The sequence below is a fragment of the Streptomyces sp. NPDC007875 genome (assembly GCF_042868035.1).
Lineage (GTDB): Bacteria > Actinomycetota > Actinomycetes > Streptomycetales > Streptomycetaceae > Streptomyces > Streptomyces antimycoticus.
The window spans coordinates 1-57,671 of record NZ_JBIADZ010000032.1 but is presented as its reverse complement, the minus strand read 5'-3'; the positions used below and the strand labels follow the sequence as shown (position 1 = coordinate 57,671).

The window sequence follows — 57,671 nt, the reverse complement described above, 5'->3', positions numbered from 1 at the left end:
CGAGCGCTGCCTGTCGTGGAACTACGACGTGCAGAGCACAAACGGAGCCCTCCGGACTGAGTCGACAAGCTCGGTCCTTCAGGGCCGAGTAGTTGACAGCATGGCTCTCAGTAACACCGCGGTCGTCGCCCGGCCGGGTGTCAACCGGGGCACCAGAAGCAGCAGATCCAGGCACTGGAACGACGCCGCGCCGACGTGTGCCGCGCCCCACCGAACAGCCTCGGCGGGGCGGGGACCTTTCCCGACCGCTCCAGCAGGTCCGGGAAACCTCAGCATGGCCGGCCCACTGAGGGGCGTCCCGTTCACCGTCAAGGGGCCTGAACGGTGAACGTCCAGGTTCCGGAGCCGACGCGGTACGCGACCGTTTGGTCGGTGACCTGTGTCTTCCTGGCTTCGGTGGGGGCTTGAACGTACTGGCCCCTGTGCGTCAGGGGTACCCGTACCACCGCGCGGCTGTTGGCCGGGATGGTGACGGTCAGTCGCAGGGTGGCCCGTGTCTTCTTCCAGCTGCTGGCGACGCGGCCACGCACTGTTTCCTGAGAGGCGGACACCTGGTCGAGGGAGGCGGGGATCCGTGGCTCGACCGCGATGTCGCGGTAGCCGGGCTCGGTGGGCCGGATCCCGGCGAGAACGGTGTACAGCGAGGTGTTGATACCGGCGAACATCGCGTGGTCGTGGGTTTCCATCGAGGAGCGGTAGAGCCACTGTTCCCAGGTGGTGGTGGCCCCCTTGGCGAGCTGAAAGCCGAATCCGGGATACGTGCGTTGGTGGAGCATGGTCATCGCCAAGTCGATCCGTCCGGTGCGGGCCAGCGCGTCGACCAGGTAGCGGGTGCCGAAGATGCCGGTGTCCAAGTGGTTGGCGTCGTGCTCGACGATGGTCCGGGCGAGTTGGTCGCCGACGTCGTCGACCTTGTCGGCGGGCACGAGCCCGAACGCCAGCGGGAGGATGCTGGTCACTTGGCGTCCGCTGCCGTACGTGTCACCGGCCTCATTGAGGAAGTGCGCGTTGAACGCGCTCTTGATGCGGCCTGCCAGGGACTGGAAATGGCGCGCGTCCTGCCGGTGCCCGAGGACGCCCGCGGCCTTCGCAGCGGCCCGGGCCTGCTGGTAGGAGAGGGCGGTGTTGACCAGCGAGACCTCGCTGGTGCAGTCCCCGGCGGTGGGGCTGCCCATGCCGTCGTTGGCCTGCGGCCCGTGATCGGGCGGGCACCAGTCGCCGAAGCCCTTGTCCGCAGGCCAGATGAGGCCGGGAACCTCGGTGGCGTTGCGGTCCACGAACCGCTTCATGTCCGGATAGGCCGTCTCCAGTGCGTCCCGATCGCGGTACTGCTCGTACAGGGTCCAGGCCAAGGTGACCTGCCCGCCGGCCATGTCGGGGTACTGTGCCTTGACGTCGTCAGAGGGCAGCGCGGTGCCCGGCGGCAGGTCCCGCAGATACTTCGCGTAGAAGCTCCCCATGCCGAATTCGCGCGTCGCCGCGTCCCGGTAGGCCTGGACGTCCATGGCCGGAGGGGTGCGCTCGTCGCGGACCGGGGTATCGGTGGGCGTGCTCATGGAGTTGTTGAGGATGCTCCAGCGGTTGTTGTGCCAGATGCGGTTGAGAAGCTCGCTGGAGGAGCTGAAGGTGCCGGTCGACGGCACATCCGCGTGGACGACGCGTGCGCGCACGTCCCCGAGGCCTGCCGTCCCGGGGAAGCCCGTGACCTCCAGGTAGCGGAAGCCGTGGTAGCTGAAGCGCGGTTCATAGGTCTCGCGACGGCCCGTCCCCGCGAGGGTGAAGGTGTCGGTCGCCGCGGCATCCCGATTGGTGACGGTGTCCAGCGTGCCGTCGGCATTGAGTTCCTCGGCCGTACGCAGGGTGATGCGTGTGCCGGCCGCGCCCTTGGCACTCAGGCGGGCCCAGCCGGCGATGTTCTGGCCGAAGTCGTAGACGTCGGTGCCCGGTCGGATCTCGGTCACCTTCCTGGGCTTCAGCGTGTCCGTCACCCGGACCGGCGGCATGGTGTTGGACCGCAGTGAGCCCCGTGGCGCATCCACCACCGACACGTTTTCCCAGGAACCGTCGTCGAAGCCCGGCTCGTCCCACCCGGCCTGTTCCTTCCGGGCGTCGTAGGACTCACCGTCGTACACGTCATCCGCGGTGATCGGCCCGATGGACCACTTCCAGGACGGGTCGGTGGTGAGGCGACGCCGGGTACCGTCGGTGAAGGTGACGTCCAGCAGCATGATCGCCTGCCGCTGACCATTCCAACGGAAGCCGTACCGGCTGAAGTTGTCTCCGAAGCCGTGGCCCAGCCACAACCCCACGGTATTGCCACCCTTGCGCAGCGCGTTCGTCACGTCGTACGTGTCGTACAGCACCCGCCGGTCGTAGGGCGTGTTCGCCGGTGCGAGGACACGGTCGCCGACCTTCGCACCATTCAGGCGCAGCTCGTGGAAGCCGAGACCAGCCACATACGCCCGCGCGCCGGCCACCTCCTTGTCCAGGGAGAACTCCTTGCGCAGCAGGGGAGCCCCGGCCTTCGGATCAGATGGGCCGATCCACCGCGCGCCCTCCCAGTCCTCGGGCGCGCGCAGCGCCGTCTCCCAGAAGGAGGGGGCACTCCACGCCGACGCCCTGCCCTGCCCGTCCCAGACGCGAACCTTCCAGTAATAGCGCGTGCGGGGCGCGGGCAGCTGACCGCCGTAGGGCACCCCCACGGACTCGTCGGAGCGTCGTTTACCGCTGTCCCAGACGTTGCCCTGGTCGTGCGCCAACTGCTCGGCGGACGTGGCGACCAGGACCTGGTAGGCCGACTGCACGACGTTGCGCGACTCGGTGTTCAGCTTCCACCCCAGCAGAGGGCGAGCGGCGTCGACTCCGAGCGGATCTGCCCGACCATCGACAGTGGCGCCGCGAACCTGGAGTCCGCTGTCCACGGCGGCAGCCGGGCTGCCGGTGACCAGCACCGTGGCCAGGAGGAGCGCAGCGGCACCAAGCGGCGCGAGCACACCTTGGGCAGACATGAGTCTGCTGCGTCCGCACACGTTGAGGACCTTTCGCAAGGGGTATCGGCCAAATGTCGCCGACAGGGCGGCTAAAACGATTCAATCAGTGGTGTCGGTTATAGCAGCGTCAGTCGGGCGCGGCTAGTACTCCCGTTGCGGCTCGTCATCGCCGCGGTCGAGGGTCAAGGCCCGGGTGTCGAGCGACGACCGGGCCGTTGAACGGTAGGCATGGTGGGCGGCCCGTCGAGCGCGCCAATGGGTGAGGCCGTCGGATGCTTCCGGAAATTATCGATCGCAGTTGGTTCCTGTGTGGATGGCTGATTCCGCATCACATAGCTGACCTGAGGCTGTTGGATCGTGAGGGAAATGCCGTGTCGGTGTGCTGGGAGAGTCGTACTCAGCGAAAAAGAATCTAGAAAGGTTCCGGAAGTTTTCATAATGTGCTCGGCGCCCCTGGTGGCCAGTGCGTTCGATGGCGAGTGGGCGAGTCTGTGGGGAGATCGCCCGTCCTTGTGGCGCGGGGAAGCGCGCTGGGCGAGTAGGGGCGGATTTCGGCCGCCGAGCGGAGAGTGCGTCGCTCCTGGGGGTGCCTGGGAGCGCCTTGCGCCAACATTGGGCACAATATTGTCGGATGTCATGAGCATGCCTAATCTCGTGAGCGAATCTCGTGATCACTAGGAGGTGGTTGCATCATGACGGCAATCAGAACCGTGCTGGTGGCTGTCGCCGGCGCCTTCGCACTCCTCGTCTCTGGTCTTGTTCTCGCGCCGCAGGCAACGGCGGCTTCGCTCGTGGAGGTGACCAGCTTCGGTAGCAATCCGGGCAATCTGCGCATGCACGTGTACGTACCGGACTCCCGTCCGGCCAAGCCGGCGATCGTGGTCGCCATGCACGGCTGTGGTGGCTCGGGGCCGGGGTTCTACCAGAGCAGCGAGTTCGCGTCGCTGGCCGACCAGCGCGGCTTCGTCGTCATCTACCCGACCGCCACGAAGCAGACGGCGATGAGCAATTGCTTCGACGTGTGGTCCGATGCCTCGAAACACCACAACGGCGGCAGCGACCCGGTCTCGGTCATCTCGATGGTGTCTTATGTGGAACAGCACTACAACGGAGACTCCCAGCGGGTCTTCGTCACCGGCAGCTCGTCCGGCGGCATGGAGACCAGTGCGCTGCTGGCCGACTACCCGGACGTCTTCAAGGCCGGCTCGGCGTTCATGGGAGTCCCCTTTGGTTGCTTCGTGAACGAGGCCGACTTCCCACCGTGGACGAGCAAGTGTGTGAGTGGGAACATGCACAAGACGGCGCAGGAATGGGGAAACCTGGTCCGGCAGGCGTACCCGGGCTACTCCGGCACCCGTCCTCGCGTGCAGCTTTGGCACGGCACCAACGACACACTCGTGCCTTTCCAGCTCATGCAGGAAGAGACCAAGCAGTGGACGGACGTCTTCGGGCTGAGCCAGACCCCGACCTCGACGGACCAGCCGCAGCCGAGCTGGACGCGGCAGCGCTTCGCCGGGACCGACGGCGCTGTGCGGCTGGAAGCCATCAGCGTCTCCGGGGCCGGGCACCAACTGCCGATGGGTGGCATGGCGGCCGCAGCCGTGCAGTTCTTCGGTCTCTGATCCTGTTGCGCGACCTCGGCAGTTCGCCTGACCTGCTGGGTTCAAGTCCTTCCTGAGACAGCCGGACGACCGTTCCTCACGCTCGGGGGCGTCGATCGACGTCGTGCGGAGGAACGGCCGCCGGCCGAACCCTCCGGGAGCCGTCTCTCGCTCAGCGGGATGCGCCGGGCCCCGGACCGGCACGGGAACTACGTCAGCCCCGCTGTGGGGCAGCTGTTGTCGACGGGCACAGACTGGTGCCCTCGATGGCGACCGGTCCGACACGCATGACTTCGTGGACCGGGTTCCGGCGACGGCCGAGGGAGTGCGGCCGGAGGCGAAACGCTGGTGGATCGGGGATGAGTAGATCGGCGTATGCCAGCCAGGGTTCGGAGGGGGTGGGGCCGGACGGTGGCCGTCCGGCCCCAGCCACCGCGTCAGTCACCACCAGCCGAAGGCGCCCCAGGCCAGCACGGGACCGACGGCCACGGACACGAGCCCGCAGGTCAGCAACTGCCGGAAGAGCCGTGGACGGTCCTCCGGCTCAGCGGCGCCGAGGAGCAGGCCACCTGTGATACCCAGCGGGTTGATGTCGACCAGTATCGAGGCCAACGCGACCGCGAGCACGGAGCCGACCGGCGAAGCGCCTTCGGCGACCACGGCGGGAACCAGCGGCACGGTCGTCGTGAAGACGGCGATGGAGCTCGCGGCGAAAGACGTGACACCGGCGATGTAGCACAGGACGAGCAGACTCAACATCGGTGCCCCCTCCACGCGCAGCAGGTCACTGATCCGGGTGAAGGCCCCCAGGTCCTGCATCAGCCCGATGTAGGTGAGCAGCCCCCCGATCAGCAGCACGACGTTCCAGGGGATTCGGGAGATGATGTCGTTCGGCTCCAGCCGGAGGACGAGTTGCTGGAGGACCGCGGCGGTAACGCCCAGGTAGCCGATGTTGACGTCGAAGCCGACCGAGAGCACCACTACGGCCAGCAGGCACACGAGAGTGAGGACCCGGGAGGCATGGGACGTGTCTGACGGCAGGGGACGCTCGGTGGTTCCTCCGGCCGCCGGTCCGGCGGCGGCGCCGGCGCCGGACCGGCGGCCAGAGGGCGCGGGGGTGGCGTGGAGTCCGGTCGGCGTGGTCGGCGCCACGCGGCCGCGTGGCATGGCGCCGCTGCGGAACCCGACGACGAGACAACCGGCCGAGATGGCGAGGCCGGCCAGAATTCCGCCGAGGAAGAAGCTGACCGGGGCGGAGTCGGGCAGACCGATACCCAGTTTGTCCCCCAGTCGGCGCGCGGTGGTGCCGTAGACGGCCAGAGGCGAGAGGAGCCCGCTGATGATGCCCGTGATGCCGAGCACCGCTGCGAGGAAAAGGGGTATCCCATAGCGCGCGGCGAGTCCGAGCGCGAGGGGCGCGACGATGGCGGTGGCGGCGACCGGGAGTGTGCCGATCGCTGTCAGCACGCCGCCGATCAGGAACGGAACCAAGGCGACCAGTGGCGCGCGTCCACCGGCCAGACGGAGCATTCCGTCGAGGAGCCAGTCGAGGGTGCCGTTGATCTGCGCGACGGCGAACAGCGCCGTGACCCCGACGATCAGCACGAAGAAGTCGCCGGGGAAGAACGCCGTCACCTCGTCGGCGGTGCGATCCGAGGCGAGACCGACCAGGAACGCGGCCGGGAGGGCCGCCAGTCCGAGGTTGAACCTCGGGAGGACGGTCGCCACGAAGAGGGCGATGAGAACGACGATGGAGACGTCGGCCATGGACATGTGTGCCTCCTGGTTCAGACGACGCCTCGGGCGGCGAGGTCGTCGATGGCGGTCGAGGCGAGGCCGAGATCCTCCAACACGGCGCGGGTGTGCTCACCCAGGCGAGGAGCGCCGCCGTCGATCCTCTGCTCGAATCCCGAGAAACGTCCGGCGGAGCCCTGGACCAGGCGGGTGCGACCGTCGTGCCCTGCGGTCACCTCGACCACCGACCCGCGGGCTCGCATATGGGGATCGGCGCAGATGTCGGCCGCCGTGTACACCGGTCCGCAGGCCACCCCCGCCTCGGTCAGCAGTTCCGTCAAGGACGTGAGGTCATGAGCGGCCACGAAAGCGGCCACCCGGCCTTCGATCTCCGCGCGGTGCTCGATCCGGGCCGTCATGGAGTCATGGACCGCGAGATCCGGAGCCTTCATCACCATGATCAACCGCCGCCACATCTGGTCGGTCGAGGCCGGTAGAGCCAGCCAGCGTCCGTCGCCGGTCCGGTAGAGGTTGTTGGGGCTGATGTGGGGGTTCTCGTTGCCCTGACGCTCCCGGACCTCACCGGTCGCGTCGTAGTCGACGATGAAGTCCTCCATCATCCGCAACACGGGTTCGTACAGGCCGATGTCGGCCAATTGGGGTTCACCGGTACGGTCACGCTGGCGCAGTGCGAGCAAGGCGGCGAAGGCGGCGTAGATCCCGGTGACGCCATCGGCGACCGGATAGCCGGCGAACACCGGTGGACCGTCGGGGAACCCCGTTCTATGGGTCAGTCCGGCAAAAGCCTCGGCGACACGGGCGAAGCCGGGACGGTCGGCGTACGGGCCGGTGCGCCCGAAGGCGCTCACGTGCACCATGACGAGGTCGGGCCGGTAGGCGACCAGATCGTCGAAGTCGATGGAGAACCGACGCAGGGTCGCGGGACGGAAGTTGGTGACCACCACGTCGGCCGTGGCGGCGAGCCGCCCGACGAGCGCCGCGGCCTCCGGATGGTGCAGGTCGATGGTCACACTGGACTTGTTGCGACCGACGACCGCCCAGCCGACGGACACACCGTCCTCCAGCGGCGGGTAACTGCGCGCAGGGTCCCCGGTCCCGGGCTGTTCGACCTTGATCACCTCCGCACCGAACTCGCCGAGCAGGGAGGAGGCGAGAGGGCCGGCGAGAACTGTTGAGATGTCGAGGACACGCACACCGGTGAGGGGCCTGGACACGGATCTTCCTTTCACAGGCATCGGAACGTCACGGTCATTCGAGACCGATGTCACGATGTCGCAGCACCATCGCGGCGGGAAGATGCCGCTTACTGGAAGCAGTGAAAGAAAAAGGCAATAACATGGGCGGATGCGAGTCGAACGGGCCCGGTACTTCCTCGCCGCGGTGCGCACGGGATCTCTTCGGTCGGCGGCGGCAGCCTGTGGCGTCAGCCAGCCCACGATCGGACAGCAGCTCACCACACTGGAGGAGGAGCTCGACGTCGTTCTGCTGATCCGGAGCCCAGGAGGGGTCCGCGCGACGCCGGCCGGCGAGGCCCTCATCGGCCCGTTCACCCGTCTCGTGGCGGCCGAAGACGCCGTGCGCGAGGCAGCGCTGGCCTCCAACGGGACCTATCAGGGCCGGGTGACCATCGGTGGGGGATCGGCGACCGTCGAGACCATCGTCGCCCCTGTCATGGGGCGGTTGCTCACCGACCACCCGGGCCTGCGGTTCTCCGTGCGCGAAGGCTCCTCGGGCGACATCGAACACGCGGTGATGGCCGGTGACCTGGATCTCGCCGTGACCACCACACCGGACGGGCCCGCGCCGGGCGGTCTCACCCGCCGACGGCTCCTGACGGCGCCGCTCGTCATCTACACCCGACCGGACCATCCGCTCACCCGGCGGCACGAGGTCACCTGGGACGACCTCGGCCAGTGGCCGATCGTCACCATGAGACCGGGTACCGTGATGCACCAGCGGCTGCGCCGACACCTCCCGGACGCCGAGGTGATGGTCGAGGCGATGTCGGCCGGAGCGGTTCAGACCATGGCCGCCCAAGGCGCCGGGGTGGGCCTTCTGGCACACTTCGGCACCCGACCGCCCCCGGCCGGTCTGGTGCGGTTCCCCCTGGCGGACACGGAGCCCGTGGAGGTCAGCCTGGTCCAGCGGGTGGACAGCCGTCCGTCGCGATCCTCCGTCGTCGTCCGCCGGTTGATCATCGCCCGCGCCGACGAGCTTTCAGGCCACTCGGATTGAGTGATACCGACCGCCCGATGGGACCGTGTACTCATTCCCTGCTGAACGTGCCGTGGCCCCTCACCCGGCCCGTTCCTGGGATTCCATCGCCACCAGGTCGGTCGCACCTTCTACGGGCGGGGTCTGCTCGCACCGGATCGTCTTACCCGTGCGGCTGTGCCGGGTGCCCCAGCGGTCGGTCACCTTGGCGACGAGGAGCAGCCCGCGGCCTCCTTCGTCGAAGAGCTGGGCTCGACGGAGGTGTGGGGCGGTGCTGCTGGCGTCATCGACCTCGCATATCAGGCTCGCTCCCTTGATCAGGCGGAGGCGCACGGGCTGAGCGCCGTGCCGGATGGCGTTGGTCAACCATTTCACTGACCACGAACTCTGTGACGGTGCTGGCTGTCTCCCAGCCCCACAGGGCGAGTTGGCCGGTGGCCCAGGATCGGGCATGAGCGACGAATTCTGGTTCCTGCGGTATCTCGAGGGTGGCCACACGGTCCGTTCGCAGGGTGTGGGTGCGGGCGATCAGAAGCGCGACATCGTCGTGCGGGTGGCGGGGGAGCAGATCGGCGAGCACGTTGTCGCAGCGTTGCTCCAGGGATTCCGCGGACTTGCCGAGGGAACGGCGGAGTCGTTCCAGCGCCTCGTCGAGGGAGAGGGCAGGTCTCGCAGTGAACTCGTTCTCCGCTTCCGTGAACTGACGTGGGTGTGCCTCAACGCGCGGATTGGCCGCGCCGCCGAGTCCGTGACGTGGTCGCGAGGTGGCGGAGTTCGTGGGCCTCGGCGCGAAGGAGGTGGCTGCTGGCGGTCCAGGTGCAGGCGCGGTCACGCAGGCCCATTCCGGTGAGGGCGTCGACGTTCTCGGCGAAGCCGTGGGTTTCGCACAGTTGCTGGAAACGGGTGCTGATCTCGTCGGCGAGGCGGCAGCGCCCGGCGCGGCGCAGTCCGTCCTCGATGAGGACGGTGATGGGCGCCCAGATCGGACCGCGCCAGTAGCCGTTCCTTTGTCCACAGCGCGTCGAGCATCGCGGCCTGGGTCGCGCCGACGGTTCGGCTCCAGCGGCGGGCCTCGTCGGGAAGACCCCACCCGTCTGCTGTCGCGGCGAGTTCGCGGAGCTGGAGAGTGACGAACGCGGCCAGATCCGCGGTGACGACCACGCGCTCGGGATCGAAGGCCGTGGCGTTGTCCCGGCCGCTGTCGTTGCCGTGCTGGTAGTGAGGCAGAGCGGCGTGTGGTGCGTGGCGCGCGGTGAGCCAGAACTTCGTCCAGCGTTCCTGCCGGGGGTGGACCTCGGTGAGTTCCGCGCGGCCCGGCGGTTCGGGCAGCCGTCGGCGCAGCTGGGCCAGGGCCCAGCCGTGTACGGGTGGTTTGACGAAGTGGTAGAGGACCTCCGAGTGGGTCACCGAGTCGGGCAGCGCCCCGCTCTCGTCCTGGTGGTCAAACGGCAGCAAGAACTGGTCCCAGGCCAGATCGGGCGCCCCGGGCACCAGGGCGAGGGCGTTGAAGCAGTGGGCAACGTGTGGGAATGGTGCGCCGACTGGTGGGCCACGGCTCACCCCCGCACCACCGTCGACCGCGTCAACCCCACCGGCCCCCGCCACGGCACCGCCCGGGTCATGCGCGGGGGCTCCTACCTGTGCCACGCGTCCTACTGCAACCGCTACCGTGTTGCCGCCCGCACCGGCCACAGCCCCGACAGCACCGGAGGCAACACCGGCTTCCGCTGCGCGTGGGAACTGCTCACCCGCAGCGCACCGACCGCGACCTGACCAACCCGGTCACCGGACGACGAAAGCGGCCCGGCGATGGCCGATCTGGGCGGTGAGGACGAGGTCGTGCGGTTACGCGAGGCGCCCGCCTTTATGGCGGCAGTGCGGCTCGGGCTCTGGAAGCGGACGAACTTCTCGACCGCCGGCACGGTGGCGGACTCAAAGGACATAATCCCCGGTCCGCCGTGTACGTCGGCGTCCGCCGCGGCGCGGGCCGCACTGCCTGTGTCTGTGGGATGGTTCACACGCCGGTGATGGTCCATGCGTTGTTGGTGCTGGAGTTCGGAGTCCACAACACCGTGGTCGAGCCGGCCGTGGCGCTCCCACTGCCGTCAAGGGCGGTACCGGTGCCCCGATTGATGAGCTGATAGCGGTTGCCACCGAGGCTGCTGAGCGACCACTGCTGGTTGTTGCTGCCGTTCCAGACCTCCTGGCGGGCCGGAGCGCCGTTGGCGGAGTTGCCCCAGCTGTCGGCGGCCATGCCGTTGGTGCGATTCATGATGCGGCAGTAGCCGTTGCCGAGGTCGATCAGCTGCCACTGCAGATTGGTGCTCCCGTCGTAGTTCCACTGCTTGAGGTTGGATCCGGGGGCGACGTCGCCCCCGCTGTCGAGCGCCAGTCCGCTGGTCACGTTGGCGATCTTCACCCAGGTTGTTGAGCCGCCCGGCGCGCCCAGGACGGGGATCTCACCGGAGAAGGTGAGCTTGACCGTGTACGCCAGGGCGCTGAACGGTGGGTTGGACGAGGGCATGGTGAGGTGCAGGCCGGAGGCGTCCTGGACCGGTGCCGGCAGGTCGATGTAGGCGCCGGCGGTGCTGTTCAGCAGTTTGGCGCCGGTCAGGCTGCTGAGGTTGATCTGGTTCGAGTTCAGTGTCGTGATGGTCATGGTCCCGCCCTGCCAGCCCAGCGCGGTGGCGTAGAGGACCTTGTTGTCCCGGCTGCGGGTGAACCGGACGTCCTGCGGTTTGCCGGCCACCGGTCCGCTGAACGAGCCTCCGCCCATCTTGGTGGGGCCCTCGCCGTAACTGGTCCAGGAGCGAGTGGAGTAGACCGCCTCTCCGAAGCGGCCGAGCCAGTCGCCCATGGCGAGCAGGATGGACCGCTGTCCGGAGGGGATGGTGCCGTCGGACATCGGGGCGATGTTCAGCAGCATGCTGCCGCCCTTGCTGACCCGGTCGATCAGCGAGTGCAGCAGTGCCTGTGCCGAGTAGTAGCCGATGCCCTCCGTGTAGCACCAGCTGGAGGAGGAGATGCTGTCGTCGGTCAGCCAGTAGGGGGTGAGCAGCCCTGCCGGGCCGCCGCGCTCGAAGTCGAAGACCTCACCCTTGTTGTTGAGGCCGTCCTTGTAGGTCGCGACCACGTCCTTGTTCCACGAGACCGCCTGGTTGTAGTAGTGCGCGAGGAACTCGAGCCGGTAGGACTCCTGCACCAGGTTCAGGTCGAAGTCCTGCCAGACCAGATCCGGCTGGTAGCCGTCGAGGATCTCGATCAGCTTGTCGTACCAGAGCTTGTTCTCCGTGGCCGAGCCCTGCTGGGCATAGAGGACGCGGAGTGCGGGGTCCGACTGGGACGGCACGTGGTCGTAGTAGCCGTTGAAGTGGTAGGCGTGGTGCAGCGAAGCCATGAACTTCAGCCCCTGCCCGCGGATGGCCCGCGCCTGCAGACCCACCAGGTCGAGTCCGGGACCGTGCTGGACCGAGTTCCACGGGTTGGAGCGGCTGTTCCACAGGGAGAAGCCGTCGTGGTGCTCGGCGACCGGCCCGGCGAATCTGGCGCCCGCGGCCCTGAAGAGCTGGGCCCAGGCGTCCGGATCCCACTTGCCGCCCTGGGAAACCGGTTTGGGGGCGAACTGCACGTAGTTGCCGGCCTTGTCGCGGGCGCCGTCGATGAAGTTGTGGTACGGCCAGACCGAGGGGTCGCCGTAGGTGGCGATGTGGTGTCTGTTCTCGGCCGAGCCGCCGATGTACATGTTGCGCGGATACCACTCGTTCCCGACCGCGGGAACGCCGAAGACGCCCCAGTGGTAGTAGATGCCGAACTTGGCGTCCTGGAACCAGGCCGGGGCCGGGGGGTGCTGGTCCACGGAGGACCAGCTCGCGGTGTAGCTTCCTGGGCCGTCGGTCGCGGCGGCCTCGGGGGCGAACCGCAGCAGGCCGAAGGCCGTGGCCGCGCCGGCCGACGCCAGCAGTCGGCGCCGGCTGAGCGGCAGGGAAGAGGAAGACATGGGGGCCTCTCGGGGAAATGACGGAGCAGGTGCGGTAGCTGGTGATCGTCGGCGGGGCATCGGATCAGTCGCGCGTCCACTTCTGGTTGCCGCTGCCGTTGCAGGTCCACAGCTGCAGCAAGGTGCCGTTGGCCGTTCCCGCGCCGGTGGCATCCAGACACAGGCCGGACTGGGCGCCGGTGATCGTGCCGTCGGCTTTGATCGTCCACTGCTGGTTGCCGCCGCCGTCGCAGTCCCAGATGTCCACCTTGGTACCGGGGGTGGTGCCCTGGTTCGCGGCGTCCAGACAGGCACTGCCGTACACCCGCAGCTCACCGGTCGAGGTGTTCGTCCACTGCTGGTTGCTGCCGCCGTTGCAGTCCCACAGCTGCACCTGGGTGCCGGCCGTCTGTGACTGGTTCGGCACGTCCACGCAGCGCCCGGAGCCGACCCCGACGATCGGGCCGGTCGTGCCGCCGTCGCTCCCGCCGCTGCCGGGGGTGATGGACAGGTTGTCGAACTGCGCCGTCTCGCTCTGGCTGGTCGCGTAGCCGATCTGCCCGCCGGCCCAGGTGCGGTCGTTCACGGAACCGACCGTGTCGCCGTCGATGGCGGCGGTGATGGTGGTGCCGGAGAAGGTGAGGGTCAGGGTGTGCCACCGGTTGGTGCCCAGCGCGGTGGTCGTGCCACGGGCCAGGGTGGAGACGTTGCCGCCTGTGTCGGAGTTCAGGATCGACCAGGCCCCGGTGTCGCTCACCCGCAGGTGGTAGGCGTTGAGCCCGCCGGTGCTGCTGTAGTCCTGTGCGTTGGCACGGCCGATCAGCTCGGTGTATCCGGACTGTTCCAGCAGCACGTCGGACGAGACGGTGTAGTTGCTCCAGCCCACGTCACCGAGCAGGGCGTGTGGGTCGGACAGCGCGTCCCAGGTGATCGGTTTCTGCGGGCTCATCTGGCGCACGCACGTGCCGCCGCGACCGCCGCCGCAGCCCACCGCCTCGAAGGAGCCCTGCCAGTCCATGAGGTACTTGGCCTCGGTGCCGGTGGCGTAGCTGTCGAAGGAGTCACTGTACGGCAGACTCATCGAGTGCTGGGCTGGGCCGGTGGCGGTCCCCTTGCCCTGACCGGTCGTGGTGGTGAGGGTGTAGACGTGACCGGGCTGCACGATCAGGCTGAAACCGCTGCCGGAGGGCGTGACGTCCGCGGCATGCACGAGGTAGTCGGCCGTGTTGTTGGAATTGACGTCGGTCGACCAGACGTGGACGGTTCCGGTGGACAGTCCCCCGGCGAGGGTGAAGTTCAGCGTCTGGGGGCCGCCGGCGTCCATCGTCTCGATGACCGTGGAGTAGTCGGAGTTGTTCTTGGACTTCAGCGAGACGTAGCTGCCGTTGTTCCGGTTGCCGCCGAGGTAGCCGCTGGAGGCGTCGAGGTACTTCCACCCCGGGCTGGTGAACTGGCTGGTCTGTGCCATCACCCAGGCGTTCTTGCCGATCCTGTAGTGCCCGGACCACGGCTGCGCGGCCAGGGCGAGCCCCATGGTGGGGTACGGCAGGTTGGGTGTGAGCGCGGCGACCACCGGCCAGTTGAGATACGAGGTCATCCGGCCGTCGATGTATCCGCGGTTGATGCCCCGGGCCACGGCGGGGGCTCCCGCGTTGTAGTCGTCCGAGCCGTTCTCGCTGGCCCACAGCGCCTTGCCGGACGAGGTGGCGGCCGATGGCACCGAGCAGTTGGACTGGGACGAACGGTAGCCGCAGGGGTAGTGCGTGCCGATGATGTCCACCGAGGCGGCGAACGCGGGGTTGGAGTTGATGTCGTTCGCCACGGCCCAGTCGGAGTCCGCCGCCACGATCTTGGTGCTGCCGTAGCCGTTGCTGTTGAGCGCGCTGCGCAACTGCTCGTACCAGGAGACGTTGTAGCCTCGCTCGTTCCACCCGCCGAGGTAGTCGATGGTCAACCCGTGCTGCTTGGCGCAGCCCAGCCACGAGACCAGGTAGTTGATCATGTCGGTGGACCAGAAGTTCCCGCCTCCGATCCAGCCGGGCGCGCCCCAGGCGAGCCCGTACAGCTTGATGTCCGGGTTGCGGGCCTTGGCCTGCTCCATCAGCCACCATTCGTAGCCCCGGTCGCAGTTCAGGTCGGACCGGGTGTGCTGGTGACTCGGCTCGGCCCCCGAGGTGGAGTTGGTGTCGCCGCGGATCTCCGCTTTGAGGATCTGAAGGGAGGCACCGTAGCCGGGCCGGAACAGGTAGTCGAGGACCTGGCCGCGCTCGGGCTCGGGATAGTCGATCAGAAGTCTGCTGTTGCCGCCCCCGCCGCTGATCGCGCCGACGCCGTCGAAGGTGCGGCCGTCGGAGGCGCCGTCGATCGTGATGGAGGTGGCTGCCTGGGCCGGCACGGCAGCCGTGCCGACGAGGCCGCAGGCGGCCAGGACGAGGCCGGTGAGCAGGGCCGTCGAGGCGCGCAGACGCCGGAACAGCCGTCTGAATGCTGACACGGTCGGTTCCTTTCGCAGGTCGGAGGCGTCCCGTGGCCGCCGTGTCCGCCATGGGGCGCGGTGACTGTGTCGTGCTCGTGCTGCTCGTGGTGGCCGTGGCTCCACGGTTGCCGGAGGTCGCTCGCGGGCCGGCGTCCGTTCAGCCGTGGTCGGCGGAGGATGAAGGGCTGGACGAGCGGATCGAGGAGGCGATGACCCCCTTTCGAGGCGCCCTGGGCCTGTTCGACACCATTCCCGGGATCAACCGGGCGGTCGCCGAAGTGATCATCGCGGAGACCGGCGGGGACATGAGCCGGTTCGCCTCGGCCCGTCACCTCGCCTCCTGGGCCGGGGTCTGCTCCGGCCACCACGAGTCCGCCGGCCGCACCAAGAAGACCGAAGTCCGGCCCGGCAACCCGTATCTCGAGGGCGCCCTCGGCCTCGCGGCGTGAGGCGCGGTGCGAACCAAGGACACCGACCTGCAGGCCCGCTACACGTGGCTGACCGCACGGCGCGGCCCGCTCAGGGCGTTGGTCGCCGTCGAGCACTCGATCACCACCGCGAACTGGCACATGCTCACCGACAACGTCGTCCATCAGGAACCCGGCAGCGCCTGCTTCACCCGACGCGACCCGGAACGCGCACCCGCCGGGCCATCAACCAGCTGAACCAGCTCGGTTAGACCGTCAACCTCAACCCGAAGGAGCACGCTGCCTGACCGACAGGGCCAGACACCCGGCGGCCTATCGCGACCCCGAGCGCCCAACCCTGCCCACAATCACCCTGAACAGGCTCTCTTTACGCGTCAGAAGCACTTCTCACGTTGGTGATCAGGCTTCGGACAGCCCACCCGGTGAAAGCGCGAGGTCAGCGCTGCAGGGTAAGGACACCCGGCCGCCAGGGCAGTTGGTCGTAGGGGCCGCCGGCGGAGGGGGACTTGCCCTGGTAGAGGAACTGCAGGTTACAGGGGTCGATGGTCATGGTCTGGTCGGGGTTGTTGCGGACCAGGTCACCGTGGCTGATGTCGTTGGTCCAGGTGGCGCCGCTGTTGGCCTTGCCCGCGAAGGGGCTGTTCTCGCTGCTGGCCTGCGGGGTCCACGAACCGCTCAGGCTGGAAGCGGTGAACGAGCGGAAGTAGCGCCCATTCGCACCCATCGCCTCAACGATCATGAGGTACTGGTTCTGGTCCTGAACCTTGTAGACCTGCACCCCCTCGAACAGGTTGTTCGTCGAGTCGCTCATGATCGTCGTGTACGACGAGCCGAAATTGCCCGGGAAGTTCCCGATCGGCATGCTCGCTCGGTAGATCTTGCCGTTGTCACCGGCGAAGAACAGGTACATGTTCTGGCCGTCACCGATCAGGGTCTGGTCGATCGGACCGGTGCCGGAGCCGGAGATGCTACCGGTGAACAGCGGCTGCGGCGAGGACCAGCCGTTGGGGTTGGTGGGATCGCTCGACGTGCGGTAGATGAAGGGCCACGCACCCCACTGGTACGCCAGCACCCAGATGTTCTTGGGCGCGAAGTAGAACAGCGTGGGCGCCACCGCGGACTGGCTCATCCCGGTCTGGCCGGCCGACCCCATGTCCGACCAGTTCGTGAAGGGAGCGAACCTCATCGAGCCGTAGGACGATCCCGACACGTTCGACGCGTAGACCAGGTGTTTGCCGTTGTACACCACGTTGGTGAAGTCCTTCAGTGAGACCCACCCGTTCGCCGGCTGCGCCAACACACCCGTCGAACTCCACCGGTACGTCGACGGAAGAGAACACGCGCTGGTGGCCGCCTGAGCCGGGTTGGCGACGAGCGTGGCCGCCAACGAGACCAGGGCCGCGGCCGAGGCGCCGAGCATCACAGACAGACGTTTGCGGTTGAAAGTTCCTCCGCGCATGAGGACCTCTTGATTCTTGAGTAGGCGGTTCCGGCCGGCCCGGTCAGAGGCTGTCCGGACGGGTTCGCGTTGGTGCAGCTCGCCGCACGGTGACCCTCACGTACTCCGCGAGCCGTTCGAGGTCTGATCGAGACCGGAGCTCGCGCGGGGCGGTGCGGGTTGCGTTGTTCATGACCTTCCTTGGCTGAGACGGAGCTGAGGAGCCGAACGGCTCGATGGGCTACGAGACCCGGCGTGCCGCGCCTCGGAGGGCGTCCGCGCTCGCGCGCAGCCGGATGCGGCTGCCCGGAACGGGCCGCGCTCACGAGCTCGTAGCCCGGTGCTGGTTGCTGTCCACGGTCAACCCGCTGACCTTCACCACCCGGCTCGCTCCGCCCTCGCGCTTGACAGCGATCCGTGCGGAGGGGCTACGCGGTAGCGCGAGTCCGGCCCGGTCGCCGTCCCGCATCGCGGGGTGGCCGAGCTGGACCGTGGTGGTGGAGGTGGAGCCCTGGACGCGGCCGGTGGCGGCAGCCGGCGCGCGACGACGGCAGGGTTGATGCGGCCATGACATATGCATGTGCGGCGTGCTCCTTGCGGCTCGGTCGTTCCGCTGGGCGTGGCCCGGAAGTGTCCTGCTGTGCGAGTGGAGTAGCTATGCTGTGTTCGCGATATCGAACAAGGGTCGAAGTATCGAGCAATCTGGATGGTAGGGGACCGGTGAGCGGCGTCAATACCTCTCGCAAGATTCGCGGGCGGCGCCGGAATATCTCGCAGGGCTTATGGGTGGCGACGTAGCACCGCGTTCTCGTGCCGCGACGCCAAGACCTCCCCATCCTTGGCCGCGCGGCAGCGGGCACCTTGATCAGATTCCGGACCGGCGCGGTGACGGCGGAAAGTGGCATCGGCAGAGCGTCCCAGGCGCCATGCGGGCCACGCGCCCTGCGCGGAGAAGCTGCGGGCCCGACCCGGAATCGTCGTTCCGAGAGGGGCGGGGTCCGCGTAGGGCTTCGTGGCCGGAGTGTTGCGGACGGTGCCCGTGGCCCGGCCGCGGGGCAGGGGTGAACCAGGCCACGGGAGTCCTGGATCAGTAGCCGTAGACCATCTTGTAGGCGACCTCGGGGAGGAACTGTCCGGCCGAGGAGCCGGCTCCGACGCCGCAGTTGCCGTCGGACTCGCCCGGGGTCTTGATCCACAAGAGCATCTCGGCCCCTCCGCCCAGCTGGGTGGAGGGGCCGATGCGACGGCCTGAGGGGTTGCACCACTGGCCGTTGGAGCCGTTGCCGTTGCGGCTGGTGTCCACGACGAACGGCTTGGTGTAGCCGTAGCGGGCGTTGAGTTCGCTGTTGACGGCGTTGCCGTAGGCGGTGTTCTCGTTCGTGGTGAAGTAGTTGGAGACGTTGAGGGAGAAGCCGTGGGCCTGTCGGAGGCCGGCTTCGTGGAGGCGCCGGGCCATGGTCGCCGGGTCCGCCCAGCCCGGGTTGCCGGCGTCGAGGTAGACCCAGGTGTTGGGGGCCTGGCGGCTGAACTGGGCGAGGGCGCCGGTGAGCATGCCCTCGCGTTCGTCGATCTGAGCCTGGGTCATGCAGCCGTAGTCCCCTAGAGAGTCCGGTTCGAGGATGACGACGGCCGGGCGGTTGGCGATCCCGCCGGCGAACTGGGCGATCCAGGTGGCGTAGGCGGACGGCGAAGCGGCCCCGCCCGCGGAGTGTCCGCCGCAGTAGTCGCGGTTGTATATGTTGTAGGCGACGAGGATGGGTAGTTTGTCCCCATTGTCTGCTGCGCCCGCGTAGGCGCCGGTAGCGGTGTCGATGGTGCCGCTCCACGAGCCGAACCAGCGGGCCATCGGGGTATTGGCGATGGAGGCGTTGATCGCGGACGCCCGGCCGTCGCCGGGGTTGGCGGCGACCCACCTCTTCGCGCTGGAGTCGGGGTCCACGTAGAACCCGTTGGTCATGGTGGTCGGGTCGGCCGCGTGAGCGGACGGTGCGATGGCGAGCGCCAGTGGCAAGGCGAAGAGCGCTGCCATCAGGGCGCGGAGTCTGTGGCGCATGACTGTACCTCGGTTTCCTGACAGGGGTGTGTCGCACGCTCTCGGTCACGAGCGAGCGACGCGCTGAGGAAGTGCGGTGGTACGACGCCCCCCTTGCGTCGGCGACTCTCCGGCGGGGACGACGGGTCCGAAGGTCGACAGCAAGCGTTGGGAGCGCTCCCAATGGGAGCGCTCCCAATGACGCTGAGAGCACTTGAGATGTGGCCCGTATCGTGTTGCGGGCTGGTCAAGCTGTCAAGAGTCGACGTACAACTCGCCCTTCACGCAGCGAGAACAAGGCTCTACAGTCTCGTAATTGGAAGCGCTCCCAACTGGGCCGGGGCGAGACGCTTCCCGTTTGATTGAGAGGGAAGGGCTCATGGCTCATGGCGGAAGACGCGCCGCGTCGGCTGGCCGCCCCACCGGTCACCGGCGCGGCGCCACGTCCGCTCACAGGAGGCAGAAGCAGGTCGCCCATGCCGATGCCACGGCCCTTACGGGCCTCGGAGACCGGCAGGCCCGGACGCCCCCTCGCCCTGGGGCAGGAGGGCCCCGATCTCGGCCGCCGGCCGGCCGGTGTGCAAGCTGATCAGGTCGGTGAGCAGACCGTCCAAGGGCGGCCAGGGGATGGCGCCGTGGTCGTTGTAGAGGCTGACCAAACCGTGCAGGGCGGTCCAGAGCATGAGTCCGGCCTGCCACCGCTGATCCGCCGCGCACCGCTTCCGCTCCCCGGTGGTCGCAGCCGCCAGGGAGGCGACGACGGCGCCGAGCAGCTCGGCCCCGGCGCCGTGGGCCGTACCAGGGACGAGGTCGGCAGGCATCCGGCCGCCGAACAGGGTGCGGTAGTGGCCGCGCTGGTCGACTCCCCAGTGCACATAGGCCGCGCACCGGGCGACGAGGTCGGCCAGCGGGCTCGTGGCGGGCTGCGCGGCCTCGTCCATCAGCCGGGCCAGCTCCTCATAGCGAAGCCGCAGCACGTGTTCGATCAGTGCGCTCAGGTCGGGGAAGTGGCTGTAGATGCTGGCCGGCGCGACCCCGACCTCGCGCGCGACCTGCCGGAGCGTCAGTGTCTCCGGTTGATCGAGAGTGGCCAGCAGCTTGGCCGCGGCGTCCACAAGCTGGGCCTTGAGCACCTGTCCCTGCCCGCGCGGATTGCGGCGACGGGGAGCGGACCACTCCTGAGACGACACCTCGCTCCCTTCCGGCCAGGGTGAGTGGTTCAGCAACAGCTGTTCACCTTACAGGTGGCCTCACTTTGACACTGATAACCAACGGTTGTTTACTTAAGTCGCCAACAGTTGTTCAGTCAGGAAGTGGATGATCATGCGCATCGCAGTACTCGGAGCCTCGGGCCGGACCGGCGGCACGCTCGTCGACCAGGCGCTGGAGCGCGGACACGAGGTCGTGGCCCTGGTCCGCGCGCCGTCCAAGGTCACCGTGCCCGCGCCACGACAGGTCGAGATCAGGCAGGCTGATGTCACCGCCCCGCAGAGCTTCCCCGGCCTGACCGACGTCGACGTGGTCGTCTCGGCCATCGGCATTGGCAAGGGTGACGGCCCGGGCGCGCTGGTCGCCGGGGCCAGGAGGCTCGCCGCGGCGAACGTCCGCACGGTATGGCTCGGAGCGCTGGGCTCGGGCGTGTCGAGCCGGTCCGGCGGACTGATCTACGCGGGGGTGATGCGGATGTTCGTCGGATCGGAACTGGCCGAGAAGGCCGAGGCCGACGAGATCGCCCTGAAGGCCGGCGCCACGGTGTTCCACGCTCCGGACGTCACGGACGGCCCCCTCAGTCCCACCCGCCGCATCGTGCCGCTGGCGGAGCTGCGGCGCCCGCTGCTGCCGCCCAGGATCTCCCGCACCACGCTGGCCGCGCTGCTGCTGGACGAGGCGGAGGCGGGCAAGCACGGCAACGGCATCCTCGTGCCCCTCAGCTGACCGTCGGCCGACGTGACAGCCCTGGGGTCCACGGGGCGAGCGGGTTTCCCGCCGGCGACCGTGACCGCGGTCGCGCGGCCGCGGCCGGCCGCGGCCGGAACCAAAATCAGGAAGGACGGCGGGGAGGCACCGGCGGTCCGCGTCGAGATCGCCGACGAGGACGCGGTCCGGACGGCCGTCCAGCGCACGGTCGAGGCGTACGACGGCCTCGACTTCGCCGTGAACAACGCCGGCCTGCACGCGATCCCGACCTCCCCCGCCTGCGTCGCCGCCAAGCACGGTGTCGTCGGTCTGACCAAGGTCGCCGCTGTGGACTACGCGCCGCGCGGTATCCGCGTCAACGCCGTCTGCCCCGGCCGGCCCGCACACCCGGGTTCGAGCGGGTGGTGGCCGGCACCGGCATGATCGCGAGACAAGAGGCGATCACCCCGCTCGGCCGGATGGCCACATCGGAGGAGGCCGTGGCGGCCGCGGTCTGGCTCTGCTCGGACGCCGCGGCCTACGTCACCGGGATCGCGCTGTCGGTGGACGGGGCGGCGGGCGTGAGGATCGTCGCGGTCGAGGAGCGCCCGACCACCAAGAAGTCCCTGCACACCGCGCACGGCCTGGACGTCGCCGGACCACGAGAGGCACCGTCACCGTAACGGCCCCGGCATCGGTGAGCGCCGTCTTCGGTGAGCTGCCATCGCGGCTGTCGCCCGACCCGCCGCACCGAAATCCGCCTCACCGGCACCCTCCACCTCACCGGCCCGGTCCGCTGCGTCGGCCACGGCTGTTTGCTGCGCACACCGGCGCGCATCGGCTGACAGGAGACCGTCGACAGTCTTGTGTCGTGGGGCCTTCTGTTCGATGCTGACGATTCTTGATGCCTTGAGTCCGGAGTCGCGAATGAGTGCAGAGAGAAACAGTTCGAACCATCCGCGCCGTCGTACGGTGCTCGCCGCGGGCGCCCTGGCGGGTTGGGCCGCTTTCAACGCCCAGAAGTTGGCGTTCGCCGCCGAGGGCGATCCGTGGGACGCCGCCCCGCGGATCTTCCAGGTGAACCGTGAAGCGGCGCGAGCCCGCCTCGTGCCGTACGCGGGCCCGGCCGACGCGCTGCGGGGGCGGTTCCAGGATTCCCCGTACTACCGTTCGCTCAACGGAAGCTGGCGCTTTCGATGGTCGCGGAACGCGGACCAGCGGCCCACCGGGTTTCAGGCCCCGGACTTCGACGACAGTGGATGGAACCACATACCGGTGCCCTCCAACTGGGAGATCGAGGGCTACCCGGAACCGATCTACCTCAACATCAAGTACCCGTGGATCGGCTATGAGACGCCGAACCCCCCGCAGGTGCCCAAGGACTTCAACCCGGTCGGCTCCTATCGCCGCACCTTCACCGCGCCCGCCGACTGGTCGGGGCGGCGCACCCTGCTGTCGTTCCAGGGGGTGAAGTCGGCCTTCTTCGTGTGGGTGAACGGTGAGCGGGTGGGCTACAGCGAGGACAGCTACACGCCCGCCGAGTTCGACATCACACCGCATGTGCGGAAGGGCGACAACGTCCTCGCGGTGGAAGTCCACCGCTGGTCCGACGGCAGTTGGCTGGAGGACCAGGACATGATCGACCTGTCCGGGATCTTCCGGGACGTCTACCTGTACTCGATCCCCCCGGTCCACGTGCAGGACCTGTTCGTGCACACCGAACTGGACGCCGCCTACCGCGACGCCGTGCTGACCGTCGATGTCACCGTGCGGGACCGTGGCGAGGACGGCACCGCGGGGCACCGTGTCGCGGCGGAACTCTTCGATGCCCGGGGCCGCCGGGTGGTCCGCCTCTCGGGTGACGCGGGCGACGGCTCGGCGTCCCTGAAGGGTGATGTGCGGGCTCCCGCGCTGTGGTCCGCCGAGGACCCCAACCTCTACACGCTCGTCGTGACACTCACCGACACACGCGGCCGGACGACCGACGTCCACAGCACGCGGATCGGATTCCGGCAGGTGGAATGCGGGTCAGGGCGGTTCACGATCAACGGCGAGCCGGTGATGTTCCGCGGCACCAACCGCCACGAGTCCGACCCCGAACGGGGCCAGGCCCTCGACGAGGCGCGGATGATCGAGGACATCCGCCTGATGAAGCAGCACAACATCAACGCCGTCCGCACCTCGCACTACCCCAACCACCCGCGCTGGCTGGAACTCTGCGACGAGTTCGGACTGTACGTCATCGACGAGGCGAACCTGGAGACGCACGGCGTCCGGGACACGGTGCCCGGTTCCCTGCCGGAGTGGACCGACGCCTGTGTGGATCGGCTGCGGTCCATGGTCGAACGGGACAAGAACCATCCGTGCGTGGTCGTCTGGTCGCTGGGCAACGAGGCAGGGCAGGGAACGAACTTCAAGGTCATGGCCGACTGGGCGCACGCCCGCGACGCCTCGCGTCCGGTGCACTACGAGGGCATGAACTCCGTCGCCGACCTGCACAGCGAGATGTACACCAGCCCCGACGGCGTGGAGAACTACGGCAGGTCCGGTAACCAGACCCCCTTCATGCTGTGCGAGTACAACCACTCGATGGGCAACAGCGGCGGAAACCTCCAGGAGTACTGGGACGTTTTCGAGCGCTATCCCAACCTGCACGGCGCTTTCGTCTGGGACTGGGTCGACCAGGCCATCAGACTGCCGGTGCCGGGCGACTCCCGGCATATGTACCTGTCCTACGGCGGCGACTGGCACGCCGGCTATCCCACGGACAGCAATTTCTGCTGCAACGGACTGGTGGCCGCGGACCGGTCGGTCCACCCCGGGCTGATCGAGTTGAAGAAGTGCTACCAGCCGGTGGGCATCGCGGCCGACGACCTCTCCGGCGGGTCCGGGGGCACCGTGAAGGTCCGCAACAAGCATCTCTTCAGCGGCCTGGACGCCTACACGCTGCGCTGGTCCGTGACCCGGGACGGTGAGACCGTGCAGCACGGCACGCTTCCGGCCCCGGCCGTGGCTCCCGGCAGGGAAGGCGTCGTGCACATCCCGTACCGCGCACCCTCGCCCTCCGAGTCCGGGGGCGAGTACTTTCTGAACCTCTCCTTCCTGCTGCGCGAGCGGACCCGCTGGGCCCCAGCCGGGCACGAGGTCGCCGCCGAGCAACTGGCGCTGGACCGGCACGCCCCGGCCCCCGGCGACACCCCGGTGACCGGCAGGCTGGCGGTCACTGAGACCGCGACCGAGGTCACGGTGAGTGGCCGGGAGGTGGAGGTGGTGGTGTCCAAGTCCTCCGGAACCCTGGCCTCGTACACCTGGAAGGGACGGGCCCTGCTCGCCGAGGGACCCGTGCCCAACTTCTGGCGAGGCCCCACGGACAACGACATCGGCCGCGGCTTCCAGAAGACGGCCGCGACCTGGCGGGACGCGGGAATCAAGCGGACGGTGACCTCCGTGACGGCTTCGCAGCCCGCGCCCGGCGAGGTCGTCGTCGACGTCACCTGCACGCTGCCCACCTCACCCAGGACCGCCACCTGGAACACGACGTTCCGGGTGCGGGCCGACGGTGAGGTGCGGGTGCGCCACACCCTCGACGCCCCGGCCGGGCTGCCGGACCTGCCCGTGGTCGGCGCTCTGCTCACCGTGCCGGACGGCCACGAACGGCTCGCCTGGTTCGGGCGCGGCCCCCACGAGAACTACCAGGACCGCAAGACGTCCGCGTTCGTGGGTCGGTGGCGCTCCACGGTCGATCAGCAGGTCGCCCCGTACGTACGGCCCCAGCAGACGGGAAATCAGACGGACGTCCGCCGGCTGTCGCTGACCGACCGCTCCGGCGAGGGTCTGACCGTCGTCGCCGACCCCGCCGAGGGCGAGCCGCTGCTGGAGACCAGCGCCCTGCACTTCACGCCGTCGGACCTCGACGGCCCCAGGCATCCGTATCAGCTGAAGCGTCGCGACGAGACGGTCCTGCTCGTCAATCACCGTCAGATGGGTGTCGGCGGCATCGACTCCTGGGGCGCGGCCCCGCTGGAGAAGTACCTGTTGCACTCCGGGCGCACCTACAGCTACGCCTACCGGTTGCGTCCCGCCTCCGCCTGACGGACCCGTGCGGCCCTCAGCAGCCGCCCCGGGCCTGGTCGTCCAGCACGGCCGGGCCCGGGGTACGCGATCTCATCCAGGCCTGGTTCGTGATTCGTCCGTGGCCCTGGCAGCGCCCTCACCGAGGACTTGGCGGCGGCGAAGGCGGGGCAGTTCGCCTGGATCGACGGAGGCCGGCACACGCGCCGCACAGGAGCACCTGTGCGGCGGCCCGGGGGTGTACGGAGTGGACGCGCCAGTACGCCGGATCGCCGCCGAGCCGGGCGTCGGCATGGCGACCTGTCACCGCACCCACGGGGTGCCCTCCACCGCTCCGACCGCCGCTTGCTGTTCGTTCGCTTCGCGGGGGTACCGCTGTTCTGGCGACTCGATCTGGATATCCGCACCGCATGGTCGCCGATGACCGGCACTACGACGTGGGGAACCCGGCAGCGTGCGCCCGTGATGATGAGTGCTCACAGCCGGCCGGCGCCCTGGCCAATGCCATAGGCGCGGTTAAGGCGGTGGCCCGAAAGCGGGACGCTGAGGCCCGCGGTCCGCTGGACCGGGGGTTCGCCCGGATCAGCGAGGATGACCGGGCCACCGGCGACTGGGCAAACGACGTGACCCGGCTCGCGCACGCCGCCGCAGTGCGCGATTCCGCCTTGACGGACCTGGCTGCCCAGGTCACCGAGCTCGCAGCCCGGCAGCTTGGCAGAGGCCACGCCTGACACGCCCTCAATGCCTCGTGTGGTTGCCGGACGTCCAGGATCTGCCCGGGCAGTCGTGGCGGCCTTCATGGGCCGTCTCAGGCGGCCCCGCCCCTCGGGGCCGGGACCATGCGCGCAAGGGAACGGTGACCGATGTCGAGTACATGAACATCTGGCTGCGGCCCGAGCGCCCGGCCACGGGTCGGAAACCGACGGCCTCATATTTGGAAGCGCTCCCGACCCTCCGGTCCCTGACGGACCCGTACTCGTCCTCCGTCGCCCACCGGGCCGGTGGCAGCGGAATGAGCCGGGGTGAGACGCGTCCCGTCCGATCGAGAGGGAAGGGCCCATGGCTCATGGCAGAAGACGCGACGCGATCCGGGGCCGCCATGGACGTTGAGCGCGGGCTTTCCCACGGGGAGCCGAGCTGCTCGTAGTAGATGCGATTGCCATCGCCGGCTCGAGATGGCCGCTGTCGTAGGGGTTGGCCGGAGATAGAGATCAGCCATGACCGCTGGTCCGACGATTCCCGACCTGGCTCGTACAGCCGACAGAAGGCGGTGCAACCTCTCGAGGGGCCGCGAGTGTCAGAATGACGGCTCGCAGGCGGTGTTGATCGTGTGGGTGGCGTACGTGCCCCGGCAGGCGGCGAGCCCGTCGGGAGCGGGGAAGAGTGGTCGTGGTGGACAGTCGTGGGGGAGCGTCCGTGGACAGCGGGAAGCTCGCGCGGAGTGGCGGGCAGACGTCGGTGAAGATCGCGCACATAGCCGAGTTGGCGGGTGTGTCGGTGCCCACGGTGTCGCGGGTGCTCAACGGCAGGCCAGGGGTGTCCGACGAGACCCGGGCCCGGGTCGAGGAACTGATCAACGAGTACGGATACCGCAAGTCCTCGGACAACAAGCAGAGGTTCGTGGAGCTGATTTTCCGGGAGCTGGAGGGCATGTGGGTGGGGGAGATCATCCGCGGTGTCGAGGAGGTGGCCCGCAGGAACCACGCGGGCGTCGTGGTCTCCAAGTTCGGCCTGCACGACGCCGACGCCTCGGTCGACGACACCGTGGGGCGACGCCCGCTGTGTGTCCTGTCCGTGTTCCAACTCCCTGAAGCGGAACGGGAGCGATTCAAGGCGAAAGGCATCCCTTACGTCGTCTTCGATCCGGTCGACGACGTTCCCGATGGCGTGCCCTATGTCGGTGCCACCAACTTCAAGGGAGGCCAGTCCGCGACGCGTCACGCGCTGTCCCTCGGGCACCGGCGCATCTCGATGATCGACGGTCCCGATCACGCGTTCTGCCTGGCCCGGGCGGCGGGCTACCGGTCCGCTCTCGAGGCGGCCGGACTGCCCGTGGACCTGGATCTGACGGTCCGTGCCCAACTCACGCGGGAAGGCGGCCAGATCGCGGCCCGCACCCTGCTCGGCAGGCCCGAACGGCCCACCGCGATCGTCACCGCCAACGACATGCAGGCGCTCGGCGTCTATCAGGCGGCCCGCGAGGCCGGGCTTCGTGTCCCGGAGGACCTGAGCGTGGTCGGTTTCGACGACATGCCGGTCGCTGTCTGGGCAGATCCGCCGTTGACGACGGTGCATCAGCCCTTGAGTGAAATGGGCGCTGCCGCAACCGAGTTGGCCCTCGCGCTGGGCCGCGGCGAGAGGGTTCCGCAGCTCGGGCTGGAGGTCGCCACGGAACTCGTGGTCCGTCAGAGCACGGCACCGCCGAGGAGCTGAGCGCGGCTCTGTCGGCGCGTCCAGCGCGGCATGCCCGGCGCGCGGCGAGAAATTTTCACGCAATAGTTTCTGGTCCAAGGTTGAAAAAGTTGCGCACACAGGATTGACCGAGCTCCGTCAAGCGCCTCATCATTCCTATGTCCGAAGTTCCGGTCGCCGTTCGAGATATCGACCAGACTTCGTGCTTCACCGCATGCGCACCGGATGAGCCGCTATGGAGTCGCCCATGCCCTTGTTACATCGCCATGCCTATGTGGCCCTGCTCATCGCCCCGTTGGCGGCGTGCTTGGCCGTGCCCGCGAAGGGAGCGACACCGGCGGGCACCCTCCAGCGGAACCTGCCGCGCAGTTTCCGCTGGTCGTCCACGGGATCGGTGATCTCACCCCAGCAGGACGGCAGCGCCATCGGCAGCGACGGCAACCGTTACTACCGCTCTCTCACCTCCCATGCCCTGAGCGGCAGTTGGCGGCCGCCCAGCCGCCACCGAGGCCAATTCTTCGCCCGCTCAACCAACGTCACGTTCCCCGGCGGCGCCTGGACGAAGGACATCAGCCACGGTGAGCTGATCCGCGCCGGCAACGACCAGACCATGACTGTTGACCTCTGCCGGCTCCAACTCCTCTATCAGGGCCGCAACCCCAACTCCAGGGGCGAGTAATCGCAGTTGCCCTACCGGCTCGGCCTGGCCACCCAGACCAACCCCACCTGCTGAGACCTCCCTGTCCCCCACGCAAGGAGTTGCACATGTCGACCAGTCGACGCACCTTCCTCGGCCTGACCGCGGGCGCGACAGCGGGCCTGAGCATTCCCCTGCTCGGCCCGGCACCGGCTTCCGCCTCAGGCGCCGAACCGGTCGCGCCCGCCGGGCAGTTCGCCGTCGGTGTACGCCAGTTCAACTGGAGCCGCGGCGCCCGCTCGCTGTTCACCAAGGTCTTCTACCCCACCCCCGGAGCCCCCGGCGGCGCCCCCATACCCAACGCCCCTCTCGCCGACGGTGTGTTCCCCGTCGCCGAGTGGAGCCACGGCATGTACGGCAACTCCGACTCGTACGCCTCGCAGACCCACGCGATAGCCTCCGCCGGCTTCATCTGCCCCGCCCCCTCGTTCTCCGACAACACCAATCTCGGCTCCGTGTACGGAGGCGAATGGTCGAGGGACGTCTCCGAGGTCATCACCCGGACCCTGGCGCTCAACGGCAGCACGGGCGGCCCCTTCGCCGGGCACATCGACACCGCGGCCGGCGTCGGCGTCTCCGGGCACTCGATGGGCGGCATGACCACCCACGGCCTGGTGACCGCGTGGCCCGACGACCGCATCACCGCCGCGGTCCCGGTCGCCTGTGTGGACATGGGCACCCCCGCCGCCTCGGTCCGTGCGGGCGTGCTGTTCATCCACGGCGACAAGGACCCGACCTGCGACTACGCCCTGGCCCGGCGAGCGTACGAGGAATTGCCCGCACCCAAGGCATTTCTCACCCACCTCGGCGCGGACCATGCCGCATATCTGAACCCGGGGTTCCCCACCTTCGACCGGACCCAGAACACCCTCGTGGACTGGTTCCGGTGGCGGCTGTACCACGACACGACTGCCCGCGACCGCCTCCCGGCCGATGCCACCGGCGCCGGTACCCGCTGGGAATCCGCCCTCTCCTGACGGCCGCGGGCCGGACGAATTCCAGGCCCTGCACCACCACCCACCCCCATCAGAAAGGGATCCGCAATGACCGACAGATCCTCCCGAAGGCGTACCCCGCGACGCGCCCGGACAGCGATCACCGCCGCGGCGACCGGCCTCACGGCGGCAGCGGCCGTCCTGGCGTTCTCACCCACCGCTCATGCCGCCGACACCCTCGGCGGTGCGGCCGCTCAGAAGGGCCGGTACTTCGGCGCCGCGGTCGCACCCCACCTCGGTGAGACGGACTACGAGTCCACGCTCAACCGGGAGTTCTCCAGCGTCGTCGCCGAGAACGCGATGAAGTGGGACGCCACCGAGCCGAGCCCGAATCAGTTCAACTTCAGCGGCGGCGACCAGCTCGTCAACTACGCCCAGCAGCGCGGCAAATGGGTACGCGGCCACACCCTGGTCTGGCACGCCCAACAGCCCGGCTGGGTACAGGGATTGGCCGGAGACTCCCTGCGCCAGGCCATGCGCAACCACATCACCAAGGTCGCCGCCCACTACGCGGGCAAGATCGACTCCTGGGACGTGGTCAACGAGGCGTTCGAATGGGACGGCAGCCGCCGCCAGTCCAACCTCCAGCAGCAGCTCGGCAACGGCTGGATAGAGGACGCCTTCCGCACCGCGAAGGCAGCCGACCCCAAGGCCAAGCTCTGCTACAACGATTACGGCACCGACGGCGTCAACGCCAAGAGCGACGCCATCTACCGGATGGTCCAGGACTTCCGCGCCCGCGGCGTCCCGATCGATTGTGTCGGCTTCCAGAGCCACCTGGCCTCGAACTCCGACCTCGGCACCTATCGGCAGAACCTCCAGCGCTTCGCCGACCTCGGCGTGAACGTGCAGATCACCGAGCTCGACGTCGGCGGCTCCGGATCGGCGCAGGCCAATGTGTACCGGCAGGTCGCCCAGGCGTGCGTGGCCGTCGCCCGCTGCAACGGCATCACCGTGTGGGGCGTCACCGACAAGTACTCCTGGCGCGCCCAGGAAACCCCGCTGCTCTTCAACGGCAGCTACCAGAAGAAGGAGGCGTACGGCGCGGTCCTCGCGGTACTGAACAGCGCCTGAATCCGGCCGGGGCCCGGTGTTCGTTTCGCCGGGCCCCGCATCGGGACTGTCATGATCCTGGGCCCTTCGAGATCCGGGCCGCTGGCGAAGGTTCTTCACGGGTAGGGGTCGCCCGGTCCCCAGGCACCACTATGAACCGCGCACCACATCGGCAGTCCGGGCAGCCTCTGACGGGGCCATCCGGACTCGCGTACTCAAGGATGACGAGGTCCCCATGCGCAGATGAAGTATCAGCCGCGGACATCTGTCCAGGGTGTTCGCCGCTGCGGTTGCGCCCCTCCTCTTGTTGGCGGCGACGCTCGTCGCCAACCCGGCTCAGGCTGCCACCAGCGGTGCCTTGCGCGGTGCGGGTTCCGGCCGGTGTCTCGATGTACCGAACGCCAACCAGACCGACGGCACGTACCTACAGCTCGGTGAACCGCCCCGGTTCGAATGGAGACTCGATTTCATGCAAGGTTCGAGTCATGGCACGACCTCCCCGTTACCCGCTTGAGCTCCGCCGTCGTGCGGTGCGCATGGTCGCTGAGGTGCGGCGACGACTACCCGAACGAGACAGCTGCCCTGCAGGCGGTTGCGGAGAAGCTGGACATCGGCTCCCGCGAGACGCCGCGGAACTGGGTGTAGCAGCACGAGGTCGACGTGGGGACGCGGCCGGGGACGACGACGGAGGAGTCCGCCCAGCTCAAGGCGCTGAAGAAGGAGAACGCCGAGCTGAAGCGGGCGAACGAGATCCTGAAGACGGCAGCGAGTTTCTTCGCGGCCGGGCTCGACCGGCCACACACGCGCTCGTAGCGTTCATCGACGAGCACCGGGACCACTTCGGCGGCGTCGAGCCGATCTGCGGGACGCTCACCGAGCACGACTGCAAGATCGCCCCACGTACTACGCCTACAAGAGACCGCTGGAAACCCCCTCCGCCCGTTCCGTGCGCGATGAGGAACGCAAGTCGCAGATCCAGGAGGTCTACACGTCCAACTACCCCGTCTACGGGGCCCGGAAGATCTGGCGCCAGCTGAACCGACAGGGGCATGCGGTGGCCCGCTGCACCGTCGAGCGCCTCATGCGCGAGCTCGGCACCACCGGCGCCGTCCGCGGCGAGAAGGCCATCACCACGATCACCGATCCGGCCGCCGGGCGGGCCCCGGACCTTCTCGACCGCGACTTCGTGGCCGGCGCCCCGAACCGCTGCTGGGTCGCCGACTTCACGCATGCCGCCGCCTGGTCCGGTGTCGTCTACGCCGCCCTCGTCGTGGACGGCCTGCCGCCCGTCATCACCGGCCGGCCGGCGGACGAGGCCGATACGGGCGCCGCGCTGGTGTCCCGGCCTCTCCCCGCCACTGGGCCGGCTTGTGCCGGTTCCACCGGGTGCCACGGTGGTCCTCGCCGAGTACCCGCACCGTGGCGGCCAGCAGCTGCTCGTACGCTTCCAGGGCCCCGGCCACATCACCGGCCTCCGCCCGTATGTCGGCCAGGGTGAGCCGGGTGACCAGCGCGACGTCGTGGTCGGCACCCCACACCCGCACCCGCTCCGCCGCGAACGGGCGATCACCCGGCTGGTGAACCCGGCGGGCAGCCGTACGCCGTTGGCGTCCGGCGAACCGAGCGCCCCGTACGGGCCGGCGCCCGGCTGCGCCGGTGCGGCGTACGCGGCGTCGCGCCACAGGGTTCCGCCGAGAGCTGCCGAGGAGCCGCCGATGACGGCGGCGCGCAGGGGGTGCGACGTTTCACGCTGGCTCCAAGGAGTGCAGTGACCGTTTCCCGCCGCCGGCCGACGGCGGGGTCCCACGGCCCTGAACCTAAAGAGGTATCCCATAGGCGGAATTGACAGGACCGGGACACCACATGACGCGGGTGTGGGTCCTCGCGCTCCAACCGGACGCCGCGCCCTGGGGCTGTCCATCGCCGTCGTCGGCCTGCTCGCTCTCTGGTGGTCCACCGCACACTGGGGCGACGCCATCACGGTGTGGAAGCTGACGCCGTCCCTGCTCGTGACCGGAGTCGGCTCCGGGCTGCGGTTCGCCCCTTGTCCGACGTCATCCTCGGCGACGCCACCAGCGAAGAGGTCGGCACCGGAGCGGGCGTGCTCAACGCCGCCCAGCAGTTCGCCAACGCCGTCGGCGCCGCCGCGCTCGGCACCGTGTTCTTCGCGCACGTCGGACAGCCCTCCACCCCGTCCTACTTCGCCGCCGCCCAACTGGTGTTCTGTGTCTGCCGCGGGTCCACGTCCTGGCGCTGTCGCTGGTCCGGCTCCTGCCCAAGCACTCCCAGCAAGCCCGCTCACCAACTCCTGTCGGGCGTCCTGATCGGCCTGGTCCGGCACCCCCTGCCCTCCACGGCCGAACGGCGAGTGGAATGCGGCGCCCAGGAGCCGCACGGCCCGGCGGGGGCCGCATTACGCATCGGCCCCCGCCGGGCACGGGTGCGCCGCGCCGCTCCGACGAACCGCTAGGAGGCTGACGGTCCGGTCCAGCCGGCCGCCACATGGCCGATGCGCACCCGCTGCGGGTGGTCGCCGACCGACACGGACGCGGTCTTCTCGCCCGTCGTGAAGTCGATGGCGGTGACGCGGTCGGCACCGCTCTCGGAGACGATGCAGGAGGTGCCGTCGCCGCTCACCGTCGCCCAGTACGGCTTCGAGGTCGGTACCAGGGGGCCTTCCTGGAGCGATTCGCGGTCGACGACGGTCGCGTAGTCGTCCATCGTCCCGGCCACGCACAGTTTCTTGCCGTCGGGGCTCATCGACAGGCCGTGGTGGCGGGAGTCGTTGACCCAGGTGGTGCGGTCCTCGCTGGTCGCCGGGTTCTTCGGGAGGGTTTTCGCGCGGGTGATCTTGTCTTTGGCCACGTCGTACTCCAGGAACCCGTTGAAGAAGGAGACCTGGAAGTAGAGCTTGGACTCATCCGGGGTGAAGGCGACGGGCCGGACGGCGTCGGACAGGTCCTTGCGGCCGAAGGCGTCGAGCCGTTCGCGCATGTCGATGACCTTGATCTGCCGATAGGTGTTCGTGTCGACCACGGTGATGTGCCGGTCGCCCTTCGTCCAGTCCATCGACGGATCGTCCAGGTCGGTGTTGACCTCGCCGATCGACATGTTCCAGAGGTACTTGCCGCCGTCGGTGAAGACGTTCTCGTGGGGCTTGTCACCGGCGGAGAACGAGCCGAGCTGCTTCCCCGTCTCGATGTCGAGGACATGCACCGTGTTCGACGTCGAAGCCGACACCGCGACGCGTTCGCCGTCGGGGGAGACGGCCATGTGGTCCGCGCGGAATCCCGACACGGGGAAGCGCCACTTGATTTTGCCGGTCGCGACGTCGATGGAGACCACGTCGGCGAAGCTGGGCCGGGAGACGACGATGGCGGAGCCGTCCGGGGTCGAGTACATGTCGTCCACGAACTGGTCGTGGCCTTCACCTGGCCCCAGCCGGATCCCCAGGAAGAAGGCGAGCTTGATGGGGTTGAGGTAGATCTCGGTGAGCCGCTGGTCCTTGTCCGGTATGACGTTGATGCGGCCGATCCTGGACAGGTCGCCAGTGGATTTGATGACGTCGGCGGTGCCGTCCCAGTTGTTGCCCACGAACATCACTTCCCGCAGGCCGGCCGCCTTTGACTGTGCGGAGCTCACCGCCGTGGAGCCGGCCAGGGCCAGCGTCACGGCGGCGGTCAGGGAGAGGAGCATTCGGGTGGAGCCACGGTGCTCGGGGGCCATGATCACTCCATGGGAGGTGGGGGTCTGTCATCGTCGGGGCGCCACCTACCGGAAAGTAATGAAGGCGGGTACCTCTCACAAGAGTTCCGACGGCAAAAAATGACTGGCCCTCAACTTCACGGTCTACTTGGACGGTTCGGAACCAGGGGAGCGCGATACCGGTGATCCCGCCCGTCCGCCCGTCCGTCACCCGGCCCGGTGGCACGGCGCCGGGGCCCGCCCCGGCGCCGTGCCCGCCACGCTGTCCCCCGCCGCCCGCCGCGCCTTCGCCCTGTACCGGGGCTTCATGCGCGCGGGCAGCGGCATGATCCGCCGTGACCTCCCGCTGGCCATCGCGAAGAAGGTGGCCATCGCTGGGGGCTAGCCGCCGAAGCTCACGCGGAGGCTGCCGTCCGTGGCGAAGGACCACTTCAGCGCGCCGGTGTAGGACGAGCACCGGGACCCGTTCGTCCCGGACCAGAACTGGTTCGAACTGTCCGCGTCACCGATGATGCGGTCCTTCGTCCCGCTGCTGCCGCCGCGGCAGGACACATTGTCCCGGAACACCGACGTGCCGCCGTCGAACGAGAAGTTGCGCTCCCCGTTGTCGATGCCGACGTTGCCCGACACCGACATATGGCCGGGGTTGCTGTTGTAGGTGAACCCGTGCTTGCCGTTGTGGTACGCGATGCTGCGGCGGATGACGTGGTCGACGGCGATGTCCGAGCCGCCCAGCTTGTAGCCGTTGCGGTCGCCGTTGGAGTTCTGGGTGCCGTCCGAGAGGGTGCCGTTGCCGTAGGAGAGAGAGTCCTCGATGGTCACCGGGCCGATGGGGCCGGTGTCCTTCTTGGTGTAGAGGTCCCAGCCGTCGTCGATGTTGTTGTGGGACACGTCGTAGCGGAACACGTTTCCGGAGCCAGGAGCGGCTGGCGGAGTGGCTGGCCGCGGAGCTGTGCCCGGTGGAACTCTCGCGCGAGCGCCTGATGGCGGCGGTGGTGGCCCGGTGCCGCAACGACCACATCGAGCCCCCGGCCCCGGCGAAGGTGCAGCGGCTGGTGGGCCGGGCGGTCACGGACTTCGAGGCCCAGTTCTGCCGCAGCAGGGTGGAACGGATCTCGCACGCGACGCGCTCCCGGCTGGAGGACCTGGTCGTCGGCAGCGGGGATGAGGTGGGCGAGGGCGCGGCCGGTGAGGACTCAGTGGCGGGCGGCGGTCGTTCGCACTTCGCCGAGTTGAAGACCGACCCGGGCGCTCCGGGGCTGGAGAGCCTGCTGGCGGAGGTCAACAAGCTCCAGCGGGTTCGGTGGCTGGAGCTGCCCGCGGATTTGTTCGCGGACGTGTCGGAGAAGCTGGTGGAGGCGTGGCGGGCGCGGGCGTCGAAGGAGTACCCGGTGAACCTGGAGCGGATGAAGCCTGCCCGGCGCCTCACGCTCTTGGCCGCGCTGTGCCATGTGCGGCAGACCGAGATCACCGACTCGCTGGTGGACCTGTTCATCCAGCTCGTGCTGAAGATCAACACGAGGGCGGAGCGGAAGGTCGACAAGGAGCTAAACGCCGAGCTGAAGAAGATCCGGGGCAAGGAGGGCATGCTGCTGCGGGTCGCGGAGGCGGCGCTTTCCGAGCCGTCCGGCACGGTGCGGCGGGTGATCTACCCGGTGGTCGGCGGGGAGAAGACGCTGAAGGCCCTGGCGGCGGAGGCTGCGGCGAACGAGGCCCGCTACAAGGCGCGGGTGCGCACGGTGTTGCGCTCTTCGTACTCGGCGCACTGGCGGCGGATGCTCTCGCCGCTGCTGGGTGCGCTGGAATGGAAGTGCAACAACACCGCGTACCGGCCGGTGATGGACGCGATCGACCTGCTCAAGCGGTATCTGGAGCAGCCGTTGAAGGAGGGGGCGTTCTTCGATCCGGCGGAGACGGTGCCGCTCGCGGGGGTGGTGCCCGAGCAGTGGCGGGCGGCGGTGGTGGACGACAAGGGGCGTGTCGAACGCATTCCGTACGAGCTGTGCGTGCTGGTTGCTCTGCGGGATGCGGTGCGCCGGTGGGAGATCTGGGTGGTGGGGGCGAACCGGTGGCGCAACCCGGAGGACGACCTGCCCGCCGACTTCGAGGACAACCGGGACGTCCACTACGCCGCGCTGGGTCAGCCGCAGGACTCCGGCGAGTTCATCACCGCCCTGCAAGAGCGGCTCCACACCTCGCTGGACCGTTTCGAGAGCGCTTTGGCGGAGGGCACGACGGGCGGGGTGGCCATCGTGAAGAAGCACGGTGAGCCGTGGATTCGGGTCTCCCCGCGCGGCAAGCAGGAGGAGCCGGAGAACCTGGTGGCGGTCAAAGGCGAGGGCACCAGCGACCTGCTGGACATCCTGAAGTACGCCGAGTTCGACACGGACTTCATCGCCGAGTTCACCTCGGTGGCCACCAGAGAGAACCTGTCCAAGGACGTACTGCGGCGCCGCCTGCTGCTGGTCCTGTTCGGCCTGGGCACCAACATGGGCATCAAGCGGGTCGCGGTGACCGGCAAGCACGGCGAGTCCGAGGCGACCCTGCGCCGGGTGCGGCACCTGTTCGTCAACCGCGCCAACATGCGCGCGGCCCTGCGCAAGCTGGTGAACGCCACCTTCGCCGCCCGGGACGAGATGTGGTGGGGCACCGGCACCGCGTGCGCCTCCGACAGCCGCAAGTTCGGCGCCTGGTCCTCCAACCTGATGACCGAGTGGCACCAGCGCTACCGCGGCCCCGGCGTGATGATCTACTGGCACGTGGAACGGAAGTCGGTCTGCATCTACTCCCAGCTGAAGTCCTGTTCGGCCTCCGAGGTCGCCTCGATGATCGAGGGCGTGCTGCGGCACTGCACCGACATGGAGGTGGACCGGCAGTACACCGACACCCACGGCGCGTCCATCGTCGGCTTCGCCTTCGCCCACATGCTCGACTTCAAGCTGATGCCGAGGCTGAAGAACATCGGCTCCGCGAAGCTGTACCGGCCGGCAGCCGGTCAGGACGAGAAGTGGCCGCACCTCGCGCCGGTGCTGTCCACCAAGACGATCAACTGGGAGCTGATCGCCCAGCAGTACGACCAGATCGTGAAGTACACCACCGCCCTGCGCCTGGGGACCGCGGAGGCCGAGCAGGTCCTGCGCCGCTTCACCCGCGGCGGCCCCAAGCACCCCACCTACCAGGCCATCGAAGAACTCGGACGGGCAGTGCGCACGGCGTTCGTCTGCGACTACCTCGCCGACGTCGAGATGCGCCAGGAGATCCACGAGGGCTTGCAGGTCGTGGAGAACTGGAACTCCGCGAACAAGGACCTCTTCTACGGCAAGGACGGTGACCTGGCCGGTTCGGACAAGGAATCCCAGGAGGTCAGCATGCTCGCGCTGCACCTGCTCCAGTCCGCCCTGGTCCACGTCAACACGCTGCTCATGCAGCAGGTCCTCGTCGACCCGAAATGGGCCGACACCCTCACCGACGCGGACCGGCGCGCACTGTCTCCGCTGTTCTGGACGCACGTGAATCCCTACGGCCGGTTCGAGCTGGACATGAACCGGCGCCTCGACCTGGACCTGACCGTCCGGACCATGCCAGGCCCACGCACCCCCGCCGATGAACCGACCGCGGTATCGGGGTAATGGCGGAGCGTCACCTCGGAACCCCGACTGGCGTTGACCCGGTATGCGCTCCAACCGACTCGCACGGATGTCGCCCGGCGAACGCGCGACGAGCAGGAGATGATCGTGCTCTGCCTACGGATCTTGCAATCGGCCCTGGTCTACGTAAACACCCTCATGCTTCAGGACGTCCTCGGTGAATCGGAGTGGGCCGACCTCCTTACGCCCGCCGACCGGCGTGGCCTGACCCCGCGCTTGTGGTCTCATGTCCGCCCGTACAGGGAGGTCAACCTCGACATGGACTCCCGTCTCAATCTTGCTGCGGCCACCGTGCCCGGCCCTCGGTTCCCTCTGGACGACCAGCCGACCCCATCCCGGGACCGGGAGAAGGCGGAGCCGCCGATGCAGCCAAAGCGGTGGCAGGGCCGTTCCAAAACCTGCTGCCTGTGCCGGGCGGCGGAAACGGTGAGTTCCAACGGCGTGCGGGGAACTGATGGTTGTGCGGAGGCGTCCTGTGTTATCAGTGAAGTTCATCCAATGCTGCTGAGGGCCCGCGTTGGTCGGCTGCGGGGAGGGGGTGAGTGGGTGTGTCGCGAAGCAGGAAGATCACGGTCATGGTGGTCGCGGTCGTGTTGACCGTGTCGACGCCGTTCTTCTGGCTGCTGGACAACCCGGATACCGGCCAACTGGTTGCCGCCTCAGTCCAGGGCGCCACCGGTATTGCCGCCCTGGCATGGGCGCTGATGCAGTCCTCAGCCACCCCACAGTCTGAGGTCGCGGTGGTCGATACCGGGAAGGCCAAGGCCACCGGTGGAGGCCGAGCGTCCACCGGCGTGCGACGCCCGCAAGATGCCGGGAGCGGGGCGATTCGGGCGGAGCGAACCGGGGACGCCACTGCGGACGGGCCTGACAGCAGCGCAAGTACCGGTATCGACTACAGCTGATCCCTGGGCCCGCAACACGTCACGAGAGGGGACTCTTCCTGCCATGAGGTTCCGGAAGCGCCGCTCCACGCCCGACCCGGATGAAGCCGGGCCCGAAGCCGAGGGCGGTGTACCAACGCACCCGGTGGTGGTTACGGACACCGGCGACGCCCACGCCCACGACGGGGCAACCGCGCTGACCGGCTACCGCGGACCAGTTCCAGAACATGCTGGGCCTTCGACCAGCAGGCTGGTGCAGGTATCGGGGACCGGGGATGCCACCGCGTCCGGGGGCGGCACCGCCATCAGCGGGTACGTCCACGAATTGATCGTGCAACAGGCCGCCCCGCGGGAACGGGCACCCTGGCCGCACCAGGTCGGCGTGCTCCCGCCCCGCGCCCTGTCGTTCCAGCACCGGGCCGAGGTCGACGAGTTGCGGGCGGTGGTCGACAGCGGGGGTACTGCGGTGCTCAGCCAGGTACTGACCGGGACCGGCGGGGTGGGCAAGACGCAGCTGGCTGCCGATTACGCCCGCACCGCCTGGGACAGCGGCGAGGTCGACGTACTGGTGTGGATCAGCGCGAGCAGCCGCTCAGCGATCACGGCCGGGTATGCGCAGGCCAGCGTAGAGGTCCTTGCCGCCGACCCCAGCGACCCTGAGCAGGCCGCGCGGGCGTTCCTGGCCTGGCTGGAGCCAAAGGCCGGCCAGAAGCCGTGCCGGTGGCTGGTCGTACTGGACGACGTCACGGATCCGGCCGATATACGTGGCTGGTGGCCTCCCGCCAGCCCGCGCGGCCGTGTCCTGGTCACCACGCGCCGCCGAGAGGCCGCCCTGACCGGCGCCGGCCGACGCCTGGTGACCGTGGGCTTGTTCACCCCCCAGGATGCCGCCGCCTACCTCACCGCCGTACTCGCCACGCACGACCGCCACGAGCCCGTCGACCAGATCAACAGCCTCACCGCCGACCTGGGACACCTGCCCCTCGCCTTGGCCCAGGCCGCCGCCTACATCATCGACACCAATGTCACCTGCGCCCGCTACCGCCGTCTGCTGGCCGACCGGCTCAGGAAACTGGCCGACCTGCTCCCCGAACCCAGCGCCCTGCCCGACGACCAAGCCGTCACGGTGGCGGCCACCTGGTCCCTGTCCGTCGAACACGCCGACCGACTCCGCCCCGCCGGCCTGGCCCGCCCCATGCTCCAACTCGCCGCGATGCTCGACCCCAACGGCATCCCCACCGATGTCCTGACCAGCCGGCCCGCCCTCACCCACCTCACCCGCCACCGCAACCCCGACACCCAGCAACCAACCCCCGCGACAACCGAGGACGCTGCAGGCGCGCTGCACGCCCTGCACCGGCTCAGCCTCGTCACCTACGCGCCAGGCCAGCCTGTTCAGGTCCACGGGCTGGTGCAGCGTAGCGTGCGCGAGCAGCTCCGGCCGGAACTGCTGGCCCGGACCGTCCAGGCGGCGGCCGACGCCCTGCTCCAGACCTGGCCGGAGCAGGAGCGTAACTTCGCCACCGGCCAGCGGTTCCGCGCCAACACCGAGGCTCTGCGGTCCCATGACGAGCACCTGCTGTGGCCGGACAACGATGTGCACGAGGTCCTACTACGGTTAGGCCAGAGCCTCGCCCGTGCGGGGCTCTACCAGCCAACGATGGACCACTACCGGCAGCTCGCGACCACCTCCGCGCAAAAGTACGGCGCCGGCCACCCCCGCACCCTCGCCTGCCGCAGCAACTCCCTCGCTTTCCTGAAGATCACCGCAAGCCCCGCAGAGGCCGTGGCGGCGTACACGGAGCTGGCCGCGGACTGCGCCCGCCTGGTCGGACAGGACGACTACTCCACCTTCAGAGCCCGCGGCGATCTTGCCGACGCCCGGGCCATCGGGGGCGACCTGGCCGGTGCGCTGGCCGACTACGAACAACTGCTCCTCGACCACCGGCGCGTCCAGGGCCCGCACCACCGCCGTACCCTCTCGGTCCGCTCCCAGATCGCCTCCCTGCACCGCGACACGGGAGACGCGCCACGCGCCACCGCCCTGTACAAGGAGCTGCTCGGCGACTGCCGGACGTACCTTGGCCCCCTCGACGACATGACCCTGAACGTACGCATGAAGCTAGCGCACCTACAGGGTGAGGCGGGCGACCCTGCCGGGGCCCGCGATCGGCTCGGGGAGCTGCTGGACGAGCACCTGGCGGCGTTCGGCCGCGACGACCACCGCACCCTGGTGGTGCGGCACGAGCTGGCCGACTGGCGTGCCGCCGCCGGAGATCCAGCCGGGGCCGCCGCCGAGCTGTCGGACATGATCGACGACGCCGTGCGGGTCCTGGGCGCCCACCACATCGACGTCGCCAATGCCCGCTACTCCCTGGGACTGCTGCGCGATAAGGCCGGAGACGCCAACGCGGCACCGGTCGGTATAGACGAGTCGGCCCGCTTGCTGGAGCAGATATTCGGGCCTGACCACCCGTTTGTCATCGGCCACCGCGGCGTGCTCCAGATGTGGCAGCACGGACTTACGGAGAGCGATCCGGTCACCGCCGCCGAGGCCCTCAAGGAGATGATTGCCGCCCTGCGCTCATTCTGGGGCCCCGACCACTCCCAAGTGCTGGAGATGCGCCGTTTCCTCCTAGGCGTCGAGGGCGTGATCGGCGACCCGGGCCAGACAGCCGAGGCGTTCACCGCGCTGCTCGCCGACTGCCGACGGGCCCTGGGCCCCGAGCACCCCCTCACCCTGGCGACCCGCACGGAGCTGGCCGACTGGCGCGGCGAGGCAGGCGACCACTCCAAGGCAGTCGCCGACCTCCGCGAACTGCAGGAAGACATGGCCCGGGTACTGGGCCCGCACCATCCAGAGACCATGCGCACCCGCAGGCTGCTTGCCCAGAAGCTGCACGCAGCGGGCGACACGGCCGCGGCCCTCACGACATACGAGGACTTGATCACCGTGCACAGCCAAGTGCTGGGCCCGGACCACCCGGACACCCTCCGGCTGCGCAGTGACCTTGCCGACTGCCGCTCCGACGACGCGGAGGCGGACACGATGATCCCGGTCTATCAAGAGCTGATCGCGGACTATACGCGCGCCCTTGGCCCCGACCATCACCATACGCTCGACATGCGCCGCAGCCTGCTCGGCTGCCGCGCGGAGGCGGGCGACCCAGCCGGGGCGGCCGAGGAGTGTCGCGAACTGCTCCGCGACTACCAGCGGCTCATGCCTCCCAACCATGTCGAGACCCTTCCCGTCCGCGCCACCTACGCCGAGTTGCTCGCGGACAGCGAAGACTTCGCCGGGTCGGTCACTGCGTACGAAGACCTGCTGCCGGTGATCCTGCGGATCGTGGGCCCCGACCACCTCGGCTCGCTGATGATCCGCGGCTGCCTGGCCGAGGCGCGGGCCCGGCGCGACCGCGCCCCGGCCGACGGCCTCGCCGCCTTCGCCGCGCTCTTCGATGACTGCCTGCGTGTCCTGGGCCCCGGCCACCACGTCACCGAGGCCACCCGAGTCTTCCGGGACGCCCTGCGCCAAAGTGGCTCGGCACTCCCGTCCACCACGTACAACAAGCTGCTGGACCAGTACGCGAAAGCCGAGCGCTCCGGCCGCACGATGCCCCCCGCCGGATGATCCAGTCTGCGGAGCTTGGCAGCCGGTCTCGCTCCGGTTCGGCTCGAAGGGGATCTCTGTCGTGCGCCAATCATGTCTGTAAACGATCGAATGACGACAGGCACCGCAGCTGTCCAATGAACCCGGGCTTTTCGGGGCTCGTTGGCGGCACGGATCCAATCAGATCCGATGACGGCTGACGACAGGGTTTGATGACGCCCTGGGTCCGACGCGCCGACAGGAACGAGGAAGAGCGTGGCCAATCTGGCCTACAAGCGGGTGTCGACCGACCAGCAGTCGACCGACCGCCAGAACCTCGTCCTCGCCGAGGCCCAGATCGACGACCCAGTCATCTTCGAGCAGGAGCCCGGCACCTCCAGCCGCCTCCACCCGCTTGAGCGCCCGAAGTTCGGCAAGCTGCTCACGTGCGCACGGCCGGGCGACACCGTGCACATCTCCGAGATGTTCCGCCTCGTACGCGGCACCCAGCACATCCTCGACGTGCTCGACGTCCTCCACCGCGACCGCCTCGCCCTGCGCATCCACGACGGCGCGTTCTCCGCGATGGACCTCACCGCCCGCCACCCGCGCACCGGAGAACTGCTGTCCACCGTGAAGTTCATGGTGCAGACCCTCGCCGCCGCCGGCGAACTCCAGCGCGACCTTCAGCGCGAGCTGACGTACGACGGACTGCGGGCCGCCGAGGCGAAGGGCAACAAGGGCGGACGCCGCCCGGCCGTCCCGGCCCAGAAGACCGAGGCCGTGCGCACCGCGTACCTGGAAGGCCGCTCCATCGCGGCCCTCGCCCGCGACCACGACGTCAGCCGCGGCGCCATCCGTACCGCAGTCGCGGATCTCCTGCCCGAGTACACGGCCGCCGACCCGGGCACCCCGGCCCCTGAGCTGCCGGTCGTCCTTGACATGCCGGGCAAGGTGGCTGACTTCCTCCGCTCCGCCCACTTGGAGCCCGTCGAGCGCGCCGTGCTCGACCAAGGCGTGACCGTACGGCGCGGCCAGGGCTACACCCTGCGCGTCACCGCCGTGCCCGCGATCCACCTCCGACTCCTCCGCCTCTGCCAGCCCCTCGACTGCACCGCGGCGGTCCCGGCCCAGCGCAAGGCCCGCCGCGAGTACGAGAGCCGCGTCAACCTGCATGCCCCGCTCCGGACCTCGGTAGTCAGTCACGTTCCGCTACATGACGGGTAACGGCAGCTTCACGAGTACAGGGCCGTAGCGGGGCGGGATCGCCGCTCTTCCCGCCCCGCTACCGGTCCGCCGCCTGAGGTCGACCCGCCTGAAGCCCCGGACCTGCGAGCCAGGCGTTCCAGCGGCTCATGATGCCGATCCCGTCATGTCTGAGGTGCCGTCGACCGCGCGGCGGGGGCCGGGCATGGTGACTGGCAGAAGGTCGAGCCGCTTGTCCATGTCAAGGCGGAAAGTGCCGTATGGGTTGATGTTCGACCAGAACAGCGCGGTCAGGCCGCGCCGGTCCTCCTTGACCCAGGCCGGTTCGGCGAGGACCTGCTGAAGCAGCATCGTGTTGACGTGCACGAGCCCGGACTGGATCAGGTGCAGGGCGAGCATCGAGGTCTCGGCGTGTTCCTTGTCCGGGCCGGTGAGCGCCCTGATCAGCGCGGATGAGGATTCTGGCACTTACAGTGTCGGGCGAGGGCGGTGACGACGCGGGAGGGGCTCGGGCGGCCGAGGTGATGGGCCATCCACCGGCTCGTGGCCGCCAGCGCGTTCAGATCGACCCCGGTGTGGATGCCGAGTCCCCGCAACATCCACACCAGGTCCTCCGTGGCGAGGTTGCCGGTGGCGCTGCGGGCGTAGGGGCAGCCTCCGATACCGCCGGCAGAGCTGTCGAACTCGGTGACGCCCGCCGTCAGCGCGGCGTGCACATTGGCGAGGGCCTGGCCGTAGGTGTCGTGGAAGTGAAGGGCGGTCCGCTCCAGGGGGATGCCCAGTCCCCGTACGGTGTCGAGGAGTTCCAGGACATGGCCGGGGGTGCCGGTACCGATGGTGTCTCCCAGGGACAGGGACGTGCAGCCCATGTCAAGGAGCCTGTGGGCGACCGAGGCGACCTTGCGGGGCTCCACATCGCCCTCCCAGGGGTCGCCGAAGCACATCGATACATAGCCGCGTACCGGCAGACCCGCGGCACGGGCCCGGCGCACGACGGGTTCGAACATCGCCAGCACCCCCTCCACGTCCCGGGCCAGGTTGTTCTTCGCGAAGGACTCCGTCGCGCTGGCGAAGACGGCGACCTCCCGGGCACCGGCGGCCAGCGCCCGCTCCAGACCCCGGTCGTTGGGCACGAGCACCGGGAGGCGGATGTCATCGAGGGGCCCCACGGCGGTGAGCACCTCGTGCGCGTCGTCGAGTTGGGGTATCCACCGGGGGGAGACGAAGCTGGTGACCTCGATGGTGGTCAGCCCCGCGTCGACGAGGCGCCGGACGAACTCGGCCTTGACGGCGGTGGGGACGCGGACGGCTTCGGCCTGGAGGCCGTCGCGCGGGCCGACCTCGTAGATGCGGACCTGTTCGGGCATGCCCTGCTGAGGAGCGATGCGGGGCAGTGCGTCGGTGGACGAGGTGGTCTCGGATGTCATGGCGTCCCCGTCAGGCGGTGGGAAGGGCGAAGGGGGCGGGCCACGCGGAACGCCGCGGGCGGCGACGGACGTCCGGCGACGGCGGACGGCGGGCGACGTTCCTGCGTGGAGCCGTCATGCGGGGGGCTTGTTCACGTTCCGGCGGGAGGGGAAGTCGGGCGGACGGCGTTCGGCGAACGCGGCCAGTCCCTCATGGGCGTCCGGGGAGGTGAACGCCCGCTGCCCGTACAGCGCCTCACTGTGGAATGCCTGGTCCTGCGGGAGGTCCCCGAGACGCAGCACCGACTCCTTGATCGTCTCCAGGGCGGTGCCGCTGCGGGCGGTGAGCCGGTGTGCCCGGTCCATCGCCGCCTCGAGCAACCGTTCGGCCGGCACCACGGCGTTGAGCAGGCCGTACCGCAGGGCGGTGGCCGCGGTGATCCGGTCGCCGAGCAGCATCAGCTCCATGGCCCAGACGTACGGGATCTGCCGGGTCAGCCGCGTCAGGGTGCCGCCGGCCGGGACGACTCCGACACCGCTTTCGGGGAGCCCGAACTCGGCCGTGTCGGCGGCGATCCGCAGGTCAGTGGAGAGCATGATCTCGAATCCGCCGCCGAGACAGAGCCCGTTGACCGCCGCGATGACCGGCTTGAACAAGGTGGTGTGTTTCTGGTGGGCCCTGTCCCACCAGGAGATGTCGAACCGCCCCTCGGCGAGCGCGGGGATCGATTCGGTGAGATCGGCGCCGACGCAGAAGGCACGGTGCCCCGCGCCCGTGAGGACCGCGATGCCGATCGACTCGTCGTCGCGGACCTCGTCGAAGGCCGCTCCCAGTTCCTCGTACATCGCCAGGGTCAGTGAGTTCAGCTTCTCCGGTCGGTCGAACCAGATGAGCGCGACCGGTCCGTCACGGTCGAGGGTGATGCCGCTCATCTCAGACCACCCCCGCCTCGCGCAGGGCGCGGATGTGTTCCTCGGAGAGGTCCGCGAAGGCGCGCAGCAACTGATCGGTGTGCTCACCGACCTGGGGAGCCAGTCCCCGGGGCCGGGCCGGGGTGACATCGAGTTTGACCGGTGAGCCGACCATGCGCAGTGGACCGAAATCCGGGTACTCGACGTCGACGATCATGTCCCGGGCCTGGATCTGGGGATCCGCGATGACCTCTCCGATGTCCTTGATCGCGCTCAGCGGCACGAGGTCACCGGCGAGTTCCTCCAGTTCGAGCTTGGCGCGATCGGCGAACCACCTGTGCAGCAGCGGCCGTACCCGGCGCTGGTAGACCTCCGGGGTGAATCGCTTGGCCATCGTGTTGATCTCCGGGTCGGCCGCCAGCTCGGGTTCGCCGAACATCTCGCACGTCAACCGCCAGAACTTGTCGGTGTAGCCGCCGAAGAAGACGAAGCCGTCCTCGCACGGATAGAGCTCATAGGGTTTGACGAATGGATGCTCATTGCCGAGGGGAGCCGGTACCTTGCCCTCGACGGTGTGCGAGACGACCGCGTTCTCGGTCAGGCTGAGCACCGAGTCCTGCTGGGAGATGTCTACCAACTGCCCCTCACCGGTGCGCTCGGCGTGCCGCAGCGCGGCAAGCGTGCCGATCACGGCGTAGAGGGTGGCCGACAGGTCGCCGATGATGGTGCCGACCCGGACCGGCGGGCGGTCGGGGAAGCCGTTCATCGACCACAGACCGCCCGTGGCCTGCGCGCTGTTGTCGTACGCGGGCTTGCGCCGGTACGGGCCGGTCTGGCCGTAGCCGGAGATCGCGGTGTAGACCAGCCGCGGATTGACCTTCCGCAGCTCGCGGTAGCCGACGCCCAGCTTGTCCATGGTCCCGCCACGGAAGTTCTCGACCAGGACGTCCGCGCGGCTGACGAGCGTGCGCAGCAGTTCCTTGCCCTCGGGCCGGGACAGGTCCAGGGTCATGCCGAGCTTGTTCCGGTTGTACTGGGCGAAGAACGCGCTGAACGCCTCGCCCTCGGGCGACGTCAGCAACGGGGGGAACTCGCGCGCATAGTCCGGGTCTTTCGGATTCTCGATCTTTATGACCGTCGCTCCGAGATCCGCGAGCATCATCGAGCAGAACGGTCCGGCGACCACCCGTGTGATGTCGAGGACCACGACCCCGCGCAGCGCCCCGCGTGCGGGACCGCCCGGCAGGACGGCACCGAGGTCGAACTCGGCGTTGAACTCCGTCACGCGACCACACCTCCTTTTTCGAATACCGCTGTGGAATCAGCCGGTCGTGGCGGCTTCGACCCGGATGCGTGCGTCGAGCAGGGTGCCGCAGCGCGGACTGTAGAACTCCTCAAGGAGCACCCGCTGCCCGTTGTTCCGGGGGCGTACGCGGACGCCGTACTCGCCCAGCCGGTCGGCGGCCACCCGCGTGGTGACGATGGCGTCCTGCCGCCAGTCGTCCTTGATGCTGATCAGGGCACCGCTGGCCGGGCAGTACCAGCCGTCCGCGGCATGGCGGGGCGCGGAGGCCCCGGCGGCGGCGTCGGCGGCGACCGGCGCGGTCGGGTCCCCGCCGATCCGGGCGGCGCGCATCGCCTCGCGTGCGCGCGCCGTCGCGACGGCGTCCACGGCACCGTCGGCCAGCACCACCCCGTAGACGGCGGATGCCGTGTGGTCGGTGATGTACGCGTCCCGGACGTCCTCGGCGACGCGCCGCGGGTCACGCAGGAGGGGGTCTCCATACCCGCCGCCACCGGCGATCCACTGCACGAAGACATCGGCGGCCGAGATCCTTACCGAGGACTGGTTGATGGCCAGCAGGTCCCGCACATCGCAGGCGAGGCTGTCGTCGGTGGGCACGGTGCCCGCGGCGAGCAGATCGGCGATGTTGGACCGGCGCAGGATCTCGTGCCCGCTGCCCCCGCCGGGAAGCCCGCCGCCGTATCCGTCGGCGACCACTTGGGCGCTGGGGGCGAACACGGTCTGCATGGCGGAGGACGCACCGTGCAGGGTCCAGGCGAAATCCAGCCCCAGACCGCCGCGGTGGGCCCCGTGCCCGGCGCTGGCGATGTTGAGCCGCTTCCACAAGTAGAGGACGGGATAGAGCATCTCGTTCATCTCGACGTCCGGGAGCATGTTGTTGACCTGCGTCATCATCCCGGCGCAGTCCAGACCGTCGGTGTCCGGCTGGGCTCCCGCCCCCATGCCGCCGCCGTCCATGTTGAACAGCACGAAGTACTCGCCGTCGTCCGAGGTGCCGGCCGAGATGCCGCCGGTCCACGAGTCGGCCCACACACCCTGGGTGCGGCCGCGGACGGTCTCGTCCGCGCTGCCCCGGCAGGCGTCGTTCATCAGCTTGGTGACCAGCCGGCTGACGCGGGCGCCGGTCGTCAGGTGCCCGTTGCTGATCGGAGCCGGGGGAGTGGGGTTGACGATGGAGCCCGGCTCGGCGATGACCTCGAAGGCGGTCATGACGCCCTCGTTGAACGGCACGTCCCAGGCGAGGATGGGCACGACCGCCGTGGCGACGCTTCCGACGAGGGCTCCGTAACTACAGTTGACGAAGCCGTCGGTCTGCTCGCTGGATCCGGTGAAGTCGAACGTGATCTGCTCGCCCCGCTTGGTCATGGCGCAGGCGACGCGGTACAGCTCATCGGCATGGCCGTTGTGCTCGGTCCACTCCTCGGCCTCGTACGTTCCGTCGGGGATCTTCGCCACCCGGTCACGGACCACCTGCTCCGCCAGCTCGAAGCTGAGCCGGGTGTACTCGCGGAAGTCGTCGAGCCCGAACTCCCCGATCGTGGCGAGAAGCCGCTGGATCCCGGTGTTGTTGCTGGCCACCAGGGAGCGCACATCGTTCCAGAACAGCGCGGGCACCCGGACGTTGTTGAGCAGGATGCGCCGCACCCATTCGACGGGCTCGCCCTTTTCGAAGATCTTCACGCCCGGCGGGAGCCGGAGCGCCTCGCTGTAGCAGTCATAGGCCCCGGGGGCGAAGCCGCCCGGCGTCATACCGCCGACGTCGACGAGATGGGCCTGGGACTGCGCCCACCCGATCAGCTCGTCACCGTGGAAGATCGGTGAGATCACATTCGTGTCCGGCGGGTGGCTCGCACCGGCGGTGTGCGGATCGTTGCAGATGAAGGCGTCACCGGGGGCGAGTGGCTCACCGGCGATCTCCCGGACCAGATTCTGCACGGCGACGCTGCCGGAGCCGATGTGGAACTGGACGTAGTCGGAGTAGGCGTAGATGCGGCCGGTCGGGTCGAATAGCGCGGTGTTGAAGTCGCCGGCCTCGGTGATGACCGGCGAGCCGGACGAGCGGATCATCGCGATGCCCATCTCCTCGACGATGGAGTCCAGACGCATACGGATGACCTCGAGCGTGACGGGGTCGAACCCGGCGGGAAGCCGGCCGGTGGCGGATTCGGTCATGTGGGTCTCCTGGATCGGGCCGTGGCGTTCAGATGGACGGCTGGAGCCGGATGAGGAAGTGGCCGGCGTCGGTCAGCTCCACCGTGGCTCCGGTGGGTACATAGACGGTGGTGTCGGGCTCCTCCAGCAGGCACGGGCCCTTCGCCCGCGCCAGCGCGGCGAAGCCCCGGTGCACCTCCACCCCGGTCCGAGCCCCGGTCGCCGGTTCGAGGATGGTGCGGCGCAGCAGCGTGTGGCTCTCCCCGTCGGCTTCCACGATCTGCCGGACCTGCTGCACATCACTGCGGCCGACCGCGCGCACCCGGGAGTTGACCAGCAGGATGTCGGTCTCGGTCCAGGCCGTGCCGGCCCCGAACTCGGTCTCGTAGTCGGCGATGAACCGCGTGCGCAGTTCGTCCTTGTCCGCCTCGGTGAAGGTCCCGCCCTTCAGCCGAGTGGTGACCTCGAAGATCTGGCCGACGAACTTCATGTCGGCCTCGCGGAACAGTTCCCGCCGGTCCTCGGGGATGCCCTCGGCGTCGAACCACGCCCGCGCGCGCCGCTCCAGGGCCTGGAACTCGAGGTCCAGGTCGGCAGCCGGCTGCCGCATCGTCCAGGGGCTGGTCCGCACGGCCGAGAAGACGGAATCGGCGTGCATGAGTCCGTAGGCCGAGAACACCGCGGCGTTGCGGGGGATGACGAGTTCGCTCACCCCGATCTCGGCGGCGATGCTCGCGGCGAACAGGCCGCAGGCGCCGCCGAAACCGACGAGGGTGAACTCCCGCGGGTCATGGCCGCGGTTGACGGTGATCTTGCGCAGCGCGTTCGCCATCTGGGAGGTGGCGAGGCGGTACACGCCCTCGGCCGCGGCGTCCTCGGTCAGTCCGAGGGGCTCCGCGACATGTGCGCGCAGTGCCTCGCGCGCCAGGTCCTCGTACAGCTCGACGGTCCCGCCGAGGTAGTAGCCGGGGTTGATCAGGCCGAGTACGAGTGCGGCGTCGGTGACCGCCGGGCGGGTTCCGCCCTTGCCGTAGCAGGCGGGACCGGGAGTGGAGCCCGTGCTGTGCGGACCGACCCGGAGCAGACCACGGCCGTCCACCCAGGCGGCGCTGCCGCCGCCGGCGCCGATCGTCTCGATGTCGACGACGGTCAGACTCGTCGGCAGACCGCCGATCTCGGCCCGCGGGAGCAGCCGGAACTCATCATCCATGATCGCGGCGGCATCCAGGCTGGTGCCGCCCATGTCGGCGGTCAGCACCCGGCGCCTGCCCAGCTGCTGCCCGAGCAGACGTGCGCCGGTGACGCCGCCGACCGGCCCGGAGTTGAACATGGAGATCGGCGCCTTGCTGGTCTCCTCGACCGACAGGAACCCGCCGTGGACCTGCATGATCTGCACACGAGCACGCAGGCCGCGGGCGCGCAGCTCCTCGGCGAGGTGGTCGAAGTGCGAGGCGACGAGCGGTTTGACCGCGGCGTCGAGCGCCGTGGTGACCATGCGCTCGTACTCACGGTAGACCGGCGTCAGGCTGCTGGAGAGGGTGAACGGGACGTCCGGGTGGTTCTCCCGCAGATACCGGCCGATGGCCTGCTCATGGGTGGGGTTGCGGAACGACCACAGCAGACATACGGCGATGGCTTCCGCGCCCGTGGCGAGTGCGGTGTCCACCGCTGCGGCGATGGCCTCCGGCCGCAGCGGCACAAGGACCTCGCCGTGGGTGTCGACACGTTCGGCGACCTCGATGACGCGGCCGCGCTCGACGATGCCGGGCGGTGGCAGCATTTTATGCGGGTCGCGCTCATCGGTCCGCGCCGACCGGGCGATCCGCATCGTGTCGCGGAACCCCTGCGTCGTGAGGAGCGCCACCGTGGCGTACTTCTGCTCGTCGACCGCATTGGTGACGATCGTGTTGCCGAGCACGAACCGGTCGACGGCTGGGTAGAACTCCCCCTCGGACATGCCCGCGCGCTCCTGGAGCACGGCCAGTGCGCCCAGGATGCCGGTGGTGACGTCCTTCGTCGAGAACGCCTTCCCGCGGACCGCGCGGCCGTCGAGGACCGCGACCGCGTCGGTGAATGTGCCACCGACGTCGATACCAACCTGTAGTGCCATGTCTCAGCGTCTCCCTTGGCTCAGATTCGTGCAGGCGGTGGGGCGAGGCATCAGCCCTCGCCGCGCAGCTCGGCGAGGACTTTCTCGGCATGGTCGGCACGCACGGCCCGGTCGGTGATCAGCCGGGCGACCACGAGCGGCAGTTCCTCGGGGGTGGCGCCGGCGGTGACGGCGACATTGCGGGCGTGCAGCGACATATGGCCGCGCTGGATGCCCTCCGTCGCCAGAGCCCGGACCGCGGCGAGATTCTGTGCCAGGCCGACGGCGGTGATGACTTCGCCCAGCTCGCGGGCCGTGGTGACGCCGAGCAGGGCCACAGCGGCCTGCGCGACCGGGTGCACCTTGGTGGCCCCGCCGACTAGGCCGACCGCCATCGGCAGTTCCAGCGCGCCGACCAGGTTGCCGTCGGAGTCCTTCTCGAAGTGCGACAGGGACGTGTACCCACGGTACCGGCCGATCGCGTGCGAGTGGGCGCCGGCTTCGACGGCGCGGGTGTCATTGCCGGTGGCCAGCACGACCGCGATGACGCCGTTCATGATCCCCTTGTTGTGGGTGGCGGCGCGGTACGGGTCCGCCTCGGCCAGGGCGGCGGCGTGCACGATGTCGTCGACCACCTCCGGGCCTCCGAGTGCGTCGGCGTCGAACACGGCACGCGCCCGGCACAGCCGCAGGTCTGCCTTGTTGCTGAGGATCCGCAGCAGCGTGCGCCCCCGGGCGATTTCCCCGACCCGTCCGGCGATCGCCTCGGCCATGGTGTTGACGGCGTTGGCGCCCATCGCGTCGCGTACGTCCACGATCAGGTGCAGCACCACATAAGTGCCTCCGGGAGCGTCGACCAGATGCACATCCACGTCCCGGACGCCGCCGCCGAACCGGAGGAGCTGAGGGTCCTGTGCGTCGGCCAGCGCGACGAGCTCCTCACGCGCTTCGAGTAGCCGTAGCCGGGCGGTGTGCGGATCGGCGACATCGAGGACCTGGATCTGGGCCCGCATGAGCGCTTCCGTGGTCGAGGTGGTGAATCCGCCGGTGACGCGGGCGATACGGGCGGCGTTGCTGGCCGCGGCGATCACCGATGGCTCCTCGGTGGCCATGGGGATCAGATAGTCGCGGCCGTTGACGGTGAAATTGGTGGCCACGCCCAGCGGGACGCCGAGGACACCTATGGCGTTCTCGACCATGTGGTCGGCCTGCTCGAGGGTGAGGCCGTGCTCGGGATCGAGCACCTCCAGACTCTCCGGCTCGACCGCGGCACCGCGCGCGATACGGGCGCGGCGCTCACTGATCGACAGGTCTTTCACACCGGAGAGCCTGCTGTTGACTGCCATGGATCCTCCTGCTTTCGGTGACGAGCTCAAGGGGAGAGGGGCCCGGCGGGGCGGGGGAGCAGCGGCATGGCTCCCGGGGGCGTGACGGTCAGGGCGGCGCCGGGCGCCGCGGCTGTCCGGTTCACCACCTGGCCGGCGACCGGCGGCCGGGCAGGTTCCGCGGACGACCTCGCTGAGCGGGAAGCGGAATCAGCAGCTCGGCGCGGACGGCCGTGCCCTGCGAGTCCCGCTGAACCCGACACGTTGTGGCGTAGGCGTGGACCAGGCCCATCCCCCGCCCGTCTATCATCTGGTCGGGCGCCCCGGTGCCAGGGCACCGTTCCCGCCATGTGCCGGCGTCCCTGACTTCGACGGAGGCCGTGGAACCGTCGACCGTGAGCAGCAGGCTCACCTCGGAACTTCCGCTGTGCAGCACGCTATTGGTGACCAACTCCGTGGCGATCACGCGCAGTGCGTCGACGGTCTCCTCGGGCGCCCCCCACCGTGTCGCCACGTCGCGGGCGAAGGCCCGCAGAGCGGGAACCGCCCGGGGCTCCACGCCCATGGAGCACACGGCGGAGTGCCGCCGTGACGTGGCCCCGCCGTATCGTCGGCGGCAGGTGGGCTGAAGTAGCTGTTCATCGATCATGATCATGTCCTGCGGTGAAGAGTCCGTCGTCACGCCGGAAAGTCGCACTGCGGTCGAGGTGGGCACCGGACCCTGCGGTACGGCCCCGTGAACAGCAGATGTTCATTGGATGACGCCGCTGTCACACCTCAGACTTTAGATACGCCGGGTAACAGCGGCCATGTACCATGAGTACACGGTACAAAGTTTTTAATGGGTGATTCACACAGGGTGGACAGGGCGGACAGAGTGGTGGACATGGGGGCGCCCCGGGACCCCGAGCGGGCGGCACGGCAGGCCGACGTCCCGTTGGCCGCCGTCCTGGCCCTGCTCGATCTCGCCGTGAAAGGCCCCCCGGACGAGCCCGACGCCGTGACCGACCTGCTGCTCACCGAGCATCTCGACGCCGCCACGGCCACCCAGGTGGGCCGCCGGGTTCGCGAGCTCCAGGGCGCGATGGCCCGGTCGCACCGGCGCGGACAGGAACTGGCCGCCCTATTCTCCAGCGCTCGGGAACTCGCCGAACTGCACGACGTGGATCTGCTGATCACCCGGCTGGTGCGGCGCGCCCACGACCTGGCCGGAACCGATGTCACCTATCTGTCGGAGTTCGACGAGACCACCCGTGAGCTGAGGGTGCGTTCCACCGCCGGGGCGGTCGCCCCGTCCTTCCAGAAGCTGAGGGTGCCGCCCCATATCGGTCTGGCGAGCAAGATCGTCGAGTCCCGCGCTCCGCAGTGGACCTCACGCTATGAACAGCTGCGCGATGTGCCCCATGACGACAGCATCGACAACGCCGTCCGCGCCGAGGGCCTCGTCTCCATCGTGGGCGTCCCGCTGATCGCCGGCGGCCGGGTCCTGGGAGTGCTGTTCGCCGCCAATCGCACCGAGCACGCCTTCTCCCCGGAAGAGGTCTCGCTGTTGTCGGCCTTCGCCGACAACGTCGCCGTCGTACTGCAATCGGCCCGTCTGCTCACCCAGGCCCGCGACGCTGCCGCCGAGACACAGCGCGCCTATGACGCGCTGGCCGACCACGTCGAGGCGATGGAACGCGCCGGCCGGGTGCACGAGGAGCTGACCGCCGCGGTTCTGCGCGGAGGGGGCGCCGCGGATGTCGCGCGGACTCTGGGAGCGGCACTGGAGCGGCCCGTGGTCATCCTCGACGAGACCTACGCCGTGCTCGCCGCATCGGACGACCGGAGCACCTCCTCGGTGATCGACCCGCCCGCCGTCCGGTCGGCGATCACGGACAGCCTGCGCTCCGGACGCTGCACTCAGCTGGACCCGCCGACCGGCGAGTTCCACACCGCGGTCGCCGTGCTCGCCGGAGAAATGATGCTCGGCGGCCTGCTCATCGGTGACGGCACGGTCGAACTCGGCGCGGTGGAGCAGCGGACCATCGAGCGCGCCGCACAGATCACCGCGCTCCTCACCCTGAAACAGGACGCGGTCCTCCACGCCGAAGACCATGTGCGCGGTGAGCTTCTCGGCGACCTCGTCAGTCCCGACGCCCGGCGCCACGCGAGTCTGCCCGCCCGGCTGCGCGCCCGCAGACTGCGCCCGGACGACCTGCGCACCGTCGTTATCACCGTGGTGGCGCCCGAACAGCGCCGTGCCGCGCTGCGGGCCATCCAGACAGTGGCCGCGCCGTCCGGCCTGGCGGGCGAAGTGGACGGCGTCGTCACACTCGTCGTACCGGAAAGCGACCCCCAACGCGCGGCGACCGCCGTCCGCGACCGCCTCTGTGCCGCAACGGGGGTCGGCGAGGTGCTGACCGTGGCCGCGCCCCCCGTGGAGAGCCTCGACGAACTGAGCGCCCGTTTCACGACGGCCCGGGATTGCAGCCGGGTGCTGACCGCCCTCGGCATCGAGGCGGCCGCGGTCGCGGCCGACGCCTACCTGCCGTACACGACCCTGTTCGCCCACGATCCCACCAGCGTGCGGCAGTTCATCGATCGCACCATCGGCCCCGTCCGGCGCTGGGACGCCGAACGGGGGACCGATCTGCTCGCCACTCTCCGCCACTTCGTGGACTGCAACGCCAGCCCCGCCCGCACCGCGCGGCTGATGGGCGTGCACAGCAACACCGTGCTACAGCGGCTCGACAGGGTCACCCAACTGCTCGGCAGCACATGGCGGGACGCGGAGTCGTTCTTCCGTATCTCGGTGGCGGTGCGCCTGCACACCCTGTCGGAAACTCTCCGAAGCTCCTCACATCCGATCCGGCGTCCCTGACAGGAGCCCATCCAGGCGAGTGGAGCGGAGCGGCGTCAGGAGCAGAAGCGCACGTAGTCGAAGCGTGCGGTCACCCCCTCACCGGCCAGGAAGACGAGACCGATGGAGGGGTCGGAGCCGGCGGGCAGATGCCAGACCTGTGCCGTTCAGAAACTCATCGTTGCTGGTCAGACACCCCATGACGTTTGAGGTCAAGCGGCATGGGTGTGTGTGGTGCGCCCGAGCGGTCACTTCGTCGTAGTGGCTGCGGGTCTTGAGGCATCCGTGGAGGATGCCGACAAACCGGTTTCCGACCTGGCGGAGGGCGGAGTTGTAGCCGGCTTCGCGGGCTCGCTGCTTGTCGTAGTGGCGGCGGGCACCAGGTGAGACCCGCAGGGCTGAGAACGCCTGGCGCTGGAGGGCGTCGGCGAGCCGGTTGTTGCGCACGTAGCGGGCCTGGACGGTGCGGCTCTTGCCGGAGGCCCGGGTGACCGGACTGGTTCCGGCGTAGCTCTCGCGGGCCTTGGCGGATGTGTAGCGGGTGGGGCCGTCTCCGAACTCGGCGAGCACCCGGGCGCCGGTGATCTCTCCGATACCGGACATGGAGAGGTAGATCTCAGCGTCCGGGTGCGCGAGAAAATGTGCCTTCACCCCATCTTCCATCGCGGCTATCTGCTCGTTGAGGGCGACCAGGAGACGGGCGTGAGCGGTCGTGGTGGCCCCGTAGGCAGCGGCCACCGGCCCTCCAGCGGGCGGTCTCAACGCCCTCAGCCCGCTGCAGAGGTATCCGTTGTCACGTCGGTCGGCGGCGATCCTCGATGCGCCAGCCGCCACCCAGCTCATGACGCACGGACTCCAGCGCGGCGTCCGCCTGCTGCCTGAACAATTCCCATCGCTCTTCGCGCCATGGCGATGGATCTGGCGGGTACTCCCAGTCGATTGACGTTTGGTACCACTCGCACAGCCGCGCTAGCTCGGTCCGGGTAGCTGGGCTGATCGGCAAGCGCTCCAGCTCACAGGGATAGCCATACGGGCTGTCGACGTTGTCGGGCCACAGCGGGGTGTGCGGGACACCGGCTTCGAAGATAAACCGCAGGTGGTAGGGCATATTGCACCCTCTCACAGCGTCTGCCGACCCTTCGTTCGGTCCTCATCCAACACGTCGCGGCTTGATGCCGGCCCTGTGGTGGGTGGACCTGCGGAACGGCTGGCCGGTAGCGAGGACCCTGCCCACGTCGTGACGTGTGGCCCGGCGTCGGTTCTTCGTTCCCAGCGGCCGACCGGGCCGGAGGCCGGGAAGGTTTCGGCGCACCCGATGGTGATCCGCAGGGGAAGGTGCTCTGCCAGGATCACGAGCTCGCCGGGTGAACCCGCATCACACGGATTCCGCGCCGCTGGAGTCCCACGACGGTGTAGTCCTGCTGCTGCCACCTGCTGAGGGCCCCACCCACGAGGTTCTCGGCCTCTTCCCGATGCAGGGCCCGGCTCTTTCGGTTGACCAGCGGCGGCTGGTAGCCGGGCACCACGTCGAAGTCGTACATCTCACAGAACCTCTCCCGCATGCCGCCGTCGGCGGCGGCGTAGTAGCTGAGCCACCGGGCGTGGTCCTCCAGCCGGGTGGGGTGCACGCCGGGGTGGCCCAGCATCAGGTTGGCGACAATGGCCGTGGCCGCGGGGCACATGTTGGTGATGGAGACGTCGGGATCGTTGTCCAGGTCGCCCATGATGACGACCGGCTTCGGCGCGTTCTCGGGCCGGAAGACCCGCACGTGGTAGTTGGCGTGGCCGTACCAGTGCGGTGACCGGAACGGCAGCGCGTACTGGTCGATCACCAGGACGGCCTTGTCGTCCAGGGGCGGCGCTTCGGCGGACCCGCGGCGGCGGGTGAAGAAGCTCATGTCTGTTTCCTGAACAACGTGGTGATCTCGGCGCCGATGTCCTCGGTGAGCGTGCCCGTGCATGGGATGCCGAGGCTTTCCGCGAACCCTCGGCCGTGCAGGTCGACGGCCGACTCGGCGAGTTCCGCGAACGCCACGCCCGCCACCAGGCCGTCACGGCGGTGATGACGCCGACGGCCACCACAGCACCCACGGCGAGATAGCCCAGGGGACCAACCGCTGACACCGGGGCCGGCAATGCCGTCGCACACGCGGCGGGCGGGCACAGGAACGCCTCCTGGAGAACGTCGATCTCGCACTGCTGACGGACCTGGATTGCCACGCTGCAGTGGTCCTGCTCCTCTTGCACGTCGGGGCACGGCGCACCGGGAGAAAAGGGCAGTGAGCGGTGGGGAGTTGCGGCATTCTTAGCCCGGATACACCGGTAACCTTTAAAGGTGAGGACTGTCTCTCCTGGTCAGGGCTCGGACCGGGTCCTGACCGGTTACATCTGGTAAGTGCAGCCCGAAAAGCCGTCGTTCGTGGTGCTGACCTGGCGAAGTACCTTTCCTGCTGAATGACGACCCAGTGGATCCAGGCTAATACTGCAACGGTGTTTGCCGTGACTGCTGACCAGCTCGGTCGTTGGTCCGGTTATGGGTGGGGACCTTGCTGATGTCAGGTTGTGGGCCGGGGAA

Annotated in this window: 42 protein-coding genes and 8 pseudogenes; 24 read left to right on the top strand and 26 right to left on the bottom strand. The window is 68.9% G+C overall.

What is annotated here, in order from left to right; all coding sequences use genetic code 11:
* Positions 1-308: 308 nt before the first annotated feature.
* On the bottom strand, positions 309-3,008 hold the full coding sequence (locus tag ACFYOY_RS41160; protein ID WP_351903925.1) for a family 78 glycoside hydrolase catalytic domain: 2,700 nt from the start codon (positions 3,006-3,008) through the stop codon (positions 309-311).
* A gap of 692 nt (positions 3,009-3,700) precedes the next feature.
* On the opposite strand from ACFYOY_RS41160, the gene ACFYOY_RS41155 reads away from it, so the two are divergent.
* On the top strand, positions 3,701-4,612 hold the full coding sequence (locus tag ACFYOY_RS41155) for a PHB depolymerase family esterase (RefSeq protein ID WP_351903928.1): 912 nt from the start codon (positions 3,701-3,703) through the stop codon (positions 4,610-4,612).
* 420 nt (positions 4,613-5,032) lie between these two features.
* On the opposite strand, the gene ACFYOY_RS41150 is transcribed toward ACFYOY_RS41155, so the two are convergent.
* Positions 5,033-6,364 (bottom strand): SLC13 family permease, encoded by a 1,332-nt coding sequence (locus ACFYOY_RS41150; protein WP_388592839.1) that lies wholly within the window; start codon positions 6,362-6,364, stop codon positions 5,033-5,035.
* Positions 6,365-6,378: 14 nt separating this feature from the next.
* The gene (locus ACFYOY_RS41145) at positions 6,379-7,560 is read right to left on the bottom strand and encodes a CoA transferase (protein ID WP_351903934.1); all 1,182 of its coding nucleotides are present in this window, start codon (positions 7,558-7,560) and stop codon (positions 6,379-6,381) included.
* Positions 7,561-7,690: 130 nt separating this feature from the next.
* On the opposite strand from ACFYOY_RS41145, the gene ACFYOY_RS41140 reads away from it, so the two are divergent.
* A complete protein-coding gene (locus ACFYOY_RS41140) occupies positions 7,691-8,581 on the top strand; it encodes a LysR family transcriptional regulator (RefSeq protein WP_351903937.1) in 891 nt (296 codons plus the stop codon).
* 60 nt (positions 8,582-8,641) lie between these two features.
* On the opposite strand, the gene ACFYOY_RS41135 is transcribed toward ACFYOY_RS41140, so the two are convergent.
* Together ACFYOY_RS41135 and ACFYOY_RS41130 are read right to left on the bottom strand one after the other, a co-directional pair.
* Positions 8,642-8,926 (bottom strand): ATP-binding protein, encoded by a 285-nt coding sequence (locus ACFYOY_RS41135; protein ID WP_351903940.1) that lies wholly within the window; start codon positions 8,924-8,926, stop codon positions 8,642-8,644.
* A gap of 350 nt (positions 8,927-9,276) precedes the next feature.
* A pseudogene (locus tag ACFYOY_RS41130) lies at positions 9,277-10,075 on the bottom strand (glycogen debranching protein); the annotation flags it as partial.
* A gap of 6 nt (positions 10,076-10,081) precedes the next feature.
* Here ACFYOY_RS41130 and ACFYOY_RS41125 point away from each other — a divergent pair.
* Entirely contained in the window at positions 10,082-10,333 is a 252-nt protein-coding gene (locus ACFYOY_RS41125) for a formylglycine-generating enzyme family protein (protein ID WP_388592836.1), read from the top strand.
* Positions 10,334-10,574: 241 nt separating this feature from the next.
* Here ACFYOY_RS41125 and ACFYOY_RS41120 read toward each other — a convergent pair whose 3' ends face one another.
* On the bottom strand, positions 10,575-12,557 hold the full coding sequence (locus ACFYOY_RS41120) for an alpha-L-fucosidase (RefSeq protein ID WP_388592834.1): 1,983 nt from the start codon (positions 12,555-12,557) through the stop codon (positions 10,575-10,577).
* Positions 12,558-12,621: 64 nt separating this feature from the next.
* Positions 12,622-15,030, bottom strand: coding sequence for a ricin-type beta-trefoil lectin domain protein (locus ACFYOY_RS41115; RefSeq protein ID WP_388592832.1), 2,409 nt, complete (start codon positions 15,028-15,030; stop codon positions 12,622-12,624).
* Positions 15,031-15,062: 32 nt separating this feature from the next.
* On the opposite strand from ACFYOY_RS41115, the gene ACFYOY_RS41110 reads away from it, so the two are divergent.
* Both ACFYOY_RS41110 and ACFYOY_RS41105 read left to right on the top strand, forming a co-directional pair.
* A complete protein-coding gene (locus tag ACFYOY_RS41110) occupies positions 15,063-15,461 on the top strand; it encodes a transposase (RefSeq protein WP_388592829.1) in 399 nt (132 codons plus the stop codon).
* A 6-nt stretch (positions 15,462-15,467) separates the two neighbouring features.
* Entirely contained in the window at positions 15,468-15,677 is a 210-nt protein-coding gene (locus tag ACFYOY_RS41105) for a hypothetical protein (RefSeq protein WP_351903951.1), read from the top strand.
* Between the two features lie 199 nt (positions 15,678-15,876).
* Here the strand turns inward: ACFYOY_RS41105 and ACFYOY_RS41100 are convergent.
* The 4 genes and pseudogenes from ACFYOY_RS41100 to ACFYOY_RS41085 form a co-directional block, all read right to left on the bottom strand.
* Positions 15,877-16,779 (bottom strand): annotated as a pseudogene (locus ACFYOY_RS41100) (non-reducing end alpha-L-arabinofuranosidase family hydrolase); the annotation flags it as partial.
* 421 nt (positions 16,780-17,200) lie between these two features.
* Positions 17,201-17,458: a hypothetical protein gene (locus ACFYOY_RS41095; protein WP_351903954.1), complete on the bottom strand. Its 258-nt coding sequence runs from the start codon at positions 17,456-17,458 to the stop codon at positions 17,201-17,203.
* A 507-nt stretch (positions 17,459-17,965) separates the two neighbouring features.
* Positions 17,966-18,931: a glycoside hydrolase family 6 protein gene (locus tag ACFYOY_RS41090; RefSeq protein WP_388592826.1), complete on the bottom strand. Its 966-nt coding sequence runs from the start codon at positions 18,929-18,931 to the stop codon at positions 17,966-17,968.
* A gap of 473 nt (positions 18,932-19,404) precedes the next feature.
* Complete coding sequence (locus ACFYOY_RS41085; RefSeq protein WP_388592823.1) at positions 19,405-20,100, bottom strand: TetR/AcrR family transcriptional regulator; 696 nt, start codon at positions 20,098-20,100, stop codon at positions 19,405-19,407.
* Between the two features lie 133 nt (positions 20,101-20,233).
* On the opposite strand from ACFYOY_RS41085, the gene ACFYOY_RS41080 reads away from it, so the two are divergent.
* From ACFYOY_RS41080 to ACFYOY_RS41025, 12 genes and pseudogenes are all read left to right on the top strand, one after another.
* Positions 20,234-20,845, top strand: a complete 612-nt coding sequence (locus tag ACFYOY_RS41080) for an NAD(P)H-binding protein (protein ID WP_351903742.1) — start codon at positions 20,234-20,236, stop codon at positions 20,843-20,845.
* A gap of 87 nt (positions 20,846-20,932) precedes the next feature.
* Positions 20,933-21,378: pseudogene (locus ACFYOY_RS41075) on the top strand (SDR family NAD(P)-dependent oxidoreductase); the annotation flags it as partial.
* Positions 21,379-21,733: 355 nt separating this feature from the next.
* On the top strand, positions 21,734-24,898 hold the full coding sequence (locus tag ACFYOY_RS41070; RefSeq protein ID WP_388592819.1) for a glycoside hydrolase family 2 TIM barrel-domain containing protein: 3,165 nt from the start codon (positions 21,734-21,736) through the stop codon (positions 24,896-24,898).
* 389 nt (positions 24,899-25,287) lie between these two features.
* Positions 25,288-25,608 carry a hypothetical protein gene (locus ACFYOY_RS41065; protein ID WP_351903736.1) on the top strand — a complete coding sequence of 107 codons (321 nt, stop codon included), beginning with the start codon at positions 25,288-25,290 and terminating at the stop codon, positions 25,606-25,608.
* Positions 25,609-26,293: 685 nt separating this feature from the next.
* The gene (locus tag ACFYOY_RS41060) at positions 26,294-27,310 is read left to right on the top strand and encodes a LacI family DNA-binding transcriptional regulator (RefSeq protein WP_388592815.1); all 1,017 of its coding nucleotides are present in this window, start codon (positions 26,294-26,296) and stop codon (positions 27,308-27,310) included.
* Positions 27,311-27,536: 226 nt separating this feature from the next.
* Positions 27,537-27,968, top strand: a complete 432-nt coding sequence (locus tag ACFYOY_RS41055) for a non-reducing end alpha-L-arabinofuranosidase family hydrolase (RefSeq protein ID WP_388592812.1) — start codon at positions 27,537-27,539, stop codon at positions 27,966-27,968.
* A gap of 86 nt (positions 27,969-28,054) precedes the next feature.
* The gene (locus tag ACFYOY_RS41050) at positions 28,055-28,963 is read left to right on the top strand and encodes an alpha/beta hydrolase family protein (protein WP_388592810.1); all 909 of its coding nucleotides are present in this window, start codon (positions 28,055-28,057) and stop codon (positions 28,961-28,963) included.
* A 66-nt stretch (positions 28,964-29,029) separates the two neighbouring features.
* A pseudogene (locus ACFYOY_RS41045) lies at positions 29,030-30,052 on the top strand (endo-1,4-beta-xylanase); the annotation flags it as partial.
* A 232-nt stretch (positions 30,053-30,284) separates the two neighbouring features.
* Positions 30,285-30,467: pseudogene (locus ACFYOY_RS41040) on the top strand (alpha-L-arabinofuranosidase); the annotation flags it as partial.
* Positions 30,468-30,694: 227 nt separating this feature from the next.
* A complete protein-coding gene (locus ACFYOY_RS41035; RefSeq protein ID WP_351903724.1) occupies positions 30,695-30,847 on the top strand; it encodes a hypothetical protein in 153 nt (50 codons plus the stop codon).
* A gap of 133 nt (positions 30,848-30,980) precedes the next feature.
* Positions 30,981-31,532, top strand: a complete 552-nt coding sequence (locus ACFYOY_RS41030) for an IS3 family transposase (RefSeq protein WP_388592808.1) — start codon at positions 30,981-30,983, stop codon at positions 31,530-31,532.
* A 546-nt stretch (positions 31,533-32,078) separates the two neighbouring features.
* Positions 32,079-32,504, top strand: coding sequence for a hypothetical protein (locus tag ACFYOY_RS41025; RefSeq protein WP_351903718.1), 426 nt, complete (start codon positions 32,079-32,081; stop codon positions 32,502-32,504).
* Here the strand turns inward: ACFYOY_RS41025 and ACFYOY_RS41020 are convergent.
* The gene (locus ACFYOY_RS41020) at positions 32,501-33,760 is read right to left on the bottom strand and encodes a YncE family protein (protein ID WP_351903715.1); all 1,260 of its coding nucleotides are present in this window, start codon (positions 33,758-33,760) and stop codon (positions 32,501-32,503) included. The genes ACFYOY_RS41025 and ACFYOY_RS41020 overlap by 4 nt on opposite strands.
* A 229-nt stretch (positions 33,761-33,989) precedes the next feature.
* On the opposite strand from ACFYOY_RS41020, the gene ACFYOY_RS41015 reads away from it, so the two are divergent.
* Entirely contained in the window at positions 33,990-34,124 is a 135-nt protein-coding gene (locus ACFYOY_RS41015) for a hypothetical protein (RefSeq protein WP_388592803.1), read from the top strand.
* Here ACFYOY_RS41015 and ACFYOY_RS41010 read toward each other — a convergent pair.
* Positions 34,121-34,657, bottom strand: a pseudogene (locus tag ACFYOY_RS41010) (right-handed parallel beta-helix repeat-containing protein); the annotation flags it as partial. The gene ACFYOY_RS41015 and the pseudogene ACFYOY_RS41010 overlap by 4 nt on opposite strands.
* Here ACFYOY_RS41010 and ACFYOY_RS41005 point away from each other — a divergent pair.
* The 5 genes and pseudogenes from ACFYOY_RS41005 to ACFYOY_RS40985 all read left to right on the top strand — a co-directional run.
* Positions 34,633-37,368: pseudogene (locus ACFYOY_RS41005) on the top strand (Tn3 family transposase); the annotation flags it as partial. The pseudogenes ACFYOY_RS41010 and ACFYOY_RS41005 overlap by 25 nt on opposite strands.
* A gap of 33 nt (positions 37,369-37,401) precedes the next feature.
* Positions 37,402-37,983 carry a Tn3 family transposase gene (locus ACFYOY_RS41000; RefSeq protein ID WP_351903697.1) on the top strand — a complete coding sequence of 194 codons (582 nt, stop codon included), beginning with the start codon at positions 37,402-37,404 and terminating at the stop codon, positions 37,981-37,983.
* Positions 37,962-38,291, top strand: a complete 330-nt coding sequence (locus tag ACFYOY_RS40995; protein WP_351903694.1) for a hypothetical protein — start codon at positions 37,962-37,964, stop codon at positions 38,289-38,291. Before ACFYOY_RS41000 ends, ACFYOY_RS40995 begins: the two co-directional genes overlap by 22 nt.
* Positions 38,292-38,334: 43 nt before the next feature.
* Positions 38,335-41,901: a tetratricopeptide repeat protein gene (locus tag ACFYOY_RS40990; RefSeq protein WP_351903691.1), complete on the top strand. Its 3,567-nt coding sequence runs from the start codon at positions 38,335-38,337 to the stop codon at positions 41,899-41,901.
* 234 nt (positions 41,902-42,135) lie between these two features.
* Positions 42,136-43,086 carry a recombinase family protein gene (locus ACFYOY_RS40985; RefSeq protein WP_388592799.1) on the top strand — a complete coding sequence of 317 codons (951 nt, stop codon included), beginning with the start codon at positions 42,136-42,138 and terminating at the stop codon, positions 43,084-43,086.
* A 126-nt stretch (positions 43,087-43,212) separates the two neighbouring features.
* On the opposite strand, the gene ACFYOY_RS40980 is transcribed toward ACFYOY_RS40985, so the two are convergent.
* From ACFYOY_RS40980 to ACFYOY_RS40945, 8 genes are all read right to left on the bottom strand, one after another.
* A complete protein-coding gene (locus ACFYOY_RS40980; RefSeq protein ID WP_351903685.1) occupies positions 43,213-43,533 on the bottom strand; it encodes a Tn3 family transposase in 321 nt (106 codons plus the stop codon).
* Positions 43,509-44,492 carry a hydroxymethylglutaryl-CoA lyase gene (locus ACFYOY_RS40975; RefSeq protein WP_351903682.1) on the bottom strand — a complete coding sequence of 328 codons (984 nt, stop codon included), beginning with the start codon at positions 44,490-44,492 and terminating at the stop codon, positions 43,509-43,511. Before ACFYOY_RS40975 ends, ACFYOY_RS40980 begins: the two co-directional genes overlap by 25 nt.
* A gap of 114 nt (positions 44,493-44,606) precedes the next feature.
* Positions 44,607-45,404, bottom strand: a complete 798-nt coding sequence (locus ACFYOY_RS40970) for an enoyl-CoA hydratase/isomerase family protein (RefSeq protein ID WP_351903679.1) — start codon at positions 45,402-45,404, stop codon at positions 44,607-44,609.
* A gap of 1 nt (position 45,405) precedes the next feature.
* Complete coding sequence (locus tag ACFYOY_RS40965) at positions 45,406-46,668, bottom strand: CaiB/BaiF CoA transferase family protein (protein WP_388592795.1); 1,263 nt, start codon at positions 46,666-46,668, stop codon at positions 45,406-45,408.
* Between the two features lie 36 nt (positions 46,669-46,704).
* Complete coding sequence (locus ACFYOY_RS40960; RefSeq protein WP_351903673.1) at positions 46,705-48,861, bottom strand: hydantoinase B/oxoprolinase family protein; 2,157 nt, start codon at positions 48,859-48,861, stop codon at positions 46,705-46,707.
* A gap of 28 nt (positions 48,862-48,889) precedes the next feature.
* The gene (locus ACFYOY_RS40955; RefSeq protein ID WP_351903670.1) at positions 48,890-50,950 is read right to left on the bottom strand and encodes a hydantoinase/oxoprolinase family protein; all 2,061 of its coding nucleotides are present in this window, start codon (positions 50,948-50,950) and stop codon (positions 48,890-48,892) included.
* 50 nt (positions 50,951-51,000) lie between these two features.
* Complete coding sequence (locus tag ACFYOY_RS40950; protein ID WP_351903667.1) at positions 51,001-52,275, bottom strand: hydroxymethylglutaryl-CoA reductase, degradative; 1,275 nt, start codon at positions 52,273-52,275, stop codon at positions 51,001-51,003.
* Between the two features lie 121 nt (positions 52,276-52,396).
* The gene (locus ACFYOY_RS40945) at positions 52,397-52,903 is read right to left on the bottom strand and encodes an ATP-binding protein (protein WP_351903664.1); all 507 of its coding nucleotides are present in this window, start codon (positions 52,901-52,903) and stop codon (positions 52,397-52,399) included.
* Positions 52,904-53,140: 237 nt separating this feature from the next.
* Between ACFYOY_RS40945 and ACFYOY_RS40940 the strand changes: the two genes are divergently transcribed.
* The gene (locus tag ACFYOY_RS40940; RefSeq protein WP_388592790.1) at positions 53,141-55,117 is read left to right on the top strand and encodes a helix-turn-helix domain-containing protein; all 1,977 of its coding nucleotides are present in this window, start codon (positions 53,141-53,143) and stop codon (positions 55,115-55,117) included.
* Positions 55,118-55,195: 78 nt separating this feature from the next.
* Here the strand turns inward: ACFYOY_RS40940 and ACFYOY_RS40935 are convergent, their stop codons facing one another.
* The 5 genes and pseudogenes from ACFYOY_RS40935 to ACFYOY_RS40915 all read right to left on the bottom strand — a co-directional run bounded on the left by ACFYOY_RS40935 (position 55,196) and on the right by ACFYOY_RS40915 (position 57,131).
* Complete coding sequence (locus ACFYOY_RS40935) at positions 55,196-55,834, bottom strand: transposase (protein WP_351903658.1); 639 nt, start codon at positions 55,832-55,834, stop codon at positions 55,196-55,198.
* A 55-nt stretch (positions 55,835-55,889) separates the two neighbouring features.
* Positions 55,890-56,204 (bottom strand): hypothetical protein, encoded by a 315-nt coding sequence (locus ACFYOY_RS40930; RefSeq protein WP_351903655.1) that lies wholly within the window; start codon positions 56,202-56,204, stop codon positions 55,890-55,892.
* Positions 56,205-56,246: 42 nt separating this feature from the next.
* Positions 56,247-56,415, bottom strand: a pseudogene (locus ACFYOY_RS40925) (transposase); the annotation flags it as partial.
* Positions 56,416-56,445: 30 nt separating this feature from the next.
* Positions 56,446-56,994, bottom strand: a complete 549-nt coding sequence (locus tag ACFYOY_RS40920) for a hypothetical protein (protein ID WP_351903652.1) — start codon at positions 56,992-56,994, stop codon at positions 56,446-56,448.
* Positions 56,991-57,131, bottom strand: coding sequence for a hypothetical protein (locus tag ACFYOY_RS40915; protein WP_351903650.1), 141 nt, complete (start codon positions 57,129-57,131; stop codon positions 56,991-56,993). Before ACFYOY_RS40915 ends, ACFYOY_RS40920 begins: the two co-directional genes overlap by 4 nt.
* Positions 57,132-57,671 lie beyond the last annotated feature (540 nt).

What these genes read in the sequence shown, in the direction of transcription:
- ACFYOY_RS40990 (WP_351903691.1), top strand. Translation starts at nt 38,335, where the DNA reads ATGAGGTTCCGGAAGCGCCGCTCCACGCCCGACCCGGATGAAGCCGGG.
- ACFYOY_RS40995 (WP_351903694.1), top strand. Translation starts at nt 37,962, where the DNA reads ATGGTGGTCGCGGTCGTGTTGACCGTGTCGACGCCGTTCTTCTGGCTG.
- ACFYOY_RS41150 (WP_388592839.1), bottom strand. Translation starts at nt 6,364, where the DNA reads ATGTCCATGGCCGACGTCTCCATCGTCGTTCTCATCGCCCTCTTCGTG.
- ACFYOY_RS40950 (WP_351903667.1), bottom strand. Translation starts at nt 52,275, where the DNA reads ATGGCAGTCAACAGCAGGCTCTCCGGTGTGAAAGACCTGTCGATCAGT.
- ACFYOY_RS40940 (WP_388592790.1), top strand. Translation starts at nt 53,141, where the DNA reads ATGGGGGCGCCCCGGGACCCCGAGCGGGCGGCACGGCAGGCCGACGTC.
- ACFYOY_RS40970 (WP_351903679.1), bottom strand. Translation starts at nt 45,404, where the DNA reads ATGAGCGGCATCACCCTCGACCGTGACGGACCGGTCGCGCTCATCTGG.
- ACFYOY_RS41120 (WP_388592834.1), bottom strand. Translation starts at nt 12,557, where the DNA reads ATGTCTTCCTCTTCCCTGCCGCTCAGCCGGCGCCGACTGCTGGCGTCG.
- ACFYOY_RS41140 (WP_351903937.1), top strand. Translation starts at nt 7,691, where the DNA reads ATGCGAGTCGAACGGGCCCGGTACTTCCTCGCCGCGGTGCGCACGGGA.
- ACFYOY_RS40945 (WP_351903664.1), bottom strand. Translation starts at nt 52,903, where the DNA reads ATGATCGATGAACAGCTACTTCAGCCCACCTGCCGCCGACGATACGGC.
- ACFYOY_RS40930 (WP_351903655.1), bottom strand. Translation starts at nt 56,204, where the DNA reads ATGCCCTACCACCTGCGGTTTATCTTCGAAGCCGGTGTCCCGCACACC.
- ACFYOY_RS41055 (WP_388592812.1), top strand. Translation starts at nt 27,537, where the DNA reads ATGCCCTTGTTACATCGCCATGCCTATGTGGCCCTGCTCATCGCCCCG.
- ACFYOY_RS41090 (WP_388592826.1), bottom strand. Translation starts at nt 18,931, where the DNA reads ATGCGCCACAGACTCCGCGCCCTGATGGCAGCGCTCTTCGCCTTGCCA.
- ACFYOY_RS41020 (WP_351903715.1), bottom strand. Translation starts at nt 33,760, where the DNA reads ATGGCCCCCGAGCACCGTGGCTCCACCCGAATGCTCCTCTCCCTGACC.
- ACFYOY_RS41065 (WP_351903736.1), top strand. Translation starts at nt 25,288, where the DNA reads ATGGTCGCCGATGACCGGCACTACGACGTGGGGAACCCGGCAGCGTGC.
- ACFYOY_RS41080 (WP_351903742.1), top strand. Translation starts at nt 20,234, where the DNA reads ATGCGCATCGCAGTACTCGGAGCCTCGGGCCGGACCGGCGGCACGCTC.
- ACFYOY_RS41160 (WP_351903925.1), bottom strand. Translation starts at nt 3,008, where the DNA reads ATGTCTGCCCAAGGTGTGCTCGCGCCGCTTGGTGCCGCTGCGCTCCTC.
- ACFYOY_RS40975 (WP_351903682.1), bottom strand. Translation starts at nt 44,492, where the DNA reads ATGACATCCGAGACCACCTCGTCCACCGACGCACTGCCCCGCATCGCT.
- ACFYOY_RS40960 (WP_351903673.1), bottom strand. Translation starts at nt 48,861, where the DNA reads ATGACCGAATCCGCCACCGGCCGGCTTCCCGCCGGGTTCGACCCCGTC.
- ACFYOY_RS41050 (WP_388592810.1), top strand. Translation starts at nt 28,055, where the DNA reads ATGTCGACCAGTCGACGCACCTTCCTCGGCCTGACCGCGGGCGCGACA.
- ACFYOY_RS40955 (WP_351903670.1), bottom strand. Translation starts at nt 50,950, where the DNA reads ATGGCACTACAGGTTGGTATCGACGTCGGTGGCACATTCACCGACGCG.
- ACFYOY_RS41095 (WP_351903954.1), bottom strand. Translation starts at nt 17,458, where the DNA reads ATGCATATGTCATGGCCGCATCAACCCTGCCGTCGTCGCGCGCCGGCT.
- ACFYOY_RS41070 (WP_388592819.1), top strand. Translation starts at nt 21,734, where the DNA reads ATGAGTGCAGAGAGAAACAGTTCGAACCATCCGCGCCGTCGTACGGTG.
- ACFYOY_RS40920 (WP_351903652.1), bottom strand. Translation starts at nt 56,994, where the DNA reads ATGAGCTTCTTCACCCGCCGCCGCGGGTCCGCCGAAGCGCCGCCCCTG.